The sequence below is a fragment of the Bacillus sp. FJAT-25509 genome (assembly GCF_001420605.1).
GTDB lineage: Bacteria > Bacillota > Bacilli > Bacillales > Bacillaceae_G > Gottfriedia.
The window spans coordinates 1-57,671 of record NZ_LJIZ01000019.1 but is presented as its reverse complement, the minus strand read 5'-3'; the positions used below and the strand labels follow the sequence as shown (position 1 = coordinate 57,671).

The window sequence follows — 57,671 nt, the reverse complement described above, 5'->3', positions numbered from 1 at the left end:
ATTATTTTACTTTGGTCGACGATTGTCAAAAGCCATTTTATAGCTAATTAAAATTGCTCAGAATAATGTTCTTGGAAATAAGCTAATAATTCATTTCTTCTATTAAATAATGTTGGACAAACTTGTTGACTAATATTTGATGGAAAAACTAGTTTATTGCAAAGCTGACATGTTCCTTTTTCATTAAAAGTGTGAATTAAAGACAAAGGAAATAATATCTTTGTTTTACCGACTAAAAGTGCAAACTGCTGTTGATCAATCGAAAATTTAATTTTATAGCCTTTATAATCCGTATGTTTTGCAATTTGTATGTTTTGAATATCAAGTTCAAGCTTTGTCACTTTGACTAGCACCTCCGATTAAAGGGTAGGATTAATATTTTAATAGACTTTTTTACGCTTGTATTTCCTGACAACTTGTATAATCTATATTATTAGTTTACTTAACAAAACTTTCATAAAGCAATAATCTTATCTTTATTTACGGAAATAAAAAAATCTATTACGTTTTTTTCAAGTTGCTGAATAGTGAAAATATCACGTTATTTCTTTGTTTTTTTTTAGTAAATTTTGAACTAAATTTACTTTTTCGGAAAAATTTAACACTAAATAAGTGAAGACATCTATGTACTTATGTTAGAATTTAAACTAAATGTGATCTCACATTCTAAATAATTTAATTACCAAATTCATGTAATCTAAGATTTGCCCTTACTATCAAAAGAGGTAAGGGATTTTTCTTTGTTATTTCTGTTATTGGTTAGAGGGAAGGTAAGTAATGAAATCAAAATCAGCAAGTACCTTAATTAAGTTAAATTTGAAAGGAGAAAGAAATAAAAAACGAGCATTAAACTCAATGGCATTAGTTGGCCTTGCATCAACATTAACAATTCAAATTCCATATAATACTACTGCAGCTGCAGCCTCTATTGATTCCAAAACTCTGCAATCTAGTACACTTTATTCAAATAATAATATTAGTACATATAAATCAATCGGTAATGGTGTCCATGTAAGATCTGGAGCTGGTACCTCTTATCAGATTTTAGGTAGTGTTAATAAAAACCAAAAACTTGATGTAATTTCATCGTCTAATGGTTGGTATAAAATAAAATTTAATGGGTCAACTGGATATATTAGTGCTTCTTATGTTGGAAAAGTTACCGAATCGAATATTAGTAATAATAATCAAGTGGTTACTTCGGGGAACTACATTTCTACTGGTAACGGTGTCCGCATAAGATCAGGCGCTGGAACTTCTTATCAGATTTTAGGTAGTGTTAATAAAAATCAAAGATTAGATGTAATCTCAGTTTCTAATGGTTGGTATAAGGTGAAATTTAATGGGGTAATAGGGTATATTAGCGCATCCTATGTTGGAAAAGTTACCGAATCGAATAATAGTAATAATAATCAAGTGGTCAGTTATGGAAACTATATTTCTACTATTAATGGTTTACGCGTAAGATCTGGGGCTGGAACTTCTTATCAGATTTTAGGTAGTGTTAATAAAAATCAAAAACTAGATGTCATCTCACTTTCTAATGGTTGGTATAAGATAAAATTTAATGGGGTTATAGGGTATGTTGGTGCATCTTATGTTGGAAAAGAGACTGATTCAAATAAGACAGATTCAAACAAGGTAGATTCAAGTCAGACAGATTCAAATAAAGTTGATTCTAATAACTCTCAATCATTTGATGTGCAAACTTTAATCACCTTATCTAAAAAGTATTCAGGTGTACCTTATATTTGGGGTGGGGAAACTCCATCAGGTTTTGACTGTAGTGGATTTATTTCCTATGTATTCAAAGAATCTGGATTGTCACTTCCTAGAACAAATGTTGCAGGATATTGGTATAATAGTTCAAATTTAAAAACTGTAGATGACTTTCAACCTGGAGATTTAATCTTTTTCGAAAACACTTATACTTATGGACCGTCCCACATGGGTATCGTGATTAATAATAATGAGTTTATCCATGCAAGTAGTAGTTCAGGAGTAACTATTTCTAAAATAAACAATTCATATTGGAACCAACATTTTTTAGGATTTAAAAGATTTAAATAAGTTTTCAACATCTTACTTGAAAAAAGAACTTGTCAATTTTTCTATTTAAAAGAAGATGTTTGAGGTTGATTTCCACTACAGGATGCTCGCTTTCCATGGGGCGAGATTCTTTAGCCTCCTCGGCAAGCCTGCGGGGTCTCAGCCTTCCCGCTTATCCCATAGGAGTCGAGCAACCTTCCGTTCCAATCAACTTCTTTATCAAAAAAAGTAAACCATTCATAAATAAATTAAGTGCAATATATTTCAATTATTTCAACACGTAAAAAAACACCTATCAAGGTGTTTTTTTCTTCATTGATTAAACGAAATAATCTCTTTTAATTCAGACCAACACGTAATACGTGGGATGTCCATCCCTCTATTATATGAAGTGTCTTTCACATATGCTTTTAAAGTTAATTCTGAGAGTGTATTCAATATTTCTGGTTTGTCATCAAAATAATAATCTAAGCCTAATTCTTTTATAATATGAATTTTTTCAGAATCTTTCATTCCACAATAAAATCGATCTTGATGAACTGGAAATCCATTTTTTAATAACCATTCTTTTGTGCGTTCACCATATTCTTTATTTCTAGCAGTCACATAATAAATTTCGTGTCCCTGCTTTTCTAATTCTTGTAATGTTTCAACTGCATATGGAAATGGAGGACAAGTCGTAAAGTATGTCTCTTCTAGATTACTCTTCCACATTTTGCTTCCTTCTTCTGCCGTTAAGCCAAAAGGTTCATGAATTTCAACAGTTTTCAATTCATTGTAAGCTTCTATAGGGATATTTTTATTTAATTTTTTATTATAAATGTGAAAAGCATGCTGTCTTAAATCAATTAAAGTATCGTCAATATCGAAACCGAATTTCATTCTAAAAGTCCTTCCTCATGAAGTAATATATTTCGGATAGCCTATGAATTTATAATCAGGACCAATTTTCGTTAATTCAATCTCTTCAAGTTCAATCGCTTGTCCCATTTTATCAAACCCAGTACCTTCTAAAAATGTAGGTGCATTTTTTCCACCTATTAATTTAGGAGCTAAATAGACAATCACTTTATCAACTAAATTTTGATTCATAAAGGAAGCATTCACTTCTCCACCACCTTCTACTAATAAAGAAGAGATTGAATGTTTTCCTAGAATTTTTAGCATTTCGTTTAAATCAACCTGACTTGGATCGCTCGTTACAAATACTTTTACACCTAAGTTTTCTAATTCACTTCTTTTTTGTTCAGAGTGTTTTTGACTTGTGAATATCCATGTATCTGCTTGTTGATCAGTTACAACTTTTGATTCTAAAGGAATCTTTAAAGTTGAATCTAGTATGACTCTAACTGGATTACGCCCGTTTGGAATTCTAGTTGTTAATTCTGGATTATCTTTTAATACTGTATTTACGCCAACTAATATCGCACCAATTTCATTTCTTAATTGATGAACATCATTTCGAGCTTCTGCTGAAGTGATCCATTTACTATCAGAAGAATGGGTAGCAATTTTCCCGTCCAATGTAGACGCTGATTTCATTACGACAAAAGGAATGTTTTTAACAATATATTTGTTAAATACTTCATTCATTTTGATCGATTGCTCTTCACAAACTCCGATGATTACTTCAATTCCCGCATCTTGAAGAATTTTTACTCCTCTTCCTGCAACTAGCGGATTTGGATCAAGTGTAGCAATAACAACTTTTTTCAAGCCTGCACGTACAACCGCCTCTGCACAAGGACCAGTTCGTCCATGATGAGAGCATGGCTCAAGAGTTACATAAATTGTTCCACCTTCAGCTTTATCTCCTGCCATTCTAAGTGCATTAATTTCAGCATGAGGTTCACCAGCTTTTAAGTGAGCACCAATTCCAACAATCCGATTATCATTTACGATTACAGACCCTACTAGTGGGTTTGGATCGGTTTGACCTTTCGTAGCCATGGCATTTTGAATAGCTAAATTCATATAAAATTCATGATTACTCAATTGTACGTCCTCCTTTAAAATGACCAGAACGAACAATTTTAGTCTCTAAATACTTCTCGTTATACTTTGATTTGTCTCCCCATAATTGAATTCTTCCAGATACATTAGCTCCAGAGTTTTGAAGAGCATCCAATTTTCTTGGGTTGTTTGTAATTAAAGTAACTGGTTTTGAACGAAGTGTTTTTAATACTCTAATAGCATCTTCATAGTTTCGTGCGTCATCTACGAAACCTAGCTCTTCATTTGCTTCAACAGTATCAAATCCTTGCTCTTGAAGTACATATGCCATTGCTTTACTGAATAATCCGATTCCTCTTCCTTCATGGTTTGCTAAATAAAATAATGCACCTGATTCATTTGAAGAAATCATTTTCATTGCTTCTTTTAATTGGAATCCACAGTCACAACGTTTACTTCCAAAAATATCACCCGTATGACAAATACTATGCATTCGAATTAGTGCGTCCTCTGAATTTTCAAAGTCACCATAAACTAATACACTTGATTGTTGCATTTCTGCTAAATTGGATGAAGCTAATTTACTAATAATTTTTTCAGTGTTATATGATCCATCGCTACAAAAATCTCCTTCGATATCCTCACAGCGTAGCCAACAATACCATTGAAAAATGACTGTTTCTCCATCTAAATTTACAGGCAGTTTAATTGGTCCAACTAAATAAATTGATTTATCGTTATTTTTTATGACATTAATTTTCTCTTTTAATAAAGAAACTACTTTTTCGTTGATCATGAGGCTTCCTCCTGTTTTCTAACACTATTTCTTAATGATAATATATTTTAATTTTTACTTGTCCATATTTAAACATTTAAGGCATTCTTTATATAGTCACATCAAAGTGATGTTTGAAGGTACTTTCCTGTGTTAGTTGTTGCTTTTGTAAGCTTTCAACTTCTCCTCGTCTAGCATATTCAAATTTCTTTAACACTATTGTACTAGTATCTTTGTTTTGAATAGCATCTTGAATGATTTCTGCTAAAATATCTGCATCTTTCATTGCAATATTTACACCAAGCGCTGCAGTAGGGCTCATTGTGTGTGCCGCGTCACCCATTATAATTAAGCCGTCTTTTACCCATGTTTTGCTACGGCTGCTTTGAACATTTAATAATACAAAATCATTCCAAGATTTTATATTTTCTTGAACTGTTTCAGTCAGTTCTGGAAATGCTTCGATTAGCTGATTTACAAAAGGATTGAAAGATTTACTTCTTAAGTTCGAAAAAGAACCTTCCTCTATGTTCCATCCAATTTGAATGAATCCTCCAGCTTGAGTAAACAAAGCCAATTGTTGTTTATTAATCAAAGTTAATCTAACTGTTGGATCCCAACTTGCTGGTCTTGGTACTTTAGCCCAAAGTAGGTCGTATCCATGTTTTATAATATCCGTGGGTATATTTGCTAATTTTCGGATCGTTGAAAATCGACCGTCAGCACCAATTATAATCGAGCTATTAATTGTTATTTCAGTACCATTCCTTACTGCTTTAACACCAATATAACGACCATCTTGATCTTCTATTAATTTAGACACTCGTGTGCCCATTAAAAGCTTAAAGTTTTCATATTTATTTGCTTCTTTTAAAATAACATTCAATAAATGATTTTGTGGAACATGAATACCAACGTGTTTTGAACCTTGTGATGGAAAAATACTTTTTATTATTTTATTATGATTCCAATATTCAACACGATCCATTAGCAGTAGTCCGTATTCTTTAACTTTTTCATAAAGATGATGCTTTTTTAATATTTGTTCACCTTCAGAATTTAGATGTTCTCCCCTAAATTCTTTATCAATTCCATTATGTCGTTCCACAAGAACTGTCGAAATATTATTTTTTGCAAGCAAATATGCTAATAGTGCACCACCTGGTCCCGCACCTACAATACATACATCTGTATTCATATTCATGTTGTTTTGCCACCTATTTATAGACATTTATTATTTTTCTAAAAAAATTATTTAGTTACTTTATGTAAGTAAGTTTAATTTAGTAATGAACTTACGTCAAGTAATAAATTTATGTATGGTAATCTTGTTATTAATTCAAATTTAGTTATAATATGGGTATAGGTGAGGTGGTTTTAAATGGATTTTTCTTTATTATGCCCTCGGTTTGAAAAAAGCGTAGAGTTAATTAGTAAACGATGGGCAATTCTTATAGTTTTTCAACTTCTTTCTGGATCACAACGATTTTGTACAATCGAATCAACTTTGCCAATTAGCGGGCGCGTCCTTTCAGAAAGATTAAAGGATTTAGAACAAGCTGGTATTGTAAAACGAGATGTATACCCAGAAACCCCAGTTCGGATCGAATATTCTTTGACAGAAAAAGGACTGGCTTTAGAACCAGTTATTAAGGAATTAATGAAATGGTCGCAAGATTGGACAACAATCGATTAAAAATGGTTTTTGTTTTTTGCTTCGCCTTTTAATTATTTTTTAGAATTCAATTGCAAATAAAAGGGATGTCTCATAAGTTAAATTTCTAACTAGTGGACATCCCTTTTTTATTTGGGCTCAGTTTTGATTTTTTTGAGCAAATGATTGATATATACTTATATAAATGCTGTATAAATTATATGTTTTCCTTTTGAGCAGAACCAATATATTGCGCTTTGGACGCTCCTAGACCAAATATAAAGAGTAGAATCGATGCACCAACTAATATTAAAAGTGGAATCGTCCAGCTATTGGTTGCATCATGTATAAACCCAAATAGGGTTGGGCCTACAGCCGCAAGCAAGTATCCAATCGATTGGGCCATACCAGATAACTCAGCAGCCTGTTGCGCATTCCTTGTACGTAAGCTAAAAAACATCATGGCTAGGCTAAATGCGAAGCCACCTCCTATGCCTAAAGCGATGATCCACAAGACGATTAAGTTTGAACTACCGTATAGTAACCCAAACATCCCAATTAAAAATAAAATTGCTGCAATAGTCACTAACGAACGTTGACTGGACATGCGCCCTGCGATGACTGGGACAATGAAGGTAAATGGGAGCAAAGCCAATAGCATAACAGAAAGCATCAAGCCAGACTGACTTGAATTCAATCCCTGTTGTTTAAGAATTTCTGGCAGCCAGGCGACAAGTACATAAAAGATCATGGACTGCAGTCCCATAAACAAGGTTACTTTCCACGCTAGTGCCGAACCCCACAAATTCTCATGACTGTTAGCCGTTTTATTATGAACAGTATCCCTTTTTGCGTTAAGATGTTTCAACTGTGGTAACCAAATTAAAATAGATATAAAGCTTAAAATCCCCCAAATTACCAATGCGCCTTTCCATCCAAATCCCACTACAAGTGCAATGGGAACACTCACACCAGAAGCTATCGCTCCAAATAAGTTCATAGAAATGGAATACACGCCCGTCATCAAGCCAATTCGTTCAGGAAATTCACGTTTAATCAGGCCAGGTAACAATACATTACCAACGGAGATAGCTAAACCAAGAATAGCCGTACCTATATATAAAGCAGCAACCCCTGATAGAGAACGTATAGCAATACCAACAGTCAAAAAGACAATGGAACCAAAAATAATTCGTTCCACCCCAAATTTTTGCCCTAATTTAGGTACAATAGGTGAAAAAAACGCAAAAGCTAATAATGGCAACGTGGTAATCATCCCTGCCAATGTATTTGAAATATCCATATCATTCTTAATAAGACCAACAATTGGTCCTACTGAGGTTAAAGGGGCCCTTAAGTTAGCAGCAATAAATACAATACCAACAATCAATATCCAAACTGTTGATTTGCCAACAGTTGAAATGGCCCCTTTATTCTCCTTTTTAATGACTTGATCCATTGAATTCATCCTATTCCCTCCTAGCTTTAAAAAAATTCATGTATTGTAGTTTGTTCAATATGTTTTACTGTAAAGACGAGTTTCGATTTATCCATGAAGAGAGAAATTAAATTGCTAAAGGAATACCTAATCTGTTCAGTTGATTGAGGTATACCTTAGGTTAAGCTATAGAAATTCAAATTCTATATTTTAATATAATATGGAGAACAGCGACATCGTTGGTATGATTGGCATATGAATGAGTGCCATTTGTAGAAAAACTAATCGAATCATATTGATTTAGTGTAAATGTTTCATTATTGACTGTAATTGTAAGGGTTCCAGCCATAACAGTCACGATTTCAGTTGAATTCTGATGATGTTTTTCTGGATGGTAGGTGCTATTCGGCTGTATATAAGCACGATACATTTCCATATTATTATTTACGTTTTGGAAAATCGGCTCAATTGCCCAGTTATTTTCGTCCCCAACAATTTTTAGTCCCTCACCGGCTCTAGATAGATTCACATTATTTTCAGATGAGAATAAAGCCATGAGTGGTATGGATAAGCTATTTGAAATTTTCCATAACATTCCTATTGTTGGATTGGTTTCTCCGCGTTCAATATTTCCTAACGTAAGCTTACTCACACCCGATAATTCTGATAGGTTTTCAAGACTTAAACGCCTTTCTTTACGTAGTTTTTTTAGTACTGTTCCTACTTGTAAAACAACTTGTCTTTGATCATCAGCTTCTAAACTCATTTTGAGCCACCCTTCGCAATATCATGGGAAAATATAAAGTAAAAATAATTATTAATGTTTTACATATTATAGTGGATAAAATAATAATAAATAAACCATTTTGTAAATTATATTATACCAAAATGTTAATTAAGTCTAATAAAACATACTTTATTACAACACTTTTCTTACTATTATTGAAAAATAACGAAATTGATTTGACCTCTTTTTTAGAGAAAACGCACAAAAACCACAAGGAAGTAAAAATTCCTTGTGGTTTTTCCTCGGCACCCTAATTATTGATTGCCTAACTCATTCTTAATCACGTCAATTGACTTACCTGTATATTTCTTCACTGGTTTTGGTGCATTATCTACAGCAGGGTTTTGCATTAAGAAGTTCTTTTCTACATATGCAAAGTCTTTCGCATCAACTGTACCATCAAAGTTGATATCATCTGAGCGTTTGTTTGTTCCCCAATATGTTTCAATTGCTAGAGCATCATTAATATCGATTACATTGTCTTTATTGATATCTCCCCCCTTTCATTAGATAAAAACACAATTTGAGAAATAAGAAGGTTTCTATATTGAATTACGTGAGAAAGGAACGACTGGAGATTAACTTCAAAGGCTAAACAGTTAAAGTAAAAAGCCTGTCCAAAAATATGAACAGGCTTTTACATTTTAATTATAATCCTAATTGACTCTTAATTGATTCTAATGTACTTCCTTTATAATTTTTAACTGGTTTTGGTGGTGCTGGAACCCAAGGATTTTGCATTAAGTAATTTTTTTCTACGAATGCAAGGTCTTTCGCGTCAACCGTTCCATCGAAGTTAATATCTGCACTACGTTTATTTGTTCCCCAATATGTTTGGATTGCTAATGCATCATTTACATCGATTACATCATCTTTATTTACATCTCCAGCAGTTGCATAAGGAGTACTTTCTGTACCTACTCTATATGATGTACCGTATACATCGTCATCTAAACCAAAGTAAGCGTTAATTCTCGAATATCGCGTTGTAAAATGACCTGGTATATCTTGGATTAATGTATAATCATCTTTTGATGGGTCTATTCCTGTAATATCAAATGACCCATTTTTCGCGACTATATTTGTTTTGACTACTTTTCCATTACGATCAATTACGGTTAAAGTTGGCGAAATTTTTGAGTAATCTTTTGCATAATCATAGTTGCCTTTTGCATCTAAAAATCCTTGAGCATGAATATATCCTTGGAATTCAGTTTGATTATTTAAGATCGAGATTGGCGAAACATTTGAAAAAACATTAGTTGATACATTATTTATATCTGTAAATTGTGAAGTAACTGAGCTAAATGAATAAGCATTTTTCGGATCTAATGGATTAGGAATTTCAATTGTTAAATCCACCATTGGTAAATCACCATCAACTCCAGAAGTTCCGTTAAAGTTAACTGTAACATCTGATGAAGTTGTACTTCCTGATGTAGTTTGTTTAACATCTAGTGATCCACCATGTTTTTGTGCAGCAGAATTCAATGAAATTTTCGTAATTTTTGTCCCTGGGGTATCAGAGAACTTATAATTTGCTTTCGATAGTTTACTTACATTATTTGCATTTAATGTCATCGTTAAAATTTCACCTGGTTTTACAAAAGCTGCATTAAATTTTGTCGGTTTATTTGCCTCAACAGAAACATATGGTGTATGTTCATTTACAAAATAGTATTGTTTTTGAAGATAACCATTTGTTGCTTCGTCCATCCCTTCAAATTTAACACTTAGAACACTTTGGTCCGGTAACATCGCAATATCATCGGATGCATTACCCTCTTTATCTAGCTTCAAGTTACCATTTGGTAACCAAGAGTTGTAAGAATAGTAAATTTGATTTTGTGTTTGATCTGCAGCCATACCAGCTGCTTTTTTTACATCTACATTATCATCAGTAATCTGAGCTGTTACACCTAAAGTATCCTGACCATCTTTATACTCAACAATTTGTTTACCCGGTACTTCCCCCTCCACATGCATATTCCATTTAGGTTTTGTACCATCGACAAATAAATCTTGACTAATCGTATATTGTTTTCCATTATCATCTGTACCAATCATTTTTAATACATATTGCCCTGTTTTTGGTACTACCAATTGATCATCTCTTGTTCCAATTGGATTATCTGGGTCATTTGTAAACGGATAGTAAAATCCAAAATAGACGAAAGGAAGTGAAATATCTACACCTTCATTAAATGCTACCCCATCATACGAACTAACAACACCAAGATCTTTACCAGTTTTTGCATCTGAAATAACAACGTCAATTGATCTCATATGTGATTTTAAGGCAATATTAGCAGCATCAGTTCGATTCCATTTTTGACTACTTTGACTAAGCGATTCAGGCACTGATTGTTTATACAATCTAAAGTAATCAAATCCTTGCTCGACGTAGTGAACGCCAAATGGAATGCGATATGTTTCTGATGGGTTATCTTTGTTTGTATACACTACATACCCTTCATAAATTCCTTTTTCAGCTGTCTTTGGAATATTTAAAGTAATAGTTCTTTTCTTTTGGCTAATTCCTTTTAATGTAACTGTCGATGGAGTTTGAACAGTTACACCATTTGCTGCTGCATCCTTTGAACCACGTAAGTTTGATTGGAAATTAACTTTTACATCAAATGTTTTTGACTTTTCTCCTCTATTCATTAAAGTGACTGTGCGGTTATTTGAATAGTCATTTCCATCGAATGATACATTGCCGAAGCTAAGTGCCCCTGTTTCTTCATTAATTTGTTTTTCTTTTCCATTAATGATCGTTGGTGTTTTTTCTTGCACTTTAATTTCAATCGTTGAATGGATTGCATTATATGGATCAATTCGTCCTGCACCTTGTTCAAATACACTGTATGGCTTACTTAAAGAATCTGCAGTATTCATTAAAATCGCTTTGATATCTTCTGGTTGTAAATTATGGTTTGCTTGCTTTAATAATGCTGCAACCCCTGTTGTAAATGGAGTAGCCATTGATGTACCTGACATACGCTGATATGCTTTTTTATAATCTGTTGGATTGTCTGGATTGTTTATAAAACCTGGTACTGTTGATAATACACTCACACCTGGAGCTGTAATTTCTGGTTTAATATCATAAGTTAATCTTGCAGGTCCTCTTGAACTGAAGTCAGCTAAAGTATCGCCCTGCGTTTTCGCTTCACCTATGTCAGTAAATGTAAAGTTAACAGATCCTGATTGTAGCTTTTGCTTCAAAGCTAGACCATCTGCGTTAGATAGCGAGAACGTTGGAATGAAATTTACACCATCGCCTAAGAAGGTTGGAATTTGTCCTTCAGTTGGATTGTCATTATACATAAGAACTGCTGCAGCTCCTTGTGATTTAGCAACCGCAATTTTAGAATCTAATGTATACGTTCCACGACTCATTAGAACAATTTTACCTTTTACATCTTTACCTGAATATGCTTCTCCTAGATTTACATCTACAACCGAATTCGTTACACCTTTTAATTTTGAAATATCATCCCCAGCGCCTTTTGCCATTAAAAGTAAAGATGCATTTACATTATCGATCGCACCTTTCCCTCCAAGTGTCGTAATTGGAACACTGCTTGCACCTACTGTTAATGCTAAACCAGCCGTTCCTGGTGAACCTAACGTATACATCTTATTTCCTGCATTTCCAGCAGCAACTACTGCAGTAACTCCATTTAGTACAGCATTATTAATTGCAATACTTTCAGGAAGTAGTGGGTCATTATAATTTGCACCTAGTGAAAGGTTCATAACGTCCACTCCATCTGCAACTGCTTGATCAATTCCCGCGATGATATTATCAGTTGTACCGCTGCCACCTGGTCCTAATACACGATATACATAAAGATCGGCATCTGGAGCAATACCAGTTGTTGCATCTTCACTTTCATTTTTGCCTTGCCCTACAATCGTACCTGATACGTGAGTTCCATGTTCTGTTACGTAATTTGCTGCACCAGTAGCTCCATAAGGTTTACCCGCTTTTATATAATCAGCATAAGTAGTTTCCATTGGATCATTGTCATTATCTACGAAATCGTATCCACCTTTAAATGCGGCTTTAATGTCTGGATGGTTATAATCAACACCTGTATCAATAACAGCTACTTTTACTCCTTTACCTGTATAGCCTTCTTGATGTAATTTATCAATTTGTAAGTAAGAACGCTCATCTGCCATTCCTTTTCCTGTTGAACTTGTAGATGAATCTTTCCCTTCAACCGGAAGCTCCGATTTCACTGTTACATCGCTATAAATAGCTTGTACAGCTGTTGATTTCATTAAATCATTTAGTTTATTTGCAGGGACTTCTAAAGCTACCCCGTTAAATGCATGTTTATATTCACGTTTTATTTTATATGAACCATCAGATTTTGTTTTAAATAAAGAACTTATGTCTGATTTAAACTTAGTATGATCTTCATTCGCATTGCTTGCTGCTTCTGAATCTGATAAAGCTTGTCCTTTTAAAGCAGCTTCTAATACAGCAATTTTCTGTGGTTTTTGTTTAAATGAAACAATTACCGAAACAGTTTCAGGACTATTAAGATTTACATTTGAATCAAGAAAAAGACCTGATTGATCAGTCGTTGAAATCTTTTGTAGAGCTTCTCTTTGTTCTGGAGTTAATTTAGCTAAAATCGTTTCTGCATTTGAGACAACATCTGCTTTCGTTACATTTGAAACATGACTTAAAGAACTTAAAATAAAACTAGTTGATAACGCAGCTACTGTAAGGCTTTTTGCAATTTTACTTTTACTCGTTCTCTTTAACATACTCTTCCCCCATTTATAGTAAGATTCGCAAAATGAAGTTATTAATAGTAGAGGAACTTTGAATCTAAAACTCTAGCTTTTATATTCTAAAAATCCATCAACCTAATAATCACTTCCTATTACTTATTATTAAAAATATTCAAATAATTAACAATCGGGTTATATGGAGTAGATTCTTTCAACGTTTCTTCTTTTCTTTTACAAAATTCGACACTTTTCACAAAAGAAGTTTATAAACTTTCTTATATCTTTATAAGTTTTTCTTATTTTTTTATAAATTAAGTTCGTCGAGAAAATTTAAAATTTAGTTTCTTGGTTGATCTATAGATTCTTTATTAATAAAAATTAAGGGAAGTCGATATTCGACTTCCCTTAATTTTTAAATTATTGTAATCCTAATTGAGTTAATACATCATCTAATGTAACGCCTTTATAAGCAGTTTTTGCTTTTGGTACATTTGATACAGTCGGATTTTTTAGTCCAAAGTTTTTAACAATGAAATCCATATCTTTTTTATCTACTACTTTATCAAAATTAAAATCTGCAGTTGCTTTATTAGTACCCCAATATGTTTGTACTGCTAATGCATCTAGAATATCGATCACATTATCTTTGTTTACATCACCTGCTGCTGCAGTTGGTAAATTAAAGGCCAATCTTTTTCCAACTATTTCACCACGTACATTATTCGATAATACAACTTGTTTGTTCATCGTAAAGTGACCTGGTACATCAACTGTTAACGTAAATGGATTTACTTCCGCTTTTAGTCCTTCAATAATATACTGACCACTCTTGTTTAAACTTGACGGAGTAGCAGTTGTTTTTCCATCATAAGAAGTAACTTTTACATTTGCCCCAACCTTACTTAAATCAATTGAATAAATAGATTGACCTGAGGCATCTTTTGCCCCTTCAACTTGTACTGTTCCATCTAATCTTGAATAAGTTGGTTTATATTTGATACTTTCCATGTAAGAGTAAACATTATTAGTCTCTACATTTGATTGATCAGTTGTGGAGGCTGTCATCGTAAACCAATTGAAAGCAGATCCTCCATAAAGTCCATCCGTAAACTTTTTAGCCGTTTTAAGGTCGAAATTAAATAATTGTAAGTCTTCTGGTAATGTTTTGTCACCTAAATAAGTGAATGTAATTGTATAGTTCGTATTAGACGGACTTGTTTGAACAGCAACTACAGAAACTTGCGCATCACCATACTGCTTAACTGCATCATTTACTACTACATTCTCAATTGAAGCTAGGTTAGGATCAACTGGTATTGTAATTTTAGATGTTTTTAAGTTTTTAACATTATTTGAACGAACACTATAATTTACTGTGTCTCCATTTGATACGATTTGTTTATTTGCCTTTAAATAGTAATAAGGTAAATTGTGATCCACAAAAACAACTCTTAACATATTAAAAGCATTTCCTATAGTGTTTCTTGCATAATCCATACCATAAAACTGAACTTGTAAAGGTGCAGCTTGTTTTCTAACGACAAGTTTATCAGTGTAATTTCCATTTTTATCTGTATAAATTGGTGCTTTTGGCCATGGACTATTATTAAACGTAACAACTGAATTGTTTGATTGATCAACTGGGAAACCTAGTTTATTTGCTTCCTCTGTTTCAGGATCATTTAAGTGAATGTTAAAATCATATAAGAATTGTCCATTTGAATCAAATTGACTATCATTAGTTTCAATTACTTTTTGGTCTAATGAATCAAAGCTAGAAGTCATAGTTGGTGCACCTAAATCGTAAATAAAATCAGATGACTTTGTGAATGATTTACCTTGTTCATTTGTTCCAACCAACTTTATTTTATAGCGTCCTGGTTGTGCAATTGCTGATAGATAGCTAATTGGATTCTTTGAATCACCAGTAAATGGATAATATGATCCAGTAAATCCTCTTGTAACATAATAAGTTTGATTTTCATTCAATAATATTGGACTCAAGGAACCTATTAATCCTAGGTCTTCACCTGTAATAGAATCTTGTAAAATAATATCTATTGTTTTCATATGTGATTTTAATGAGAATGTAAACGATTCGAAAGGCCAAGCATTTTCAGGCCAAGCTGTATCAGTTGAAAACATTGGTAAGGCGTCAACTGAATCAATGCCTTCATTTATTACACGTCCACCAAATGGAATTTGATATGTTTCTGATGGGTCCCCCGTATTTGTGAAAGTGATGTATCCTTCATATGTGCCTTTATCTGCTGTTTTTGGAATGTTTAAATTAAATTTAATTGATTTTTGGCTAATTCCGTTTAATTTTACCGATGAAGGGCCTGTTAGCGTTATATTGTTTTTAGCTGCATCTAAAGAACCTCTTAAGCCAGTTTGGAATTTTACGTCTACATTAAATGTTTTTGCTTTTTCGCTACGGTTTTTTAATGTAACAATGCGTGAATCAGCAATATCTTGATCATCAAATCCAAATGAACCAAAGCTCATTCCACCTGTTAATTCTTGAATTGATTTTTGTTTTCCATCAATAATTGTTGGCGTTTTATCAACTACTTCTAATTCTACATTTGAGTGGATTGCTTCATAAGCATCTACTCGTCCGCTACCTTCTTCAAAGACACTATAAGCTTTTGATAATGTATCTGCTGTATTCATTAAGATTGATTTAATATCTTCTGGTTTTAAATCTTTATTTGATTGTAGTAATAAAGCCGATACCCCAGCTACATAAGGTGTTGCCATTGATGTACCTGATAAACGCTCATACGCATACTTGTAATCTTCTGATTTTGTTCCATCTACTGTTTTGTCGTTTACATAGAATGGTACAGTTGAAAGGATTGACACACCAGGTGCAGTTACTTCCGGTTTAATATCATAGTTTACTCGAGATGGACCTCTAGAGCTAAATGACGCTAATTCATCTGAAGCAGTCTTTAGTTTTGTGAAATCACCAAATGTAAAGTCTGTTTTTCCGGCTTTAATTGCAGCAGCGATTGTATTACCTTCATCATTTGAAACTGAAAACGCAGGAATCGCATCGACTGATTCACCAAGGAATGATTGTATTGCACCTTCTGCTTTATTCGTTTCATCGTTATACATTAAAACTCCAGCAGCGCCTTTTGCTTTTGCATTTTTGATTTTGTCTATCAATGCAATCGAACCACGTTTAATGAACGCAATCTTACCGTTTAGATCTTTTCCATTAAAATCTGCTGGGTTTGCTAGTCCAACATCAACAAGTTGATATGTTTTACCTTTTAATGTAGTTAAATCATCTTTATAATTTCTTGCTAATTGTCTTAATGAATAATTTTTACCATCTTGTACACCTGCATATTGATAGATATCAAGTGCGATAGATGAAGCACCAACTGTTAAAGCTAATGCTGCTGTACCAGGTGAACCAACCGTGTACATTTGATCCCCACTATTCCCTGCTGCAACAACTGTCGTTACTCCACTTAATACGGCATTGTTTACCGCAATTGAAGTCGCATATAGTGGGTCATTTAACGTTGCACCTAATGACATATTAATAACATTCATACCATCTTTTACAGCTCTGTCAATCCCGGCAAGAATTGCATCAGTTGTCCCGCTACCATATGGACCAAGTACCTTATAAGAATAAATATCCGATTCTGGAGCCGCACCAATAGTTTTATATTCACTACTCGCTTTCCCACGACCGCCAATGATTCCCGCTACATGTGTACCATGCTCAGTATAGTATGCACTGCCACTCACAATTTCTGCTTGGCCAGATTTTTTCCAATCTGCATACGTTGTCTCCATTGGATCATTATCATTGTTTACGAAATCATATCCACCTTTATATGCATCTTTCAAATCTGGATGGTTATAATCAATACCTGTATCTAAAATCCCTATTTTAATTCCTTTTCCAGTAAATCCTTCTGCATGTAATCGATCTAAAGCGTCATAAGGTGTATAGTTTCCAACATTTGCTTCATCTGCTTTTAACTGATCGTTTTCCTTAGGAGGATCAATTGAAAATGTTTGGTTACTCCAAACTGTTTTTACAGCTTTTGATTTTAATAGGTTTTTAATTTGATTTGCTGGTAGTCTCATTGAAACACCATTAAAGGCATTTTTATATGAACGATTAATCGTATAATCTACCTTTTTAGTTTTGCCATTTTCTAATACTTGACCTACATCTTTAGCAAATGTTTCATGATCTTGATCGACTAAGTTTATTGCTTCAGATGCAGTTAATGATTTACCTTCTACACTTGCTTCGATTTGAGCAACTTTAGCAGGTTTATTTGCAAACTCAACAATAACACTTGTTTGTTCCGTTGAGTTTAAATTAATATCTGAAGAAATTTGAAGACCTGATTGTTCATTAGTCGAAAGCTGTTCAAGTGCTGCTCTTTGCTCTGAAGTTAAGTTTGCTAAAATATCTTCTACATTTCTTGGACTTGCTGCTTTAGTACTAGTAGTTACTTGTCCAAGTGAACCAAGAATAAAACTAGATGTTAAAGCTAAAACGGTAAAGCTTTTTAAAAACTTTTTTTCTGTCCTTTTCCCCATTTCTCTTCCTCCTAGAAAATTTACAACAAGGTAGAAATCTACATTGAAGTACAAAAATATTCTTACTTTGACAAAAATATGGATTATTTCCCAAAAAATAAACAATTTGTCTGTTTATTCAACTTCATTATTGAGAATTTTCAATCTTTTATCAATCGGGTTATCGAGTCCCTATATCACATGGTTTATAGAATAACCCGAACAAATTCCGACAATTTTCTTGTCTGAAGTTTATAAACATTTGTTATAAATTTTGATATTTTGAAATAAATTCCATTTACTTATAACAAAAAAAGTCTATAGACAACGAATACTCGTTATCTATAGACTTTTAATTTAAAGCTTTATGCATCAATTTAAAGTTTTTGTCTACTTCAATTGCCTTTTCATATTCTTTTTGCTCGATATAGTGATTATATAAGATCTTTCCATACTGCTCAAAAAATGAGGTATTATTAGTGTCTATAAGCTGTGGCACCACTACTTCAGCTAAAAATTGATAATATTGACTTGAATTTTTTTTACTTTTCAAAGCTAATAATTTATACAGATTAAAATAGATTGGACATGATTTTTTAGCTAACTTTGTCCCTGTTTCTATTTTTTCTAAAAGATTCTTTTTTTTCAATAACTTTGCATCTAAACATGCTTCAGTAAAATGATATAATCGCCTTAAATATTTTATTGATGATTTATCAGTTAGTAAAAATGCTTCTTCAAAGAAACTAACTGCTTGATCAAATTCCTTTCTTTTATAAAACTCTTCTCCTAAGTTAAATAAAATATTTATTTTACTTTCATGAGCACCTAAAATGACACAATTATGAATCAAATCCTTATAGTTTTCTACTAACACTAAAAAGTCAATGTCTCTTTCACTGTCCAATTGCATTAGCATTAAGATTTGAGCATTCATAGCACTCACATGATTATATGTTTTATTAAAAAATTGAAGAGCTTTTTTTGCATATGTAAATGCGGATACTTTCGCTTTTGCATGATGATATGCTACTGCTAAGTGATAGTAATACTCTTCATTATTATACTCTGCTATTTTAATTTGTTTTAAAAGGTTCACAGCAGTTTGACATTCTTCACCGTGGGCAGTTCTAAATGTACTGATACAGTATATTCCTTTAATGTGTAGAAGAACATTCTTCTCATAATTAGATAATGTCTGAAACTCTTTTTCTACGTAATCAATTATATTTTTTGCTTCTGTAAACATATTTTTATGAAGATAATATCTCCCTTTTAATAGCAGATAGTTTGCAGCATGTTTTGAAGCCAGAATGAACGGATTTTGATCTAATACTACTTTTACTCCTTCAATCTGTGGTGTTCTTTGCATAATAATTGCTTGATTCCACTCATTTAAATGCTTCTCTATAAGATAAAATGATTCAATTTCTTTGTTTATATCAATTTCTAACTTTTGAGCCAATTTGTAAATAATTTCTTCTGACAAAGTAACTTTTCCACTTTCAAACCTACTAATATACGCTTTACCACAAATTCCTTCACCTAAGTTAGACTGACTAATTCCTTTTTTCTCTCGATAATATTTGATGATTTCTCCAACTAACATATTTAGCCTCCTCTATATTAGGCAACGTTCAAATTGAACAAAAAAGTATCATTTATTGTAAATTTTTCTAAATATAAGAAAGCACTTGATAAATCTAATGTTTTGATTCAACATTAGAACGTATTATTTTTCAATTACATTAGACTCAATCGCGGAAAATAGAATAATACTATTAGTTAAACCCAATTCTATATTTGCAAAATGATTAAGTAAATTTACAGTTTTTAAATATAACTTCACGATTTGTAATATAAAAATTGAAATAAAAAATCTATATTGGAAAAGTTTTAGTTCATGTATGAAAGCATAAAGGTGGTCAATGTAATGCATTTAGAAAAACTAGAGATTTTAGTAGAAGTCGCTAAAACGGGGTCGATTTCAATCGCTGCAGAAAATCTTCATGTAAGTCAATCCGGTATAAGTCAAGCGATTACTAAAATAGAAGAAGAGCTAGGAATAAAAATCTTCAATCGATCTAGATTAGGGGCAAGATTAACAGTGGATGGGGTACAAATCGTGGAAAAATCACAAGAAGTACTCCTAAAATACGCAGAATTAAAAGAAATAGCACAGAAAAGTAAAGATACCCAACTCAGTGAACTTAGAGTTTCCATGGTACCTGCTTTTATTAATTACTTATTAACACCGTTAGTTGATTTTAAAAACCAACATTCAAATTTGCACATAGACATATTAGAAAACACTACTGAACGTACAATTGAAATTGTTAAAAAAAATCAAGTAAATATAGGAATCATCTGTCTTTACGAAGGCATTATGAAAGAATTAGAAGAATTTCATTACGAAGGATTAGTACCTGGAATGATGAAAGTATATGCAAAAAAAGATTCCCCTTTTGCCATCTCGAAAAAAATAACTCCTGAAGAAATTCTTCAGCAAAAATTCGTTCTATATAACGGTGACTATATAAGATGGTTTACAAATAACTTCCAACATAATATTGGAAAATTAGATATTTTATTTTCTTCCAACCATCTTGAAGAGTTATTACGAGCAATTTTAAATGGAAATGCTATAACATGGGGACCAAATTTTTCATTAAAAAATCATCCATATTTATCGAATGGTGAACTCGTTGAAATTGATCTCGTAGATTACGAACCTGTGAACTCAGAACTTGGGGTAATCACTTCAAAAAAGAAAAAATTATCGAAAGTTGAAAAACAATTTATCAATTTCTTGAAAACTGAAATCATTTCATCTTAATAAAAAAGGCAACATTTCAAATGTAGAAATGAGCCTTTTTATTTTATCAATATATCTTTCACTTTAAGATTAATTACTTAATGCATCTGATTAATCCAATTCACTCTTTCAAAAATCATTCATTATCATTCGATTGTTCTTTTTCCTTCTTTCTTTTTAGGAAAACAATTAAGCCAATGATTCCTACTAAAAGTAATAATCCGCCTCCGATATAATACCAATAATGATTATTTTTTATTTCAACTGCTTTATTATTCAAATCTGTTGCTTCTTTACCAATCGTAAATAACTCATCCCATTCCCATACTTGAGTTCCGATGATCGCTTTCATCTTTAATCTGTATTTCCCTGGTTCAATTGGATTATTATTTAAATCGATTGCGTAATCAAAATTTGAGTTAGGTGCCATGCTCATCTCAGTTTTTTTCGAATTATATAAAACTTTATTGGAACCTTTCTTAAAGATTTGCGCATCTATACTCATATCCTTCGCAATAGAAGATTCACTATTTTGGATTGTCGCAGCAATTGTTGTTCGATAATTTACTAATTTAGGTTTAATATCAAGCAAATGTAGATCCGGCTCGACTTCCTTACTGTTTTCCGATAATTTTATTCCAACCACATATGCATATTCATTTTTTATATTAATGCTCTCACTTTTGGAACTTTTTTCAGACTCATCAATCTTTTTCTTAAAGTGGGCTGCTCCTAATATAACTCCATTATATTCTTCTTCCGGCATTGTAATCGAAAATGACACTACCTTTGATTTACCTGATGGAATAACAACTTCTTTTTGAGGTTCTTTTATTAAGCTAGTTAGTGGATACTTTAAAGATTGATCTGCATCTTTACTATTCGATTTAGAGTAATCAATCAGTCCATTATCATTAGTCGTTGCAAAAGTAATATTCGCTTGAATTGTTTCTTCTTTTTTACTATTATTAAAGACTTCAATTTTAAGATCCTGTTTTTGTCCTGGACTCATTTTTAAATCAAAATAAGATTTCAGATGATCAATTTGATTTGTCGGAATGATTGCTTTTACAGAAAAGTCGATATTATTCTCTGCTTTTACAGATAGAGGGATGAACGATAAAGTTAACAGAATAGCAGAAAAAATTAGCAATAATTTTTGACGTATAAAATCCATTTATATTCCCCTTTAGAAAATAGAGACTTTATATCATTTTCACTATAAGAGATTTAATGATGCTTCATCTAGTAGGTTGAATATAATATAAAGTCCATTCCATTAATTGTTATTTTTCAAATTAACTACTATAAACCCGGTGCATCCGTTAATGTCCACGTAATAGTTGCCTCATGATTACCAATTGTTGCTGAGCCTGCCGGTATCGTCAAAGTGACATTATCATTTAATGCCCCATCATTCACTTCCGGGTTTGGTCCAAGCCAACGAGTTACCCATGTACCATAACCATTTCCTTGTGATGCGGAAACAACAGATGATGCTGTACTTCCATCTGTATTTAAGGCAATTGTTTCAGTTGCTACCGGAGAGCCACTTGTACTTAAAGAGATTACGGAACCATTTTTTAATGTAATGACTGCACCAGGAAGAGAATCTGCTGTTCCATTTGTAAATTTACTTGCTTTAGCAGTTACTGACCAACCTTCCCCTGTTCCACGGCGATCTGACACTTGAATAAATGGCTTTTTAGATTTAGCCGAATAGGTTTCTGTTTTATTTGAAATCTCATTTACCCCGAAGTCAACTGATGAAACATAATCTAATGTTAATGAACCAGCATTCCCAGTTGGAGGATCTTTTGGATCAGTAGGACCTGATGGTTCTAATGGTTCAATTGGATTTGTTGGATCAACAGGTGTAACTGGACCAGTACCAGCAACAAATGTAATTGATCCCTTTGAATTACCTACGGACGATACCTCCGCAAAAGTTGTGTGTGCAGTTCCTACTAATGATGACATCCCAATAACACTAACAAGTGCGAGTTTTGTAATTTTCATTTCACTTTACTCCTCTAAAAATTTATTTTTTTGTTTCAACGATGTCATTATATCGTTGTAATAAAGTGATTCCCATGATGTTTTTTACCTTTGGTTTAGGTAAAAATAATACTTTGTCTTCAAAAAAATTTCACATTTAACACAAAAAAACGCATTAATAGGTGCTTCTCGTTCTGTGAAATAAATTTTTTTCTGAATTAAGACAGAACATTAGTAGCAATAATAGTAATAAAATGGACAAAATTTATGGGGATATTGAATGGATAAATCAACTAAACGGAAATTACAAATAATCAATATTTTAAGTAAACAGGATAAGTGGTTTAAAACAGGAGAATTAGCAAGTGAGTTATTATGTACTGAAAAAACAATACGAAATGATTTACAGGCAATTAATTCGAGCTTGCCTAAAGGATGGCAAATAGAAACAATCAAAGGTAAAGGAATTTATATTAATAAACCAATTTCTTCATCAATTAATCAAATTCGTTCAATTTATGTAAAAAACTCATTGAGTTTTCAAGTCATTATGCTCATACAATTTAAACAAATTACTACTATAGCAGAATTAGCAAACGCTCTTTTTATACAACAACCTGCTGTCTATTCTATACTAGACCGAGTTGAAGAATTATTGGGGGCCTATCATCTAAAATTAAAACGTGGCCCACTTGAAATAGTAGGAAGAGAATTTGAAATTCGCCTATTATGCCGTGATATTCTTGATGCTTTATACGCTCATTCAAATCAAGAATGGCCAATAGAATCATTTACATTCCAAGATATTAAAGAAATTGTTATAGCCACTACAGAAAAATTCAAATTATTTTTATATCCTTCAACAACTAAAAAGTACGTCTATTTGCTTGGAACAATGTTATATAGAATAGATAAAAAAATGCAAATTGAACTAACTAATCAATCGATAAATAAAATTTTAGATTCTGTATTTTTTAAGATTTCTAATGAAATTTGTGATCAATTAGATCATCAATATAAACATCATATTTCAATGAATGAACGAATTGCGTTCTCTTTATTAATGTCAACGCTTCCTTTTCACAGTTTTGATAATATGGAAAAAAATGAATTTTTTTACTTATATCGAAATCAAAAAACACAATATTATAAGGAACTTCACAATTTAATCGAAATATTAGAGGAAAAGACAGGTATATCTCTAAATGAAGACGAAGAATTTCTTTACACATTTCAAGACCAATTTAAGAGGAACTTTCTAATTTTTAACTCGATCGATATAAAGGAACCATCCTATTCAATCGACCGATATGTTCAAAATCAGTATCCTGAGTTATATGGAAATGTATCAGATGCCTTACAAATCTGGACTAAAAAATATTCTTATCCTGAAATTACAAGAGATCGGATTGCAAAAGCTACATTAAATATTCAAGCTTCCAAAATTAATTTATCATCTTCAAGGAAAAAGGTTTTATTATTAACAAGTAATGGTCCAGGAGTTCATCGTTATATTGAAACGAAATTGGTTACTGCTTTTGGTCATAAAATTGATTTTATTCGTCCTAAAATAGGTGAGTTTGAATCAACAATTATAAATGAACTAAACATTGAATTAGTTATTTCTGATTTCTTACTTGAAGGAGAAATCATTCATCCTGTCATTACAATTGATCCTGTACTTACTGAAAGAGATATTGATCAAATTTCAAATTTCTTAAATTCACACTCGACATAAAAAAGTAAGGCACGATCGCCTTACTTTTTTTATATTTTGATTATCTATCTTCCAAGTGTTGTTTAATAAACTGTGCAATCTCAGCATTCGCTTGTTTACTAATATTCGAAGCATTGTCCATTAATTGAAAATCATGGAACATCCCTCTCCAAACTTTGCATGTAACTTCTACTCCTTTAGCATTTGCTTTTGCCGCATAAGCTAAAATATCATCGATTAACTCTTCCCGTGCGCCAGCATGGATTAGCATAGGGGGCAAACCTCTTAAATCACCATATAGTGGTGAAATTAAAGGATTTTTCCGATTATTATTACCTATGTAAGTATCAACAATATTGATATCATTTCCATGATAATTCGCATGAATACTATCAAAATCTGAAGTGTATAATTGACTTTCTTTCGTTAAGTCTGTCGCTGGAGAGATTCCTACAACAGCTGCTGGAATGTTTCCATTTGAAGCCTTTATTTTATTTAACAAAGCAAATGCTAGATTACCACCAGCACTATCTCCAACAATAACAACTTTTGACTTTGGTCCATAATTTTTTACTAAGTAATTATAAACTTTCTCCACATCGGTTAAAGAAGCTGGAAACGGGTTTTCTGGTGAAAGCCTATACTCTATCGTAAGTACTCTATAACCTGTGTCTCTTGCTAAAATTGTACCTAAATTCCTTGAAAATTTTAACCCACCTCTAGACCAACCTCCGCCGTGTACATAAAAAACAATCTTATCTTCTGGAGATCCATTTGGAATTAACCATTCCACTTTTGTTCCTTCAATATTATCACCCTTAATTTTAATATTCGAAGGAGTTCGCACTATTTGTTTTTCAATTTCGATTCGTTTTTGCTCTAATGATGCCATTCTTCCTTCTTTTACTTTTTCTATATTTAATGCTCTAAGAGCTTCCGTTGCTTTATCGGGTTTCTCATTTTGATAGATAAGGGAAGAATTAATTTCACTTTTTACAATATTATTTGAAGCAACTAAATAATTTCCGATTAACAAACAAGTCACTAGTAAAAGAAATAAAAAAGTTTGTTTCAAATTAGCTCCCTACTTTACTGGTATTTTTTGTCATCTAATATTAAATTTTCCATTTTCTCCTTAATTACTCTGAAATAAAAAAGGTGCACAGAACTTGTGCACCTTTAGCGTGTAGACATTAAAAAGTAGGTAAATTACTTAAATTATTTGTAGGATCACCGTCAGGGTAAGAACGAAGTGTTTTATGTGGATTCTCTCCACGAGTTAGACCGGTGTTCACATCTTCAATTTGTTCAAGTTCTGCCATCGCAATGGCCTGCTCAATCCCAACTATTTCACCATTTTGAAATTTTACATCTGTAATATCACCATCGCCATTTTTTCGTACTGCGACGATATGTAATTTGTTTGGATCATCTTGATGTTCAGGATGTCCGATACCACGATTTTGAAACGACATACCAACACACCTCCATTTTTTTGACACAAAAATAGTATGGCGGGTTGAAAATATGTTTATCCTTCCAAATTCTTACAAGACGAAGGAAGATCCCACCTAGTTAACAGATTAAGTTTGTTAAACATTTCACAAAATATACACAGACAATATTGAGCAAACAATATACGATAGTTATGTAATCATTAATCCAAACAACTTTCGAAAGAAGGGAAAAATATGACAAGCGTTTTAGGCATGACAAGAGAAGGCAGATTAATTCATAAAATTGGAGATGGTTATTTCCGATATACCAAATTAAATAAAGACGAACTAAAAACATTAAATACACTTGTCAGTGAAGGTATGGCGACTGTCGTAAAAAAAGGAATTGGTTATGCGGCACTCGTTAAACTGACTGATCAAGGTAAAATTATTAATAATGAGTGTTAACTTTAATTGAAATATATGAATTAATACAACCATGAAAAATCTTAATCGTTAAAAAACCCCTTTATCTATTATTTACCCCTTTAATTAAAAGCTGACATAACTTATGTTTACAATTAAAGGGGTCTTTTTTGATGCGACAACTATGTTTTTTGTTTCATACTATGTTGAATCATTTGTTTATGCAAATGGCATAATAGATATTATAATGCTAGTTACAACAGTTTAAAACTTGTGCCAACTCAGTAAAAAACTTTAATGACTCTGGATTAGCCATCGATCCTTGGTTAACTACTTTTTTAGGAGAAAAACCTAATAATATTTTACGGATTGGAACTTCTAATTTTTTGCCACTTAAGGTTTTTGGAATTTGCTCAACTTCATAAATTTCATTAGGGACAAATCGCGGTGAAACCTTCTGCTTAATTTCTACCTTTATTTTTTCCTTTAATTCATTTGACAAAGCAACCCCATTTTTCAGTACAACAAATAATGGCATAAATGACTGACGGCCAAGTAGTTCTAAATCGATCACTAAACCTTCCATTATTTCATCAAGTGATTCAACAACTCGATAGATTTCACTTGTACCTAGACGCACTCCATGTCTATTAATAGTTGAATCTGACCTCCCATAAATTACACAACTACCTTTTTCATCAATTTTAATCCAATCTCCATGTCTCCAAATACCTGGATAAACTTCAAAATAACTTTCAAGATAACGTTCATTATCTAAATCACCCCAGAAATAAAGCGGCATAGACGGCATAGGAGAAGTAATCACAAGTTCCCCCACCTCATTAATGACTGATTTCCCCTCATCATCAAAAGATTGTACATGAGCTCCTAATGAACGACCTTGTATCTCTCCAGCATAAACAGGGAGAATCGGTGAACCTCCAACAAATGCTGTACAAACATCGGTACCTCCACTAGTTGATACAAGCCAAATGTCATCTCTTATATTTTCATATACCCACGAAAATCCTTCCACCGATAGTGGGGATCCCGTTGAACAAATAGACTTTAATTTGGAAAAACTATGTCTATCTTTTAGTTTTATTGCGTGCTTCTCACACACGCTTAAGAATCCTGCACTTGTACCAAAGAATGTTACACCTACTTCTTCTGCAAGGTCCCATAATACATGTAGGCTAGGATAAGAAGGGCTTCCATCAAACAATAAAATTGTACTGCCAGATAACAAGCCTCCAACTAATTGATTCCACATCATCCAACCAGTAGTAGTAAACCAAAAAATTACATCATCTTGATTTATCCCTTGTTCAACTACTAATGTCTTAAGTTGCTCAACTAATATTCCACCTTGACTTTGTACAATTGGTTTAGGCAAACCTGTTGTCCCCGAAGAAAATAAGATCCATAGTGGATGATCAAAGGGAACACTTTCAAAAGTAAGTTCACTGCTTCCCACTAATAATTCATTCCAAAGAATTGTTTCGTTTTCCATTTTGTATTCATCAACATTCACATATGGTACTAAAATTGTCTTCTTTAATGTAGGTAATTCAGACTGTAGTTCTTCAACGCTTGATAACCTATTTTGCACTTTTCCATTATAAGAATAACCATCCACCGCAATTAAAATAGTCGGTTCGATTTGTTTAAATCGGTCAATTACACTACTCGTTCCGAAATCTGGTGAACAGCTTGACCAAATTGCTCCAATGCTTGCACAAGCTAAAAAGGCAATGATCGTTTCAGGAATATTAGGCATATATGCTACAACTCGATCCCCAGGTTTAACACCTAATTCTCTTAAAGAATTTGCGACCAAGCTTGTCTTTTCCTTAAGCTCTTTCCAACTTATTTCTGTTTTTGGAGTAATTTCAGATTGAAAAATTAATGCAGATTGGTCTCCTTTATCGTTACGAAATACATGTTCTGCATAATTAATTTTAGATCCGGTAAACCATTTTGCGCCTGGCATTTTTCGCTCTTCAAGAACTTGATCATATGGTGCATGGGAAATTACATTACAATATTTCCAAACGCTTTCCCAAAAGGACTCTAATTCATCGACTGACCAATTCCATAACTCACTTTGTTTATTGAAACATAGATTTTTTTCATTTTCGAGCCAGTTCATAAAATGGCTAACTCCAGCATTTTCAATTTGCTGCCTAGATGGTTCCCATAATAAAGCACCTTCAGTAATCGCTTTCATTATTACTCCTCCTAAATTAGCAATCTATTTATTTTAATAAGACAGTAACTACGTATAGCCCGAACCTTTTGATGAAAACTCCTTATAGTCTTTCCTTTATGTATTAGCTAAAATCTTTTTTCTAAAAATACTTAATATTTAAAAATTAACTATTATACTATTACACACTAAATTTACTGTCAATATCGAAAATGAATCATCGTTCAACTAAAAGCACACTTTAATAACTCAAATTGAGGAATTTTATGCCCAATGAAAATTAAGTGTATTGTTTGAGCAATTAATTGATCATCATTAAGTTAACCATCTTCACCGGGAGTCTCAGAGAATAACCTACTTAATAAATCATTTTTCTTTTCTTTTTGTCTTTCTGCATTCTCCTCTGAAAGGTATGTCCAAATTTCTCTTACACTTCATCTAACTTGTTCACTAATTTCTTTATGATTTTCAGTCTGGTATGCGAATCAAAGAGGAGAAAGATGTCATGTTCTACAGTTGTTAATGATCTCGCTTCAAATACTATAAAGCTAACTAGATTAATTTCATTTTCTATAAGATTAAAACTAAAATAAAACCAAAAGATAAAACAAAAAAGCAGAGTTGAATTTTTTCAACTCTGCTATTTACTTGTGTCTATTTTTGGAAAGAATAGGAAAAACTAAATTGAGATTCGATATAGTAAACTCTTGTTCAAACTAGAAAGTAGGTATAAAACATGAATGAAGATTTTTTTGCTGATTATGAAAAATTTGTTGTTCCACCTTTATATAAATACAAAGGTGAGAAACGAAAATTTAATCCTAAAGATTATGCATCTTATTACATCTTAACAGTCTCATTATATGACTCTCTTATATCAAATTGGAACGATGCGGCTAAATATGAAATTGACGTCCGAAACTGTATAGATCATGTACTAAATGACTTTAATGAAAAAAAAGGTGGTAAATATCATCTTCAATTACTCGAATTTGAAAGTGATAAATCCTATTTTGTCATTGCCTTATCTATAAAAAATAAAATTGAAAAAGAAAAAATCAATGGAATTATTTCAAAATATATTGAACAGCTTGTATCAAACTCTTTTTATATTGGACAGAGCTGGTACTGGCTAATTGGCCAAAAAGGAAAAAGAGACCGAAAACTCTTCAATATATCAATAAAGGAATACATGCACTAGCATAATAATTATTCGGCATTATATTTTTCTTTTATCTTATAAAAGGATTTTATTTGATATTATTTTTTCCTAGCCAATTCCTTTCCCATTTTTACTGTTTAAAATAATATCCTCCCCTCTTAAATTTCCCCTTCTAGACAAACTTTAACAAATCCACCTAATCGTTCTTTATACAGAACGTACTAAACCATGTATTTTTAAGGATGTATTCCCACAAAAAAAATGAGCCAATCAACTAAACGGCTCATTTATTGATTTCTGTTATTCAAAAAAAGCTAAAGTAAATTAATTTAGTCCTTTAAACCCATACTTCTCCAATATCTTCATAGACTCGTCATTTTGAAGATATTCATAGAATTGTTTAGCTTCTTTAGGTTGCTTGCTATTCTTTATAACGCCTAACGGATAAATAATTGGGTCATGTGTATTTTCAGCTGCTGTTGCTACAATCTTAACATTTGTAGATGTTAGGGCATCTGTTTTATAAACAATCCCTGCATCCACATTATTTGTTTCTACATAAGAAAGAACTTGTCTAACATCCTTACCGTATACTACTTTTCCTTCAACCGCTTTCCAAACTTTCAAATCTTCCAATGTTTCTTTACCATATTTTCCTGCTGGTACAGCTTCTGGAGTACCGATTGAAATTTTATCCGCTTTCGCAAGGTCTTCAAAAGATGTAATTTGTTTAGTTGAATCTTTTGGCACTATTAAAACTAATTCATTTCCAACTACATCTTTGCCTTCACTCTTATCAATAAGACCTGCTTGTACTAAATTATTAAATTTGTCCTCTGCAGCCGAGAAGAAAAGATCTACCGGTGCTCCTTGAGAAATTTGTTGTTGTAATGCTCCCGATGCTCCAAAGTTAAAGTTTATTTTCACATTCGGATTAGCCTTTTCAAAGTTTGCTTTAATATCATTTAGTGCATCTTGTAAACTAGCTGCAGCTGAAATCGTCAATTCCACATTCTTTTGAGAAACTTCTTGTTTCTGTGCTGTTGACTTTTTAGCTTGGTCATTTGTTGAACAACCAGATACAACTAGTCCTAATAACATCATTGAAAAAAATAGAGAAAAAAGTTTTTTCATTCCTCATCTACCTTCCATATCAAAATATAACTAATTATATTTAATTATATTTAGTTATAACTAAATAAGAAATAACTTTTTTTAAAATTTACATTAAATTTAATAGGAATATGCTTTTTAAAAGCCATTGAGTTAAAATAGATAATGGAGGGATGGAAATGACGATGGAACTTTCCTATACAATCGAAGAAGTGTCACAGTTTTTAAAAGTATCCAAATTAACCATTTATGATCTTGTCAAAAAAGGTGAATTACCTGTATTCCGTGTTGGAAGACAGATGAGAATAGCAGCAAATGACTTGGACAATTACATAAAAAACAATAAAACAAATCAAAATACCATATTGCCTACCTCTGTTTTTGAACCTCGCAGAAGCGATTCAAAGGAATCTAATCATGTTGTTATTAGTGGACAAGATTTAGTTTTAGATATGCTTGGTAAACAGATCGAGAAAAATTCAACTTATAAATCATTAAGATCTTTTACTGGGAGCTTAAACAGCCTTATTTCTATGTATAATGGAGAATGTGATATCGTTAGCCTACACCTTTTTGACGGGGATACAGGTGAATATAATCTACCTTATCTTAAAAAAGTTTTAGTGGGCCATTCATTTATTTTAATCAACCTTCTATCTCGGAAAGCTGGCTTATACGTAAAAAAAGGTAACCCTTTAAAGATTACCACTTGGAAAGATTTAGAACGTCAAGATATAAAGATTGTAAATAGAGAGAAAGGTTCGGGCGCACGTATCCTTCTTGATGAACAACTCCGTATCAACGAAATTTCATCTAAAAAGATTAACGGATATGAGCATGAACAGAGCAATCATTTAAGCGTGGCTTCCGCTATTTCTACTGGAGTAGCAGATGTTGGGGTCGGAATTGAAAAAGCTGCTAAAATTGTTGGAATCGATTTTATTCCATTGATTACAGAGCAATATGATCTCGTTATTTTAAAAACTCCTGCAAATGAACGACTCATCAGGATTGTCAAAGAAATATTATCCTCAAATCAGTTTCAATTAGAGGTTGATTCTTTAGGAGATTATGATACCTCTATGACAGGAAAAATTATATATGAGACAAATTGAAAGAAGGCTACTCAAATTGCAGCCTTCTTTTTTACTACTTATTGGCAAAGTAAAGTCATTCTCAAAAGACCAAATCACTTATGATTTGGTCCTATTTTTTAAAGTTCTTTACTATAAGGAGTTAAAACAAGCTCACATCATACATTGTATTAACAGAAGATTTTTTATTTAAGGATTTAATTTCTTCTTCAATTCCCTGACAATTCCTTACGATTTCTTTTATATGTGAAATAATTTGTAAACATTCAAATGAAGGAATCACTTTAGATTCTTCGTCACACTCAATTAGCTTTATGCCAAATTCAATTTCTAAACTAATGATTGATTCTTTCATGTCAGCTTCATTAATAGAAAATTTCTGTGCTGCAATCGTAAAGGAACCACTCTCTAAAACTTCACATAGATGACTTAATTGTTCAATATTCATTTAGTTCCCTCCATACTCCAGGATGTTCTCTTTCTTGTTCTAGTTTTATTATATTAAGTGTTGATGTGATTTTAATTTTGATAAAAAGTATCAATATTGGTTTTTCTGATTAAATTATGATTTTTCGTATATAAATGTGTATGTTATCTCCTTCCTAAAAACCAATTGAACAAACTCAATTGATTCCAACTCCAATAAAGAAAAATTCTACAATTTAAATTGATTTCCCTTTGATTTAAACTTGGGTTATTTTCGCCTTGATTTTATTGAATTTTCGAGTTTGATACTGCTATTTTCAGGAAAAACCTATGTTAAATAGGCCAATATTATTTTACTCAAATAGAAAAACCACCTATAATTGGTGGTTTTATTAGGGATTCTTTATTCTTGAAATCTTTTTAACTATAAATATGCATTTGGGGTAATTTCGTTAAAAACTAATAATTTTTCCAGTGGCAAGTATGCACTCCACACAAATATTTTGGTCTAGATTTATTTCCTATATTCCAATAGACGAGTCTGTTTGTTACTTAATGAATCTTTCTCTATCTATTCCTTCAATCCATATCCCTATAATTGGTGGTACGTATATTTAGTAAGTTTCTAAAATTTGACATAAAAATGATGGAGAAAAGCTATACAAGCATGATACTCTCAAGATGTAATAAATAAGATTGGAAACGGAGGTAGCAAAAAAATAATTGCACTTTTGTTTTTTTGTGCAATTTTTCATGAGTCACATGATGGTACAAGCAGGTTCAGGATCTCTAAGTTATTAAGTCTAGTAATATGAAAGGCTGGTACAATTGATTGTTAAATTTCTTATATCCTAGCATAATCATCCCTACTTTTTTTATCCTATTTTTTGGATATCAATTTCTAAAAGGTTCAATAACTCTCCTAAAACTTCTTTATTGGCTAATCTTTGGTATTTACTTTACATGTCTTATTAATTTCACTTTATTTCCTTTCCCCTTTCAAAAATATTTAATTCAAGTAATGATAGAAGATCAGTTAGGATTTAATCATAATTTTATTCCCTTTAAATCGATTGTGGATACCGCCAATTATGGCTCAATTTCAATTGTTCTAAAACAAATTGCTGGTAATGTCTTATTATTCATACCACTAGGATTTGCATTCCCTATTCTATTTATAAAAATAACAAACAGAAAAACGATTTTAATAGGTTTTACATTAAGTCTAGCAATAGAATTAATTCAAGCTACTTCTGGACTGTTCCTTGGCTATAACTACAGATCATGTAATATTGATGACTTAATACTAAATACAATTGGAACAATTATAGGATTAGCTAGTTATAAAGCAAGTTCTAGGTACTTTAAAAGTTATGAAGAATTCGTAGATAAAAACCAAACTTCGTAAATCTCCTATATTTTTAAAAATCCCTACACAGAAAATAGGGGTTGTTAAAGTAATCAACCCCTTTGTTACAAAATATTCTTATTTAAGCTACAATTTCTTTTTTGCTTTGAACCGCTACATTTTTAGTAAGCAAGCTAACAACGACTAAAAATACTAGATTTACAACTAAGCCAATTACACCGATATTCAAATCTTTAATGTATTGAGGCAGTGCTGGAAATAATGATCCAATTGTTGTATTACTTATAGTCACATAAGTAACTGTTGCAACTCCAGTAAAAATACCAGCGAATGCTCCTTGCTTCGTTACAAAGTTCTTTTTCATTAAACTAAAGACAAGTGTTGGGAATAATTGAGTAACTAGACTGTATCCCATTAAAAGTAGAGTTACTAATGTAGTTCCACCATTAAATGTGAAATAAACTGCGAATAAGGCTACCACAGGAACAAGGTATTTAGCTAAAACAGCAACTTGCTTTTCTGTAGCAGATGGTACAAACACTTTATAAATATTTTTTGATATTAAAGTAGCAGATGCCATTAGAATCATCGAGCCTGGTACGATTGCGGTCAATACTCCTGCTCCACCAATGATTCCAACAAACCACGGGTTAAAAGATTGTTTACTTAATTTTAATAAAGACAAATCCGCATCCGGACCTTGTAATCCAGGAACTTGAAGAATTGCTGCAAATCCAACGAAAAATACAAAAAGCAACACAAGTTGGTATAAAGGCATAATAATCGCATTTTTACGAAATACATTTTCACTTTTAGCTGAATAAATAGAGCCGAAAGTATGCGGCCACATGTAAAAACCTAAAGCTGTTAGAAGAACCGTAGAATTAAACCAAGATACACTTAATCCCTCTTTTGGGAGACTTAGAAAACCTGGTTTAGCTTGATCAACTGCTTCAAACATCGCTTGGAATCCACCATAATAATGCAATGGAAGATAGATTCCTAGAAAAAGAACAACACCAAGAATCATAATGTCCTTTAATGCTGCAGTCCATGCAGATCCATGGATACCAGATATCATAACATAGATAGTCACTGAAATAGCACCTATCCAAATCGCAAAAGTTGGTGAAATCAATCCATAAGAAGCCTCCGAAACTATGCTTCCCAACCCTTTTAATTGTAGAACTAAGTAGGGAATTACAGCAGATACACCAACTAGTGAAACTAAAACGCCAAGGCCTTTACTTTTGTATTTACTTGCGAAAAAGTCAGGTTGAGACATTAAATTATTTTCTTTAGCATATTTCCATATTTTTGGAAGCAACCAATATGACATAATATAAGCAAGTGCACCGTAAGCAGTGATGTAGTAGGTTGGACCTCCTTTTCCATAAGCCCAGCCACTTCCACCTAGGAAAGTAAAAGTTGTATAGATTTCGCCAGCCATTAAGAGAAAGACAAAAATAGTACCAAATCCTCTTCCTCCAACACTCCATTGCTCAAGATTCATGTCTTTTCCTTTCCTAGCTTGTACCCCTAGAAAAATCGATACAGCAAGAAAGAGAAAAATTATAATTAATGCACTATTCATCTTATCTGTCCCCCTTATTAGCCGAATCTAATTTAAAGATAATCCACATAACTGGTGTTGAAAAAACAGTCCATAGTACAACCCAAAAAAGGAGAAAAGGCATTCCTAATACAAATGGTTCAACGTGGTTTGCCCAAGATGAAAAGCCCAGAATAGCAATAAAAGGAATAAGTGCTAACAAATGATAGATTTTCAAAAATTGTTCCCCACTTTCAATTTAAAATTTATATTAGTTTAAATATTCAGAAAATATAAGTTTAGATTAAGTAGATCCTTGTAAAAAAAGGGTCTACTTAATCATAAGTCTATCAATCTAGAAGCTTAAATGTAGCATGAACAAATAATTTCACACCAATTTCCAATGCGTCCTCGTCTATTGTAAAACGAGCATGATGATGAGGATAAGCAATATCTTTCTCTTTGTTTCCTGCTCCCACATAGAAGAAAGTACCTGGTGCCTTTTGTTGGAAAGCAGAGAAATCTTCACCACCCATGTTTGGTTTCATAAGGTCGAGTGTCTTTTCATCAAACACTTCTAGAATGGTTTCTTCAATAGCCTTCGTAATATGCTCGTCGTTGATAACTGGGCGATATCCAAGCTCATAATTAAATTTGTATTGTGCACCATGTGCCTCAGTTATACCTTTTATAACTCTTTCCATAAGTTCAGGAACCGATTTCCTAAGTTCGGCGTTGAAACTACGAACGGTACCACAGATTTCAACTGAACCTGGGATTACGTTATGAGTTGTACCGCCAATAAACTTTGTAACAGAAAGTACTAGATTATCAAGCGGATCAGTATTTCTAGAAACGATATGTTGAAGATTCGTTACCACTTGGGAAGCTATAGCAATCGAATCGATCGTGTCATGAGGAAGTGCTGCATGTCCACCCTTACCTTCAACAGTGATATAGAAAGTATCTGGGGCAGCCATCATCGGTCCGTAAGCTACACCTACTGTACCTAGTTTCATAGGAGCCCAAAGATGAGCACCAATTATCATGTCTACTCCATCCATTACACCTGCTTGTACCATTTCCTCTGCACCACCGGGGAACAGCTCTTCAGCATGTTGAAACAAAAAGCGAACTTCACCTTTGATCTTATCTTTTAAACTAGTTAAAATTTTTGCTGTGCCTAGAAGCATTGCTGTATGACCATCGTGCCCACAAGCATGCATTACACCCGGATTTTTAGAAGTAAATTCAAAAGTGTTTTCTTCCTCGATCGGTAAAGCATCCATATCTGCACGAATTGCTAGCACCTTACCTGGCTGAGAACCAATCAGACGAGCCATAACACTCGTCTTTGTTGGACGAGATATCTCTAAATTCCCGAAAGATTGAAGTGTATCATACACGTATTGAGCTGTTTTTTCTTCATGAAAAGATAACTCCGGATACTGATGAAAATGCCTTCTCCACTTAATTACTTCTTCTTTTGTTTGCTCTACTAAACTATCTAATGATATTGTTTGCATAATTGTATCTCCCTCTATTTATTATTAGATAACTGAAGTACAGTATGATAAAGTACATTAGCACCGTCTGTACAATCTTCCTTTGAACTCCATTCAGCAGGATTATGACTTATCCCATCCTTTGAACGGATAAAAAGCATCCCTATAGGGCAGAGACTTGTAAGCTGCATGCAATCGTGCCCAGCTCCACTTGGGAGAAAAAATGGTTCCACACCAATCGTTTCACAAGCAAGTTTTGCTATACCTTGAATTTCATTAGAGCATAATGAAGGTGCAATTCGTTGCAGAACTTCAATTTCTAATCCTACACCACGTTGTTCACATAAAATTTTTGATTCTTCTAAAATTCGATTTTCAACCTCATCACGAATTGCCTCATTAACATCGCGAAGATCCAAGGTAAATTCAACCTTCCCGGGAATTATATTGATTCCTCCAGGAAATAGCTGCAATTGACCAACTGTTCCAACCGTTGAACGTGTCTTAGCTGATTCAGTTTCAATTAGTTGAACAATCTGGGAAGCGGCAACTAAAGCATCATTACGGTCATTCATTGGGGTTGTCCCCGCATGCCCTGCTCTGCCTTCAATTGTGAACTTAAGCCACAACGGTCCGGCGATTCCTGTAACAATACCAACCGATAAATTATCGTTTTCAAGCACCTTACCTTGTTCAATATGTAATTCTACATAGGCTTTTACTGATCCAATACTTCTGACTGACTGATCAATTAATAATGGGTCATAACCTGCATCGATCATCGCTTGAGCTACTGTAATTCCTTGTTGATCCTTATTTTGTAGTTCTTCCAAAGTGAGTGTTCCAGCAATTCCTCGACTCCCAATCATTCCAAAGCTAAATCTTGCTCCTTCTTCATCTGTAAATACAATCACTTCAATTGGATGGACTGTTGTGATTCCCTGCTCATTCATCGTCTGGAGTATTTCAATTCCTGAGAGAACACCAAGTGGTCCGTCAAAGTTTCCGCCGTTATATACAGAATCAACGTGTGAGCCTACTAGAACAACTGATGCGTTTTGATTAGTTCCTTCTTTACGTCCAATAAGATTTCCAACGGAATCTTCGTAAACTTTTAATCCTGCTTCAACCATATAGGAAGTAACTAATTCCTTAGCTTTTCTCTCATCTTCAGTAAAGGACAAACGAGTAATTCCACCAGACTCTTGTTTTCCTATGGATCCTAATTCCATTAGGCGATTCCACAATCTTTCCTGATTAATCATTTTTCCTCCTACAATAAAGTTTGTATTTTAGGTCTATTTATGGTTATGACCATAACTATATCATTAATCATTTAGTTTGTTAAGTAATAATATTCAGAATATTGTATGAAAACTGGAAAAAATCTTAATCACCTGTCAAAGGCTTATTTTATATATGTTTCTAGGTCTTCCACGCGAATAAGGTGTTTCCTCTCCAATTACCTGAGCAATTCCTTGTTCTTCTAATTCTTTTAAAATTCTACGCGCACTTCTCGGCATGATTTGCATATACTGTGCCAGCTCGTGTGCTCCAATTTCACTCTTTCCTATTTTTTTAAGAATAGATTCTAGCTTACTAAGTGTCGAAATACTTAAAGATGTTTGTTCGCTTATTTTTTGTAGCTCTTTTGAGACATAAGAATAGGTAATTTGTTCTTCTCTTCCCAATGGTCCCGCTATCGTTTGATTATCGAGTGCAACCATCCAACTTCCTTTTCCATACTCTCTAGCATGAAATAAAGCTCTTCCGGCATGAATTTCCGCTTCATAAGCCGTTTTACCAATTCCAATGCCACAAGTAATTACTTCTTTCTTTAATTCTTCAAGATCTTCCAAATTCGGTATAATTGAAAATTCATTCGTTATATCTTGTAAAAGCCCTCGTGTTGTAAAAATGACATATCTACCAGGACCAGCAGATTTAAGTGATCCTTGCACTTTATTTGCGTAAACAAGAAGCTTCTCTGCCATTTTAATTTCTATTTTGTATATTTCATCAGTCGAAAAAGTATCCTTCGCCAATCCAAAATAAGAGTCGATCTCAATCATTTGAACTGCAATTTGGCTTTCTTTAAAATGTAACATCTCATAAGTTCGAAGTGCTAAATTTAGTACAGACTCAATAGCTGACTTAGCAGGAAGTACTCGATAAACAGGAACACCCATTTTCTCAAGTTCTATATGTGCCGACCTGAGACATGTAACTGCTGCTTTTGTTTTTCCACTTTTCCATAACTCATAGTGGTATCCTGCAAGTACCTCCGCATCAACTTCTCCTTCATAATATTTCAAAAATAGGTTATCAGCTTTAATCTCTGCTTCGTCTAAAATACTTTTGAGTTCATCAAAATGGAAGTTATCAAAGCTAATTTGCTCCATTGCAATCTGGTTATGATAAAATATTTGTAACAAGGTTTTATAAAGACTTGGTCCAGTGTGTGGTGTAAAAAACATAGGTTTTGTAATTCCACCCCAGCTTTTTGCGATTGCATAAGGGACCTTACCTGAAAAGAGCCAAATATCAAAATCATTTGCAATAGGACTTAATAAATCAATAATTTCCTCTTCTCTCCAATAGATGATCGGGGTACATTCAAATTCTGGGTATTCCTTTATTACAGATTGAATAACATCAATCGAATCATCAGATCCAAGTAAACCTAAACGGATTTTTTTCATCTTTTCCTCCACTACTCTAAAATAAATAAAATTCCTAAAATGGTAATGCAGCAGGCAATCAACTTTGCCGCTGTAATTTTTTCTTTATAATAAATTCTTGCTAAAAACAACGCAAATATTGGTGAGGTATAGGCTAAGGCTACAACTAGAGTCCCGTTGGCAATCTTTAAGGCTGCAAACAATGCGATCCATTGAGTAATCGCAAGCACACCACGAATCGAAAGGTGTATATTCAGTTTTGGATACCAAATTTTCGGACGATGTATTAAATAGATGATTAGGGCAATTCCACTCGCTCTGAAAAAGTAAAGTGTAGGAGCATTTATCCATTGATGAACGAGCAGTTGTTGTGTAGGAACCATGCTGAGTCCAGCAGAAACTGCAGCTGCAACCCCTAATAAATTTCCCGGTTTTTTAATTTCTACTAATGGAGATAACATGTTTCTACCTTTTACATTTAGAAAATATACACCAAGCACTATAAGTAGGACAGGAATTAATATATGTACATCAAATCCGTGCAATATGCTATTTGGAATAAACGTGAATAATGGAGTTAGCGCAGTATACACTGCTAGTTGAGATACTTCTATTCGTCCTAGCGCTAAGAAAAATGATACATTGGACAATGCATCTAAAATAATTACAATGATTAATAAACCTATTGTAGCTGGAGTAACAGAAAAGGAATAATACCACGGCATTACGCAGCCTAACAATATGGTGACTACCAGAAAAGATGTTACAATAAAGCTATTATTATCCTTCATTTGCAATGTGATTTTTTTTGCATACAGCGCATTTACTGCATTCAAAAAAGAGCTAATTAATGCAAGAAAAAACATATTCTTTTCTCCTCTCTCTCTAGTTCATTTATCTGGCTAAATGTACAAGTAAGTTTCCATAAACTTCAACTGCATACGCAATTGTTTTTTCATTAAAGTCGAATGCACAATTATGATGCCCTGCTGCCAATTCAGTTCCAAACAGTAGATAAGTAGCCATTCCACCATTCTTTTGAACCTCTTTCATCATATACGTTACATCTTCTGAAGCAAGGAAAGGTTGAGAAATAGCAATTTCACTCGTTTGTTTAACTTTTGATCCTATATCATATACAATATTCGCAAGACCAGAGTCACAGTCTGCTATAATCGAACGTCCTACTACTTCGGTATATTCCTTAATCCCATACAACTGAGCAACTGATTGTATGATACGCAGTGATTCATTCTTCATATATTGATCAACCTCATTGGTCGTTCCTCTTGTTTCAAATTTTAACTTAGCATGTGCTGGAATGATGTTTCGACCTTCTCCACCTTGAATAACTCCAACATTTATTCTTGAATCCCCTAATCCATGGCGTGAGATGGCATATAATTGTAATGTAATAGTAGATGCCGCAAGTAATGCATTTCGACCTTCATGTGGTGCTAATGCTGCATGTGCCTGCACACCTTCCAGTTCTAAGTCAAACTTGGTTGACGCGAAAAAATCTGTTACGCTACAGACAAGCTGGTTCTGTTTTGTTGCCGTTACACCAATATGACCACTAAAGAAATAATTAACATCTTCTAAGACTCCCGAATCAACCATCGCTCTCGCACCACGCGCACCTTCTTCTGCAGGTTGAAATATGAGTTTAATTTTTCCTGAAAGCTTCTCTTTCATTTTTGAAATCAACTGTGCCATTCCTAACCCAATTGCGATATGGCCATCATGTCCACAAGCATGCATATAGCCTTCTACTTTCGAACGGAAATTTTGATTCCATGGAACATGATTTGATCCTCTTTCCTCTGAAATTTCTAATCCATCGATATCAAATCGGAAGGCAAGTGTTGGACCAATCCGCCCAGTATCACAAATTCCTACAACACCAGTTAACCCATCTTCCATTTTCTCAATCCAATATGAATTTGCCCCAAACGACGATGCCCGCTCTTTAGCTTCTTGTATCGTTTTTTCATCCGGGACTCCCATTCTCGATTCAGGTACAATTATTTCTCTTCCTACTTTTACTTCAAATCCCAATTCTGATAAGAAATCTGCTATAAGAGATGAGGTTCGGAATTCCGTCCATCCGATCTCCGGATAACAGTGGATATCACGCCTAATTTTGATTAAACTTTCTTTCATGTTATCAACTAATTCTGAGATTATTTCTTCCACGTCATTGCCTCCTTATTAATTGGGTTGTATTAATACTTTTTTCCTAACGAGACCAATACACTATACTATTTACGGTTGAATTCAGGTTACGACCATAATTATAGACTATTCTGACATTTTTGAATAGAAACCTAAAATACTATTTTATTAGTTAATCAACTTAATAACGAATCTATTTTTTTTGAAAGCGAAAAGAAGATTAATCTATCAAAAACCTTTTTAAACAAAAAAAGGGTGCCCCTTAAAAGTTTTACTTTTGGGACAACCTCTTTATTCGTTCTATTCATATCGAAGTGCTTGAATTGGATCAAGCTTAGACGCTTTATTTGCTGGAAAAACACCAAATACGATTCCAACTAATAAAGAGAATACAAATGATAACAGCATAACCGGAATGGAATATGCAATTGTAGTTCCTGTCGTTATAGTAAATATTTTGGCACTTATTACGCCTATTCCAACTCCTATAATCCCTCCAAGTGAACTTAATACCATTGATTCAATTAGGAACTGAAGAAGAATACTTCCACGTTTTGCTCCAATTGCTTTTCGAATACCGATTTCCTTTGTGCGTTCTGAAACTGATACAAGCATAATATTCATAATACCGATACCACCAACAATAAGTGAGATTGCAGCACTTCCGCCTAGCATTAATGTCATTGTTTCATTAACTGATGAAGCTGTTTCCATTAAATCTTCAGGACTCGAAACGCTATAGCTATCTTCATCACCAATAATCGTAAACATCTTTTGTTCAATTCTACGTTGTACAAAATTAACCATATTTTCATTTTCTACTTTTACATAGACAGATCCAATTGTAGTAGTAGATGCCAAGCGTTGCGCTGTGCTAAGAGGAACAATGATTGTACTGTCTCCACTTGAACCTAACGAACTACCAACTGATTGAAGTACCCCAACAACTCTAAATGAAGTACCGTTCACTTTTACGGATTGGCCAACTGGATTTCCAAAACCGAATAATGTTTGTGCTGTGCTTGATCCAAGTACTGCTATTTTCGAGTGATTATCATTATCTAAGTCTGCGATAAATCGCCCTGATTGTAGCTCCAAATCACGAACTTTTAAATAAGGTGAAGTCGTTCCTGTCACAGACACTTGTGCGTTCGTTTGTCCATTCTTGGCAGTTACTCTTCCAGAAACAGTCGGAGCAATTGCTTCTACACCGTTGACATCTTTAAGTTGATTGGCATCATCTTCTTTAAAGGTAACATCTGAACCAGTAACACTTACTGTTAATACATTTGTACCTAAACTTCCAATTTGATCTTGTACTTCTTTCGTTGATCCTTGTCCGATTGCAACCATAACAATAACGGAGGCTACACCGATAATTATCCCTAGCATCATTAGGAATGCTCTTACTTTATTCCCATTAATGCTCTTAAGCGCCATTTTCAGTGTCTGCAAACCATTCACCCCCATTCTCGTATAACTGGCCATCATGAATTCGGACAACACGACTTGCTTGTTTTGCTACATCTAGATCATGTGTAATTAAAATAATCGTATGCCCTTGTTCATTTAACAAATTCATAATCTCCAAAATTTCTTTACTTGTTTTACTATCAAGAGCACCAGTCGGTTCATCTGCCAGTAAAATAGGAGGGCTTCCAGCAAGGGCACGCGCAATTGCGACACGCTGCTGCTGCCCCCCTGATAATTGTGTAGGTAAATGATTCGCTCGATCTACTAGTCCTACCTTTTTTAACGCCGAAAGAGCAACTTCTCTTCGTTCTGCCGTTTTCATCCCTCTATAAATGAGAGGAAGCTCTACATTTTCTACCGCAGTTAACTTTGGTATAAGATTGAAATTTTGAAATATAAATCCAATTTTTTCATTCCGTATAGTCGCTAGTTGCGAGCTCTTCATTTGCCCTACATCTTCATTATCAATCAAATATCTCCCAGAATCAGGTCGATCTAAGCATCCAATCATGTTCATGAATGTTGACTTCCCTGAACCTGATGGACCGATGACTGATATAAAGTCACCCTTTTGGATATCAAGAGATACACTCTGAAGAGCCATTACTGTTTCTCCGCCAAGTTCATACATTTTCGTCATATTTTTAATTTGAATAATCGGCCCTAAGTTAGTCATTATTTACCTCCTTGTCCGCCACCTGTTTGGTTTTTACCTCCGAAGTTTCCGCCACGTTCGAATCCACCACCGGAGAATCCGCCGCCAGAGAATCCACCACCTTGGAATCCGCCACCTTGCATCATAAATCCACCAGAATTACCTCTAGATTGAACGCTCGGAATTTCAACAGATTCTCCTTCACTTAATCCACTTGTAATTTCTACATTCGTATCATTTGTAATACCAGTTTTTACTGTAACTTTCTTAGTGGATTCTCCAGAATCGTCTGTTGAAGTAGGAACAAGTACATATTTTTCATCTCCATTTTTATACACTGCTTCTACTGGAACATATAGCGCGTCTGCTTTACTTTGGATTAAAATACTTGCTTCTGTTGACATACCAATTTTCAAACTTTTTGGATTTTTAATTTTTACAGTTACATCAAATGTTGAAACGCCATTTGTCGATGTGCCTTCATTTGCTACCTTCGTTACAATCCCATCGAATGATTCACCTTCAAAAGCACTTGCAGTTATTTTTACTGACTGTCCAACCTTTACTTTTGGAATATCTAATTCATCAACACTAATCGTTGTTTCCAAAGAACTGTAATTTGTTATATGCGCAACTGTCGCAGAACTTTGTACAGAATCTCCACTATTAACAGCAAGACTAGTAATTGTTCCAGCAACTGGTGCTTGTAAAACACTACCATCTGTAAATTTCACAAGTGATGCACCTTCTTTTACAACTGATCCTTCTTTTACATATACAGTATCCGCTACTAAACTACTACCTCCAGTGTTTCCAGTACTAGAATTATTTGAGGAACTGCCACTATCTTCTCTTGTAATTGCTAATGTAACTCCATCTTCATCTTCCATACGAATTAGTACTTTTCCTTGTGAAGCTCCGCTACCGCCACTTACATAAACCTTTGTAATTTCTCCATCTTTTGGAGCCGTAACAACATCACCATTTTTAAATGTTACAAGTGTGTCACCTTTATCTACTGATTCTCCAGATGAAACACTTACACTATCCACAACTAGAATTGTATTTGCCGCAGTAACATCTTCATCAGTATTGGCAGTTACCGAACCCGACCCAGTAACAGCTACTTCTAAATTTCCTTTTTGTGCCGTAATTGTTTGTGCTGTAGCCATCACATTTTGGGCTTGATTTGCTTGACTCTTACTATATATGAACCAACCACTTCCTCCTCCAACAGCAACAACAATAACTGAAATAATAACCCACTTTTTCAATTTTCTTTTCTCCTCTCCATCATTGAGTTTGATATGAATATATACCCGATTATTCTTAACGAGATTCATTCGATCCCGCATATCCTCAGAACCTCTAATATCTTGTAACCATTTTAAGAAAACCAGGGCTTACCTTGCGTTTATACAGCAAACATACTCTACTATTGGAAGTTTGTATTAGAGCTTGTTTTATTTATTTTTTTACTCCTCCTAATTTCATTTGATAAGCTCATTTTGGATTGTGTACCTTAAAATTCCCTTAATAAAAATCGGTGCTTTTTAAATAGGAAGAGTACATTGGTTATATTGAAAGCATTTAAAACTCTTAATTTATTGCACAAATAAATCTCCCCCTTTTATATATTTGGAGGAGATTTTAATGCCTGCTCAAGATAGTTTTACTTTTTTGTAACTTTATAGAATGTGCAGGGTGGAAATGGAAAAATATGGTAATTTACGAATAGTTCTGATAAAATTTTATTGGGTAATATGGAAATGGGGAAAGTTTTATGAAAAAGAGAATTATTGGTGCAATATGTCTTGCTTTACCACTAGCTATAACATTAATCATCTCAATTATGGTTGCATTTGTATTAATGCGAGTATTTCTTGGTGAAATATTATCGAGAGTAGTTCCAAATGCTAGTGAAGTATTTTTTTACAGTGTGTTTATTTGTTTGTTCTTAACATTTAATACAATCTTAAATGTGATACTACATTATATTAAGTATAAAAAAATTCACATTAGTAAATTCGGATTTAGTATATTTGTAATTTCATATATTGTTTTTGTAATTTCTATTTTATTTTCACGAAATTCTCTAGGAAACTTTTATAAAAATAACTTTATTCCCTTTAAAACCATCTATTGGTTTTTAACTAGTAAAACGGATTTAATCTATAAAGTGTCTAATTTATTAGGAAATATTGTTATCTTTATTCCACTTGGAGCAATTCTTTATTATTGTTTACATAAACTAGTAAAGCATATTTATCTATTCTTCTTATGCTTTTTGTTAGTAACTTCATTAGAATTCTGTCAAACAAAATATGAAGTTGGAAGTTTTGACATAGACGATATTATATTAAATTCTATGGGTGTTATCTTAGGGATTTTATTGGTATTAAAAAAATATTTAATACAGAGTAGAAAAGAGGCTAGAATTTAATGAAAGAAAAAATCACTAAGTCAAAACTAGCTTTAATATTGGTAATCTTGTCATTTTTGGTACCAACAAGAGGTATAATATTCGCTACAATTGTTGTATTCAACTCACTCATGGAGTATCGACAAGATCCTTCCATAACACCACTGCTTAATTGCAGTTTTTTTTATTGAAGTAAATGGCAGTTTAGTTACATAAGGAATGCTATAATAAAAATAATTTTTTTGATAAATAAAGGGGTATTAAGGTTTTATGGAGGGGAGTAACAATGAACATTCTATTTGTTTGTACCGACAATTTTACTAGAAGCGTAATTGCTGAATTTTGTATGAAAGATCATCTGCAAAAAACGAATAACACATCGGTTAAAGTGGCATCTGCGGGTATTAGGGCTAATAGTGATATTAGTAAATACTCTACAATTCATTTTAATATAATGAATGAGATGGGAATTGATACTACTGGGTTCAATCGATTACAATTTGATGAATCTTGCTTTGATAAGTTCGATCTTATTATTGGTATGAGTGAATTACATAGAGAATTTATCAAGCGACAGTATAATCGTGATATTTATTTATTTAACGAGGTTTATAACGGTCTACAAACAGCAGTCAATATTGGCGAACCTAACAATGAGCATTTTTTTGAGCAAATGAAACAGTTAGTTAATTATATTAATCGTGCTATTCCAACTATATTAAGCAACATCGAATTAAAGGAAATGAAAAGCTTATTGAACTAAAGCGATACTTTAGCTCAACAAGGACAACGAGAAATAATATAGAATTCAATAATTGGAACTAAAATATTCAGAGGTGCGAGACAATGAAAATAAGATTAGACAAAGCAACAGACGCAGATGCACAAGTAATTTTCGAAATGCAAGTGAAAGCCTTTATGCCATTATTAGAGAAATATAAAGATTACAATACTAATCCAGCAAATGAACCGATTGAAAATGTTATTAGGAGAATTAACTATTCTTCTGGTGGTTTTTATAAAATTTATTATAATGATGCTCTTGTAGGAGCAATTTGTATCTATTGGAAAGAAGAAACTAAATTTTGGATCAGTCCAATGTTTATTTTACCAGAATACCAAGGATTGGGAATTGCCCAGAAAGCTATCCAGTTAATCGAGGAACAATTTCCACAGGCAACTACTTGGGAATTAAAAACAATTTTAGAAGAAAAACGTAATTGTTATTTATACGAAAAAGTAGGTTATAGACTTAATGGAGAAACAATACGATTAAATGAAAATATTACACTTGTTAGTTATAAAAAAATTTGTTAACGCTACTAACACATGCGATAGTCACCTAAGCAGTCATATTTAGAGTAAAAAAGATGACACCATATTTAGTTAATATCATTCAAATTGCTATTCATTTTCTTTATACTGTTTAAAATAAAGATAGACTACCTAAGTAGTCTATCTTTGTTCAGCTATTAAATTGGTTCATTCAATTTGAAGTTGTCAACTTTGAAATTCCAATACATTTTTTAATCTACGTTTTCTACAATTGATTGATAAATTTCCTTCAGTGACCACACTTTCCCTTTTTCATCTTTATAAACGACATGTTCCCTTTGAAAGTGGACAGGGGAATCTAGACCCGCGGCGGCAGCTAATCGGAATAAACCTTCTCGCATTGAAATTAGATAATTCGCTGTTCGATATTTTTTTTCATCAATGACAAGGGCTTTTTGTAAATCAGGATCTGTTGTGGCCACACCGACTGGACATGCATTGGAGTGGCATTTTAATGCTTGAATACAACCGATTGTAATCATAAATCCTCTTGCGATATTAACAAGATCAGCTCCCATTGCTAGTGCAATCGCTACTCGATCTGGCGAAAATAATTTTCCTGAAGCTATTATTTTAACTTGATCACGTACACCATATTTTCTTAAAGCATTATCCAATAATGGTAATGCAGACTTAATTGGCAACCCTACACTATCTGCCAGTTCCTGGTATGTGGCACCCGTCCCCCCTTCACCACCGTCTACAGTAATAAAGTCAGGACCCTTCCCAGTACTTTTTATATGTTTTACTAATTCATCCGCTTCATGACTACTACCAATAACCACTTTCATTCCTACTGGTTTTCCTGTTTGTTCTCGGATCTGTTCCATAAAGTCAAACAAAGAAGGAAAGTCCTGAAACTCTCGAAAACGATTAGGACTATCAATAGATTTATAAGGTTCTACCATTCTTATTCTTGCAATTTCCTCAGTTACCTTTTCCCCATCAATATGCCCACCACGTGCTTTAGCACCTTGAGCTAATTTAAGTTCAAAAGCTTTCACTTCAGGAATTTTACTTTTTTCTATCAAGGCATCCCAATTAAAATTCCCCTCACGATCTCTAACACCAAATAAACCTGGGCCAATTTGCATGATAATATCTACGCCACCCTTTAGATGGTATTCCGACAAACCACCTTCACCTGTATTCATCCATGTCCCCTTTGCAATTGCCAATCCCTCTGAGAGTGCAGTAATAGCATTTTCACCTAAAGATCCATAGCTCATTGCAGACATTCCAATCTGGCCTTTTACAATAAATGGATACTTCGTGTTTTTACCTATTACAATTGCATCACTATCATCCAACAAATATGCAAGTGAATCATTCTCCTCTAATCGTTCTTCCTTCTGTGTAAATAAAGGCTCTTTTATCAATAAATATCGATTTGTTGTTACGTTTATTTCCTGGTCCATTTTTAATTCTTCTGACAGTTTAGGGAACATCGAATTACTAATATAATACCCTTTATCTTCAAAATCTCTTTTAGATCCAAACCCAAGGACATCTCGTTTATATTTTGCTTTTTTGACAATATGCTCATATTCATCTCTTGAAAAAGGTTTACCTTCTCGGTCATTGTTAAATAAATACTGACGTAACTCAGGTCCAATAGTTTCTAAGAAGTACCTAGCTCGTCCGATTACTGGATAATTACGGAGTATTGGATGCTGCTTCTGTTTTCGATCTATAAAAAACAAATATAGTGTACCTATTATTAAAACTGTAAATATTAAGGCAAAAAAAATGAATCCAAGGATAATTAATACATTTGTTATATTCAATTATATTTCCCCCTCGCAAAAGTTCGGTAACGTTACATTATATTAAATTAAAATACTTCACTTTAATTGTTAACATATCTATACTAGTTGAACATACAAAGAGTCAACTACTAATCTATACCCCAAGGCGTGTAACTCTTTTTGCCAAATTGTGTTTGAAAGTAAATAAAATGTATTTACTATCCTTAATTGAGTTTACATTTATACTTTATTACATTTCCTTCCAATTTATACAATACTTTGCATTATCGAATACACTCTTTTTCAGCTTTAAAGCCAACTAGAAAAAAATTAGTGTTACATGGTTCAGATAATACAACTATTGCATGCGATCGTTAATTATATTTGTATTAAAGAGAGTTCAACTTTAGGGATTTTATTAGTATATAAAAAAAAGATACCTAATTAGGCATCTTTTTTTAATCTATTAATATTGCAAATATTCCACTTCTGTCTGAACCAAATCTAAGGCTTTGAAGGTTTTAACTTACGATTAATTTAGAATAAAATAGATTAATAAAGTAGTGATAATAAAATCTACCTTTACGTTTTTCTATCTTGAAGATAGGTATTTTAACTCTGATAAACTCTAAAACCATAATCATTTAATTAAATTGCCACTATGTAGCAAGTTTACAATAATAATTAATTAAGGGAGCACTCTTTAATAAAGCTCTCAAAAAAGACAGAGTGATTTACTTTGTTTCTCTGCATCATCTCGGGGTGCCATTGTACACCAACTATAAATCTCTCACCTGGAATTTCAATAGCCTCAATAACACCATCTTCGGCTTTTGCAGCTACTACTAAATTTTTCCCTAAATCTTTAACTGCTTGATGATGGAAACTATTGATACCTATACTCTTACTTCTGAAAATTTTTGCAAGTCTACTGTTTGCCTCAATATTTGCTATTTGAGAAATATTTTCGATAGGATATGACAATAAAAAGTGCTCATTCTTTGTGACACCATCTTTAGCAAGATCTTGATGTAATGTGCCACCAAGAACTACATTCAGCAATTGACAGCCTCTGCAAATCCCTAATATCGGAATTTGATGGTTCTCCAATACAGATTTAATTAGTACCAAATCTGCATTGTCTCTTTTCACAGAAACCTCTCCAACAGAACTTGAAGGTATCTCGTTGTAACAAAGTGGGCTCACATCATTTCCACCAGTAAAAATAATTCCATCTAGCTTCCCAAGAATCGGAAGGATTGTTTCTGGGTTTTCAACGACTGGCAAAATTACTGGAATCCCTCCGGCTTTCTCAATTGCTTGAATGTAGTCGTCAGCAAGAAGTTGCCATTCCTGGCTTGGTGCGCCAAGGTGAGACACAACTCCAATCTGACCATTTGAACTAAAACTACAAGAAATTCCGATAATAGGTTTTTTCATAAAACGTCCTTCTTTCAATTCGTGTAAGTTAAGCTGCAATAGTATTGCTAGGCTTTTTTATGAATATTTTATAAGTAATCGTTCCCGCAATAAAACCTACAATTGCTGGTATCAACCATGTGAAACCTTGAGAACTGAATGGTATCTTTGTCACTAATGAATTAAAAACATCTGATTTAATCCCCATTGCATTAAAAGCATCATTTAAACTAAAGACGAATGTAAAACATGCTGTTCCAATATATGACCCTCTATTTGGTATATACTTACTACACAATCCTAAAATAACGAGTGTAATCGAAATTGGGTACAAAGCAAGGAAGATAGGTGCAGCTGCTGAAATAATTGCATCCACTTTAACATTTGAAAAAATAGCACTTATTATTGCATTAATAGCCACCCATGTAGGATAATTAATTTTATTCTTTGTTAGGTCTGTCAAGAAGTCACTAGTCGCACTTGTTAATCCGATTGCTGTCACCAAGCAAGCTAGTAAAACACATAGTGCAAGTAGTGTCACTCCGCCTTGCCCCATCAATTTATTCATCAAATCTACCAACAAAGTAGTTCTTTCAATATTATTGTTTGAAATTACTTGGCTACCGCTTGATCCAAGATAGAGCAATCCTCCGTAAATTACGAAAAGCCCAAGACCAGCAATGGCAGAAACATAGATTGTGACTTTCTTTAATTCTTTTCCAGCATATCCTTTGGCACGGATCGTCGCGATGATAATATTTGAAATGAGCAATCCAGTCAATACATCGGCTGTTTGATAGGATTGAACAAATGCATTCAAAAATGGTTTCGATAAATTGGTTGAAACTGGTTTTCCAATAGGAGAAAAAATGGCAAATCCAACAATAACTAGCAACAATCCTAATTTAAAAGGAGTGAAAAATTTTCCAATTGTATCAATAACCTTTCCTTTGTTAGCAGAAACTAAAAACACAATTGCAAAGAAAATAATACTGAACAAGACTGTAGGAAATTTAGGGAAGAATGGTTGAATAGCAACTTCAAAACTAGTTCCAGCAGTTCGTGGAACATTGATGAACGTTCCAATGACTATCATGATTAATGTACAAAATACTTTATAAAACCATGGCGCTATCGGCTTAGTTAAGTCTGCGAATGTTTCTCCGCTAGCAGATACAGCTACAATTCCTAATACCGGTAAAATTACACCTGTAATTGTCATACCAAGTAACGCCGGAACCCATTCTGTTCCTGAAGTAAAACCAATATATGGTGGGAAAATAAGATTTCCTGCTCCAAAGAATATTGCAAATGTGGCAAATCCAATAATAATACTGTCGGTTAAAGTTTTATTCTTCATAATTTCCTCCAAGGTTAACGCATTCTATTGAAAACCACCAACTATTCAAAATCTATCCATTAATATGAGATTCTAACTCTTTAATCACTTGGTTAATGTCTTTTGATTTAATTGCCTCAATTATTTGTTCATGCTCCTTAATATATCTAGAAATTTGATAATCTTTTCTACGAAAATAATATGGATTACTAAATAATCTTTCTCGAATATTAGAAAGTGTTTGAATAAATAAAGAGTTACCGTAAACTTCAGTAAGTTGTAGATGAAAGGCAGAGTCCAATTTCAAAAATTCAATCAGATCATTGTTTTCAACACACTTTTTCTGTTCTTGAATGAATTCCTCAAGTATCTCTATTTGTTCCGCAGTTATCAATTTAACTATTTTCGGTATGATAAAAGTTTCTAACGCCAATCGCAGTTCATACATTTCTTCTATCTCACGAACATTCAGTCCTAAAATTTGAATGCCATGGTTTGAAATAATTTTTACAAACCCTTCATTTTGCAATCTTTGTAAAGCAGCCATTATCGGTGTTCTACTTATTCCAAGCTCAGACGCTAACTGATTCTGGGAAGTGAAACCGCTTTCTAAAAAATCCCCCCTTATAATCTTGTTTTTAATTTCTTGATACGCTGTTTCTTGAAGTGTTTTTCCCTTCAAAAAAATCCCTCCCTAGTTTACATACAACTTACATGTAAGTTGTATGTAAGATGAACTTTATAATACTCTGAATATTGTAAAATGTAAATATTTTTTTTCGCAGGAAAGCATTTCAACTATATGCCACATCTAAGACTTTTCGTTGATTATAAAACTCTAAGGGTATATATATGATGTTCGTAAAAGTTATTAACTGCATTTCCAAGCTATAGAATATTATATATATCTTTAACTAATTAAGAATTAGAAATTAGTTTTAAAGAAAAATACCACCTTTTAAAGGTGGCTCTAGATATACTTCCGATGAATATTCTTCCCATCATAACTAAACAACACAGACTTATTCTCTATATTTGTCTCCAAATGAACCCCTCTACCCCACAACTGATGAATATAAGGCATTACTTTCTCAACATACTTCACATCTAGTTCCATATTTTCATAGGAATGCTTCAAATAAAGCTCCCCATTTTTTAAATAGTCTCCTTCTTGAACTACAATATAAGGGAATCCTCCATTTACTCGGCTAACGACTAGTTGATCTCGTACATTTTCCCATGCTTTATCAGTAACTTTATATTCCTTACCTTGTCGCTGGAATAGATACATATCTTCACGCATGACAAGGTCTTTCGTTAAGTAGTTTCGTATAAATGAACTATCAGACTCTAACTCTCGTACTTCAAACATTTTTTCTCGACCGCTGCCAGGTTTAATTCCTAACTCACGCATTTCTTTTGTTGGATTATTATATCGCTCTTCAATATCTTCAAACATTCTTAGTCCTAAATAATACGGGTTAATGCTTGTTTTCGATGGCTGAACTACTCCTGCATTAAGCTTTGCGTATTCGATTGCTTCGTTTGAGTCGAGGTTTAGTTCACGCATAATTCTTATATGCCAATAACTTGCCCAGCCTTGTTTCTCTAAACGATCTTCTTTTTGATATTCCTCACCAAGAATTTTCACTTCTGTTTCAATATCAATTTTTATTTATTTTTCACCGTTTCTTGCATAGATCGAATCAAGTCGAGGTAATCCATTGAAGTTGCATGATCTACATTCACGATGAAACCTGCATACTTCTTTGATACTTCTGCTACCACCCCGACTACTTTAATCATAAGACCATAAAAAAATTGGACAACTAGTAATTTAACTAGTTGTCCTTATAATACGAACACATGCGTTAGTTATAATGAACTAATGCAATGCCCCCAAATTGTTGACTCAACTAAAACCTTTATAGTGAATTTCAATTGGTTTCCATGAATTCACTATTGATCCAAAGTTTAAGCAGGATATCCTCCGGTTGGTGGTGGCCAAGCACTAAATAATCTGCGTATTAGTACGATTTCACCTAAATGATAGGAGTTGTGAGATGCAATATTGCGTAGTACACCACCTGGGGATTCGCCTGGCCATTTCTCTAATGATTTGTCCAATTGAACAGTTTGGGCAATCGTACATGCCTGTTCTATCCCTTGAAGAAAATGCTGAATAATCTGTTTCCACTCTTCCTCATTACTAGGTCCTTCTTCAACAGGCCAGCTTTCTTTCACATCAGAAGGTAATTTAGGCCTCTCTCCTTGTGCGAATAATAAGAGGAATTCTTGCCAGTATGTCATGTGTTTGACTAATTGATAAATAGTATAAGGTAGCTCCTCTATTCTTTTTCCAGCAAGATCCATATCTATATCCAACAAAGCATTCTTGATAGGAAGATGACCACGTTCTCCTCTTAATGATTTTACTAATGTGTCACTAAATGCTTTATTTGACTGCTCCATATTACCGACTCCCACCATTTTTATTTCTATTTTTCTAAATTTGTTGTTCTATCCCTTTCTATTATCTAAATATTTAATAGAAAAAATCACTGTTAACATTAATCAAATCGAATTTTCCATCTGAACCATATTATGATAAAGACCCAATTTTTTACTAATTACAGTACTTTTTCATATCTTTTTTTAATTATATTGTTTAGAGTAAACTCTAAGTCAATAGATTATGGGAGGATTGCTTTTTAATAGTAGAAAACGTTAGAATCCAAACAAAAATTCAACAAATAATTAAAAAGATATGAACTGAAAATGAATACTAAGATTAATAAATCTTTTATTCAACAAACGCATGCGATAGTTGAATAAGCTCTGAATTTGGTAAACTACAAACGAGATTGAACAGGGTACTAATTTTGTTCAATCTCGTTTTTTAATGGGACAACTTGTTCCTTTGCAAATCTACGAGCTGCTACCACGCATAGTACAACGACAATATTAACTGCCACAAGTAACCAACCAACCTTCTCGTGCAGAATCACGGAGGCAAGCAATAGTCCAAAGAAAGGTTGGAGAAGTTGTAACTGTCCAACTGCCGCTATACCTCCCTGCGCCAGTCCTCGATACCAGAAAATAAAGCCAATGAGCATGCTGAATAAGGATACATAAGCAAGGCTGAAGATCGAAGGAAGTCCGATGTCCTTCCATGATTCTGGACTAAAATAGAACGTAAGTGGGAGCATAAAGGGCAACGACAGAACGAGAGCCCAAGAAATCACCTGCCAGTTCCCTAGCCGACGTGAAAGTCGAGCACCTTCTGCATAACCGAGACCACATACAATGATTGAAGCCAGCATGAAAGCATCACCGATTGTTGATGATTCTCCACCATGAATTAGGGCAAATCCTGTCACTAAGAAGCTGCCTATAGCTGAAAAGATCCAAAAGGTTGGTCGGTGGCGTTCCCCATCCCTAAGTACGCCAAAAATTGCAGTCGAGAGTGGAAGTAATCCAATGAAGATAATAGCATGTGCGGACGTAACATACTGAAGGGCAAATGCTGTTAGTAGAGGGAAACCTATCACAACACCAAACGCCACTACAAATAGTGGAACAAGGTCGCTCTTGACAGGTCGTTTCTGCCGAAAAATTAGAAGGAGAGCGCCTGCCAATACACCTGCTATTGCCGCGCGGCAGACTGTTAGGAACAACGGATCAAAATCAGCCACAGCCAAGCGCGTCGCAGGTAGCGATCCACTGAAGATGAGTACTCCTAGGAATCCATAAATCCATCCTTTGGTTGATTTATTCATTGCAATCACTCCGAATCATTAATAGCACTCTAATTAAGATGACAATCGAATTAAAAAGAAAATTCTACTTTTATTCCACGCTCTCTAATTCTCATAATATGTTAATTATGACACTTAAATGATATTTCATTTTATAAGTCACGTTTGAAACTACTACTCCACAAAAAAGAACCACCTAAACAACTCATGTTGTTGAACTAACGGTTGTTTTAGTTCAATAAGATATTTATTATCTATGTGTTATAAAGTTAATAATACTTACCAAGTTTGGGGCTCTAATCGTTTATTACGTCATGCACCAACATAAAGGATCAGTTCCACCACAATGAGGGCAATACCCTCCTGTATAAGTAAATCTAATTTGATCTGAATGAAGTACATAATAATCAGTAATAGGTTCGACGCCAGGGATCACTATCCCACCTGGAATCTCCGGTAATTTGACCTCCCGCACTGTCATGTCTGACCACTTGCCGATCCAGGAACAAATACTGCACTTTAATATCTCTTCCGAAAAGTTAGGAGCATTTTGGATGACAATAATACATTCTCTACTATTTGTATTACAATTAGGACAATCGTGTACTTTCACGAATCTCCACCTCTCATCAAATTTAAAACTTTTCAAGTACCTTCTTTTTACTATTCTTCTTAACAGACAATTAGTCCTTTTTAATAAAATAGAGGATAATCAAATGATTACCCTCTAAATGTTGTACAACTAACGCGCCAGTTAGTTATATAGGAGATTCAATCTACAAACTATTGCTTTTTTTAGTTTATTGTACTTTTGGAAAACTAACACTTGGGTTATGTTTAATGTGAACTCTTGTTTACTCTCTTCGTACTGTATTATGCGTAAGCCTAAATGTCTTTTTCTAGTAATTGATTCATCAGAACTTTTTTGAGTTGACTGCGGCGACTTGATTCTACAAAAAGGTATTTTCCTTTACACATTTGCATTAAGAAAAGCAAAAGAATTTTTAAAAATTGCATTGAATAACGATTATTTCATTTGGATATTTTATGGAAGTATCATAAATTCAGGAGGTAGCACATGAAAGCAGTCACGTACCAAGGTCATTCTAAAACCATAATTAAAAACAAGAAGAAAAGCCGTACTCTTCGGAATACGGCTTTTTCCATTTGATATATATTATATATTAAGGAAGTGTAATTACATATATGAAGGTACTTTCAATGATTCAACCTTGGGCCAGCCTTTTCCTTTTTAATGAAGCACAATACGAAACAAGAACATGGAAAACTAAATATCGTGGTCCATTGGCGATTCACACAAGTAAAAAAATAGATAGTAATGTTTGTAATAACAATGCAATTCAGCATTTGCTTAGTAAGCACGAGTTGAATAGGAGCAATCTACCAACCGGCATGATTATTGGTGTCTGTAATCTTATTAATTGTTTAAAAGTAATAGAAGATAATCAAGAAAGTGCAGTATTGGAAGATGGACGTATTGTTTCAGGAAATGACTACTTCTTAGGAGATTTTAGAGTAGGGAATTATATTTGGGAAGTTTCCAATAAAGAAATGTTAATCGATTTTATACCAGCTAAAGGAAAATTAGGTTTATGGGAATACGATATAAATTAGTTGTTTACTTCTTGAAAAACACACTAATAATGCGTTAGCGCTTAACAGTGAATATTTAACCAAAAATCAAACCAATTAATTGTTTCTTTCATTGTTGTTCCTCCTTAAAAATGACTGTTTTTACCAAACAGTCTATTTAATGCTTATTCAACTAATGCATGCTTTAGTTGCATAAGGTTTAGTTTTAAAACATTGAAAGCACTCAATGAATTGATGTGCTTTTATCATTTTAAAT

At 33.3% G+C, this 57,671-nt stretch carries 48 protein-coding genes and 1 pseudogene; 12 read left to right on the top strand and 37 right to left on the bottom strand.

Going from position 1 to position 57,671, the window contains the following annotated elements; all coding sequences use genetic code 11:
* Positions 1-47: 47 nt before the first annotated feature.
* Positions 48-341, bottom strand: coding sequence for a hypothetical protein (locus AN960_RS12200; RefSeq protein WP_056471652.1), 294 nt, complete (start codon positions 339-341; stop codon positions 48-50).
* 436 nt (positions 342-777) lie between these two features.
* Here AN960_RS12200 and AN960_RS12195 point away from each other — a divergent pair, with 436 nt between their 5' ends.
* On the top strand, positions 778-2,070 hold the full coding sequence (locus tag AN960_RS12195) for a C40 family peptidase (RefSeq protein ID WP_056471649.1): 1,293 nt from the start codon (positions 778-780) through the stop codon (positions 2,068-2,070).
* A gap of 291 nt (positions 2,071-2,361) precedes the next feature.
* Here AN960_RS12195 and AN960_RS12190 read toward each other — a convergent pair whose 3' ends face one another.
* The 4 genes from AN960_RS12190 to AN960_RS12175 form a co-directional block, all read right to left on the bottom strand.
* Complete coding sequence (locus AN960_RS12190; RefSeq protein ID WP_056471648.1) at positions 2,362-2,931, bottom strand: 5' nucleotidase, NT5C type; 570 nt, start codon at positions 2,929-2,931, stop codon at positions 2,362-2,364.
* Between the two features lie 15 nt (positions 2,932-2,946).
* Positions 2,947-4,044, bottom strand: coding sequence for a bifunctional diaminohydroxyphosphoribosylaminopyrimidine deaminase/5-amino-6-(5-phosphoribosylamino)uracil reductase RibD (gene ribD, locus AN960_RS12185; RefSeq protein ID WP_156339676.1), 1,098 nt, complete (start codon positions 4,042-4,044; stop codon positions 2,947-2,949).
* On the bottom strand, positions 4,037-4,798 hold the full coding sequence (locus AN960_RS12180; protein WP_056471643.1) for a GTP cyclohydrolase II: 762 nt from the start codon (positions 4,796-4,798) through the stop codon (positions 4,037-4,039). Before AN960_RS12180 ends, ribD begins: the two co-directional genes overlap by 8 nt.
* Before the next feature lie 88 nt (positions 4,799-4,886).
* Positions 4,887-5,981 (bottom strand): FAD-dependent monooxygenase, encoded by a 1,095-nt coding sequence (locus tag AN960_RS12175; RefSeq protein ID WP_056471640.1) that lies wholly within the window; start codon positions 5,979-5,981, stop codon positions 4,887-4,889.
* 177 nt (positions 5,982-6,158) lie between these two features.
* Here AN960_RS12175 and AN960_RS12170 point away from each other — a divergent pair, with 177 nt between their 5' ends.
* Positions 6,159-6,473 carry a winged helix-turn-helix transcriptional regulator gene (locus tag AN960_RS12170; RefSeq protein ID WP_056471635.1) on the top strand — a complete coding sequence of 105 codons (315 nt, stop codon included), beginning with the start codon at positions 6,159-6,161 and terminating at the stop codon, positions 6,471-6,473.
* A 175-nt stretch (positions 6,474-6,648) separates the two neighbouring features.
* On the opposite strand, the gene AN960_RS12165 is transcribed toward AN960_RS12170, so the two are convergent.
* The 6 genes and pseudogenes from AN960_RS12165 to AN960_RS12145 all read right to left on the bottom strand — a co-directional run bounded on the left by AN960_RS12165 (position 6,649) and on the right by AN960_RS12145 (position 19,583).
* Positions 6,649-7,899 carry a CynX/NimT family MFS transporter gene (locus AN960_RS12165; protein WP_056471632.1) on the bottom strand — a complete coding sequence of 417 codons (1,251 nt, stop codon included), beginning with the start codon at positions 7,897-7,899 and terminating at the stop codon, positions 6,649-6,651.
* 166 nt (positions 7,900-8,065) lie between these two features.
* Positions 8,066-8,635, bottom strand: coding sequence for a helix-turn-helix domain-containing protein (locus AN960_RS12160; protein ID WP_056471628.1), 570 nt, complete (start codon positions 8,633-8,635; stop codon positions 8,066-8,068).
* Positions 8,636-9,021: 386 nt separating this feature from the next.
* Positions 9,022-9,147 (bottom strand): annotated as a pseudogene (locus tag AN960_RS25350) (dockerin type I domain-containing protein); the annotation flags it as partial.
* Between the two features lie 157 nt (positions 9,148-9,304).
* Complete coding sequence (locus tag AN960_RS12155) at positions 9,305-13,444, bottom strand: S8 family serine peptidase (protein ID WP_056471627.1); 4,140 nt, start codon at positions 13,442-13,444, stop codon at positions 9,305-9,307.
* Positions 13,445-13,828: 384 nt separating this feature from the next.
* Complete coding sequence (locus AN960_RS12150; protein WP_056471626.1) at positions 13,829-17,995, bottom strand: S8 family serine peptidase; 4,167 nt, start codon at positions 17,993-17,995, stop codon at positions 13,829-13,831.
* A 331-nt stretch (positions 17,996-18,326) separates the two neighbouring features.
* On the bottom strand, positions 18,327-19,583 hold the full coding sequence (locus tag AN960_RS12145; RefSeq protein WP_056471625.1) for a helix-turn-helix domain-containing protein: 1,257 nt from the start codon (positions 19,581-19,583) through the stop codon (positions 18,327-18,329).
* A 324-nt stretch (positions 19,584-19,907) separates the two neighbouring features.
* On the opposite strand from AN960_RS12145, the gene AN960_RS12140 reads away from it, so the two are divergent.
* Positions 19,908-20,810, top strand: a complete 903-nt coding sequence (locus tag AN960_RS12140) for a LysR family transcriptional regulator (RefSeq protein ID WP_056471624.1) — start codon at positions 19,908-19,910, stop codon at positions 20,808-20,810.
* Positions 20,811-20,925: 115 nt separating this feature from the next.
* Here AN960_RS12140 and AN960_RS12135 read toward each other — a convergent pair whose 3' ends face one another.
* Both AN960_RS12135 and AN960_RS12130 read right to left on the bottom strand, forming a co-directional pair.
* Entirely contained in the window at positions 20,926-21,966 is a 1,041-nt protein-coding gene (locus AN960_RS12135; protein ID WP_056471623.1) for a WxLIP family cell surface protein, read from the bottom strand.
* A 128-nt stretch (positions 21,967-22,094) separates the two neighbouring features.
* Positions 22,095-22,808 (bottom strand): WxL domain-containing protein, encoded by a 714-nt coding sequence (locus tag AN960_RS12130; RefSeq protein WP_056471622.1) that lies wholly within the window; start codon positions 22,806-22,808, stop codon positions 22,095-22,097.
* A gap of 259 nt (positions 22,809-23,067) precedes the next feature.
* On the opposite strand from AN960_RS12130, the gene AN960_RS12125 reads away from it, so the two are divergent.
* Positions 23,068-24,525, top strand: coding sequence for a BglG family transcription antiterminator (locus AN960_RS12125; RefSeq protein ID WP_056471619.1), 1,458 nt, complete (start codon positions 23,068-23,070; stop codon positions 24,523-24,525).
* 40 nt (positions 24,526-24,565) lie between these two features.
* Here the strand turns inward: AN960_RS12125 and AN960_RS12120 are convergent, their stop codons facing one another.
* Both AN960_RS12120 and AN960_RS12115 read right to left on the bottom strand, forming a co-directional pair.
* Positions 24,566-25,579 (bottom strand): alpha/beta hydrolase, encoded by a 1,014-nt coding sequence (locus tag AN960_RS12120; RefSeq protein WP_056471616.1) that lies wholly within the window; start codon positions 25,577-25,579, stop codon positions 24,566-24,568.
* A gap of 118 nt (positions 25,580-25,697) precedes the next feature.
* On the bottom strand, positions 25,698-25,979 hold the full coding sequence (locus AN960_RS12115; protein ID WP_056471613.1) for a DUF3892 domain-containing protein: 282 nt from the start codon (positions 25,977-25,979) through the stop codon (positions 25,698-25,700).
* Positions 25,980-26,195: 216 nt separating this feature from the next.
* Here AN960_RS12115 and AN960_RS12110 point away from each other — a divergent pair, with 216 nt between their 5' ends.
* Positions 26,196-26,408 carry a hypothetical protein gene (locus tag AN960_RS12110; RefSeq protein WP_056471612.1) on the top strand — a complete coding sequence of 71 codons (213 nt, stop codon included), beginning with the start codon at positions 26,196-26,198 and terminating at the stop codon, positions 26,406-26,408.
* Between the two features lie 208 nt (positions 26,409-26,616).
* Here the strand turns inward: AN960_RS12110 and AN960_RS12105 are convergent, their stop codons facing one another.
* Positions 26,617-28,596, bottom strand: a complete 1,980-nt coding sequence (locus AN960_RS12105) for an acetoacetate--CoA ligase (protein WP_056471611.1) — start codon at positions 28,594-28,596, stop codon at positions 26,617-26,619.
* A 715-nt stretch (positions 28,597-29,311) separates the two neighbouring features.
* Between AN960_RS12105 and AN960_RS12100 the strand changes: the two genes are divergently transcribed.
* Entirely contained in the window at positions 29,312-29,776 is a 465-nt protein-coding gene (locus AN960_RS12100) for a hypothetical protein (protein ID WP_056471610.1), read from the top strand.
* Positions 29,777-30,061: 285 nt separating this feature from the next.
* On the opposite strand, the gene modA is transcribed toward AN960_RS12100, so the two are convergent.
* A complete protein-coding gene (gene modA, locus AN960_RS12095; protein ID WP_056471607.1) occupies positions 30,062-30,871 on the bottom strand; it encodes a molybdate ABC transporter substrate-binding protein in 810 nt (269 codons plus the stop codon).
* A 158-nt stretch (positions 30,872-31,029) separates the two neighbouring features.
* Here modA and AN960_RS12090 point away from each other — a divergent pair, with 158 nt between their 5' ends.
* Positions 31,030-31,965 carry a helix-turn-helix transcriptional regulator gene (locus AN960_RS12090; RefSeq protein ID WP_056471603.1) on the top strand — a complete coding sequence of 312 codons (936 nt, stop codon included), beginning with the start codon at positions 31,030-31,032 and terminating at the stop codon, positions 31,963-31,965.
* A 121-nt stretch (positions 31,966-32,086) separates the two neighbouring features.
* On the opposite strand, the gene AN960_RS12085 is transcribed toward AN960_RS12090, so the two are convergent.
* Complete coding sequence (locus tag AN960_RS12085) at positions 32,087-32,392, bottom strand: LysR family transcriptional regulator (RefSeq protein ID WP_056471602.1); 306 nt, start codon at positions 32,390-32,392, stop codon at positions 32,087-32,089.
* A gap of 810 nt (positions 32,393-33,202) precedes the next feature.
* On the opposite strand from AN960_RS12085, the gene AN960_RS12080 reads away from it, so the two are divergent.
* On the top strand, positions 33,203-33,778 hold the full coding sequence (locus AN960_RS12080; protein WP_056471601.1) for a VanZ family protein: 576 nt from the start codon (positions 33,203-33,205) through the stop codon (positions 33,776-33,778).
* 82 nt (positions 33,779-33,860) lie between these two features.
* Here the strand turns inward: AN960_RS12080 and AN960_RS12075 are convergent, their stop codons facing one another.
* The 10 genes from AN960_RS12075 to AN960_RS12030 form a co-directional block, all read right to left on the bottom strand.
* Positions 33,861-35,333: a sodium:solute symporter family protein gene (locus AN960_RS12075; protein WP_056471597.1), complete on the bottom strand. Its 1,473-nt coding sequence runs from the start codon at positions 35,331-35,333 to the stop codon at positions 33,861-33,863.
* Between the two features lies 1 nt (position 35,334).
* Positions 35,335-35,529, bottom strand: a complete 195-nt coding sequence (locus AN960_RS12070; RefSeq protein ID WP_056471596.1) for a DUF3311 domain-containing protein — start codon at positions 35,527-35,529, stop codon at positions 35,335-35,337.
* Between the two features lie 112 nt (positions 35,530-35,641).
* Positions 35,642-36,817, bottom strand: a complete 1,176-nt coding sequence (locus tag AN960_RS12065; protein ID WP_056471595.1) for a M20 family metallopeptidase — start codon at positions 36,815-36,817, stop codon at positions 35,642-35,644.
* Positions 36,818-36,831: 14 nt separating this feature from the next.
* Positions 36,832-38,061, bottom strand: coding sequence for a Zn-dependent hydrolase (locus AN960_RS12060; protein WP_056471592.1), 1,230 nt, complete (start codon positions 38,059-38,061; stop codon positions 36,832-36,834).
* Positions 38,062-38,196: 135 nt separating this feature from the next.
* Positions 38,197-39,498: a hypothetical protein gene (locus AN960_RS12055; protein ID WP_056471589.1), complete on the bottom strand. Its 1,302-nt coding sequence runs from the start codon at positions 39,496-39,498 to the stop codon at positions 38,197-38,199.
* A gap of 11 nt (positions 39,499-39,509) precedes the next feature.
* The gene (locus AN960_RS12050) at positions 39,510-40,343 is read right to left on the bottom strand and encodes a DMT family transporter (RefSeq protein ID WP_056471585.1); all 834 of its coding nucleotides are present in this window, start codon (positions 40,341-40,343) and stop codon (positions 39,510-39,512) included.
* A gap of 28 nt (positions 40,344-40,371) precedes the next feature.
* The gene (locus AN960_RS12045) at positions 40,372-41,673 is read right to left on the bottom strand and encodes an amidohydrolase (protein ID WP_056471577.1); all 1,302 of its coding nucleotides are present in this window, start codon (positions 41,671-41,673) and stop codon (positions 40,372-40,374) included.
* 279 nt (positions 41,674-41,952) lie between these two features.
* A complete protein-coding gene (locus tag AN960_RS12040; protein ID WP_502692547.1) occupies positions 41,953-43,107 on the bottom strand; it encodes an ABC transporter permease in 1,155 nt (384 codons plus the stop codon).
* Positions 43,082-43,801 (bottom strand): ABC transporter ATP-binding protein, encoded by a 720-nt coding sequence (locus tag AN960_RS12035; protein ID WP_056471568.1) that lies wholly within the window; start codon positions 43,799-43,801, stop codon positions 43,082-43,084. Before AN960_RS12035 ends, AN960_RS12040 begins: the two co-directional genes overlap by 26 nt.
* The gene (locus AN960_RS12030) at positions 43,801-45,054 is read right to left on the bottom strand and encodes an efflux RND transporter periplasmic adaptor subunit (protein WP_056471565.1); all 1,254 of its coding nucleotides are present in this window, start codon (positions 45,052-45,054) and stop codon (positions 43,801-43,803) included. The genes AN960_RS12035 and AN960_RS12030 overlap by 1 nt, the downstream gene beginning before the upstream one ends.
* Positions 45,055-45,563: 509 nt before the next feature.
* Between AN960_RS12030 and AN960_RS12025 the strand changes: the two genes are divergently transcribed.
* The 3 genes from AN960_RS12025 to AN960_RS12015 all read left to right on the top strand — a co-directional run bounded on the left by AN960_RS12025 (position 45,564) and on the right by AN960_RS12015 (position 47,519).
* Positions 45,564-46,223 carry a VanZ family protein gene (locus AN960_RS12025; RefSeq protein ID WP_056471563.1) on the top strand — a complete coding sequence of 220 codons (660 nt, stop codon included), beginning with the start codon at positions 45,564-45,566 and terminating at the stop codon, positions 46,221-46,223.
* 265 nt (positions 46,224-46,488) lie between these two features.
* Positions 46,489-46,965 (top strand): arsenate reductase/protein-tyrosine-phosphatase family protein, encoded by a 477-nt coding sequence (locus tag AN960_RS12020; protein ID WP_056471560.1) that lies wholly within the window; start codon positions 46,489-46,491, stop codon positions 46,963-46,965.
* Between the two features lie 83 nt (positions 46,966-47,048).
* A complete protein-coding gene (locus tag AN960_RS12015; RefSeq protein ID WP_056471557.1) occupies positions 47,049-47,519 on the top strand; it encodes a GNAT family N-acetyltransferase in 471 nt (156 codons plus the stop codon).
* A gap of 209 nt (positions 47,520-47,728) precedes the next feature.
* On the opposite strand, the gene AN960_RS12010 is transcribed toward AN960_RS12015, so the two are convergent.
* The 9 genes from AN960_RS12010 to AN960_RS24475 form a co-directional block, all read right to left on the bottom strand.
* Positions 47,729-49,324, bottom strand: a complete 1,596-nt coding sequence (locus tag AN960_RS12010; protein ID WP_056471554.1) for an FMN-binding glutamate synthase family protein — start codon at positions 49,322-49,324, stop codon at positions 47,729-47,731.
* Positions 49,325-49,969: 645 nt separating this feature from the next.
* Positions 49,970-50,725 carry a gamma-glutamyl-gamma-aminobutyrate hydrolase family protein gene (locus AN960_RS12005; protein WP_056471551.1) on the bottom strand — a complete coding sequence of 252 codons (756 nt, stop codon included), beginning with the start codon at positions 50,723-50,725 and terminating at the stop codon, positions 49,970-49,972.
* A gap of 28 nt (positions 50,726-50,753) precedes the next feature.
* The gene (gene brnQ / locus AN960_RS12000; protein ID WP_056471548.1) at positions 50,754-52,064 is read right to left on the bottom strand and encodes a branched-chain amino acid transport system II carrier protein; all 1,311 of its coding nucleotides are present in this window, start codon (positions 52,062-52,064) and stop codon (positions 50,754-50,756) included.
* A gap of 52 nt (positions 52,065-52,116) precedes the next feature.
* Positions 52,117-52,725, bottom strand: coding sequence for a GntR family transcriptional regulator (locus tag AN960_RS11995; RefSeq protein ID WP_056471545.1), 609 nt, complete (start codon positions 52,723-52,725; stop codon positions 52,117-52,119).
* A gap of 288 nt (positions 52,726-53,013) precedes the next feature.
* Positions 53,014-53,712, bottom strand: coding sequence for a SpoVR family protein (locus tag AN960_RS11990; protein WP_502692548.1), 699 nt, complete (start codon positions 53,710-53,712; stop codon positions 53,014-53,016).
* A 2-nt stretch (positions 53,713-53,714) separates the two neighbouring features.
* Complete coding sequence (locus AN960_RS24010) at positions 53,715-53,849, bottom strand: hypothetical protein (protein ID WP_216600078.1); 135 nt, start codon at positions 53,847-53,849, stop codon at positions 53,715-53,717.
* 168 nt (positions 53,850-54,017) lie between these two features.
* The gene (locus AN960_RS11985; protein WP_056471542.1) at positions 54,018-54,515 is read right to left on the bottom strand and encodes a DinB family protein; all 498 of its coding nucleotides are present in this window, start codon (positions 54,513-54,515) and stop codon (positions 54,018-54,020) included.
* A 404-nt stretch (positions 54,516-54,919) separates the two neighbouring features.
* On the bottom strand, positions 54,920-55,822 hold the full coding sequence (locus AN960_RS11980; RefSeq protein WP_056471539.1) for a DMT family transporter: 903 nt from the start codon (positions 55,820-55,822) through the stop codon (positions 54,920-54,922).
* A gap of 286 nt (positions 55,823-56,108) precedes the next feature.
* Positions 56,109-56,282 (bottom strand): hypothetical protein, encoded by a 174-nt coding sequence (locus AN960_RS24475; protein WP_156339675.1) that lies wholly within the window; start codon positions 56,280-56,282, stop codon positions 56,109-56,111.
* Between the two features lie 725 nt (positions 56,283-57,007).
* Here AN960_RS24475 and AN960_RS11970 point away from each other — a divergent pair.
* Positions 57,008-57,436, top strand: coding sequence for an ASCH domain-containing protein (locus AN960_RS11970; protein ID WP_056471533.1), 429 nt, complete (start codon positions 57,008-57,010; stop codon positions 57,434-57,436).
* Positions 57,437-57,671 lie beyond the last annotated feature (235 nt).

Bases quoted from the DNA above. Each gene is read 5' to 3' on its own strand.
- AN960_RS12195 (WP_056471649.1), top strand. From the start codon at position 778: ATGAAATCAAAATCAGCAAGTACCTTAATTAAGTTAAATTTGAAAGGA.
- AN960_RS12190 (WP_056471648.1), bottom strand. From the start codon at position 2,931: ATGAAATTCGGTTTCGATATTGACGATACTTTAATTGATTTAAGACAG.
- AN960_RS12180 (WP_056471643.1), bottom strand. From the start codon at position 4,798: ATGATCAACGAAAAAGTAGTTTCTTTATTAAAAGAGAAAATTAATGTC.
- AN960_RS12175 (WP_056471640.1), bottom strand. From the start codon at position 5,981: ATGAATATGAATACAGATGTATGTATTGTAGGTGCGGGACCAGGTGGT.
- AN960_RS12170 (WP_056471635.1), top strand. From the start codon at position 6,159: ATGGATTTTTCTTTATTATGCCCTCGGTTTGAAAAAAGCGTAGAGTTA.
- AN960_RS12165 (WP_056471632.1), bottom strand. From the start codon at position 7,899: ATGAATTCAATGGATCAAGTCATTAAAAAGGAGAATAAAGGGGCCATT.
- AN960_RS12160 (WP_056471628.1), bottom strand. From the start codon at position 8,635: ATGAGTTTAGAAGCTGATGATCAAAGACAAGTTGTTTTACAAGTAGGA.
- AN960_RS12155 (WP_056471627.1), bottom strand. From the start codon at position 13,444: ATGTTAAAGAGAACGAGTAAAAGTAAAATTGCAAAAAGCCTTACAGTA.
- AN960_RS12150 (WP_056471626.1), bottom strand. From the start codon at position 17,995: ATGGGGAAAAGGACAGAAAAAAAGTTTTTAAAAAGCTTTACCGTTTTA.
- AN960_RS12145 (WP_056471625.1), bottom strand. From the start codon at position 19,583: ATGTTAGTTGGAGAAATCATCAAATATTATCGAGAGAAAAAAGGAATT.
- AN960_RS12140 (WP_056471624.1), top strand. From the start codon at position 19,908: ATGCATTTAGAAAAACTAGAGATTTTAGTAGAAGTCGCTAAAACGGGG.
- AN960_RS12135 (WP_056471623.1), bottom strand. From the start codon at position 21,966: ATGGATTTTATACGTCAAAAATTATTGCTAATTTTTTCTGCTATTCTG.
- AN960_RS12130 (WP_056471622.1), bottom strand. From the start codon at position 22,808: ATGAAAATTACAAAACTCGCACTTGTTAGTGTTATTGGGATGTCATCA.
- AN960_RS12125 (WP_056471619.1), top strand. From the start codon at position 23,068: ATGGATAAATCAACTAAACGGAAATTACAAATAATCAATATTTTAAGT.
- AN960_RS12115 (WP_056471613.1), bottom strand. From the start codon at position 25,979: ATGTCGTTTCAAAATCGTGGTATCGGACATCCTGAACATCAAGATGAT.
- AN960_RS12110 (WP_056471612.1), top strand. From the start codon at position 26,196: ATGACAAGCGTTTTAGGCATGACAAGAGAAGGCAGATTAATTCATAAA.
- AN960_RS12105 (WP_056471611.1), bottom strand. From the start codon at position 28,596: ATGAAAGCGATTACTGAAGGTGCTTTATTATGGGAACCATCTAGGCAG.
- AN960_RS12100 (WP_056471610.1), top strand. From the start codon at position 29,312: ATGAATGAAGATTTTTTTGCTGATTATGAAAAATTTGTTGTTCCACCT.
- modA (WP_056471607.1), bottom strand. From the start codon at position 30,871: ATGAAAAAACTTTTTTCTCTATTTTTTTCAATGATGTTATTAGGACTA.
- AN960_RS12090 (WP_056471603.1), top strand. From the start codon at position 31,030: ATGACGATGGAACTTTCCTATACAATCGAAGAAGTGTCACAGTTTTTA.
- AN960_RS12085 (WP_056471602.1), bottom strand. From the start codon at position 32,392: ATGAATATTGAACAATTAAGTCATCTATGTGAAGTTTTAGAGAGTGGT.
- AN960_RS12075 (WP_056471597.1), bottom strand. From the start codon at position 35,333: ATGAATAGTGCATTAATTATAATTTTTCTCTTTCTTGCTGTATCGATT.
- AN960_RS12065 (WP_056471595.1), bottom strand. From the start codon at position 36,817: ATGCAAACAATATCATTAGATAGTTTAGTAGAGCAAACAAAAGAAGAA.
- AN960_RS12060 (WP_056471592.1), bottom strand. From the start codon at position 38,061: ATGATTAATCAGGAAAGATTGTGGAATCGCCTAATGGAATTAGGATCC.
- AN960_RS12055 (WP_056471589.1), bottom strand. From the start codon at position 39,498: ATGAAAAAAATCCGTTTAGGTTTACTTGGATCTGATGATTCGATTGAT.
- AN960_RS12050 (WP_056471585.1), bottom strand. From the start codon at position 40,343: ATGTTTTTTCTTGCATTAATTAGCTCTTTTTTGAATGCAGTAAATGCG.
- AN960_RS12035 (WP_056471568.1), bottom strand. From the start codon at position 43,801: ATGACTAACTTAGGGCCGATTATTCAAATTAAAAATATGACGAAAATG.
- AN960_RS12025 (WP_056471563.1), top strand. From the start codon at position 45,564: ATGAAAAAGAGAATTATTGGTGCAATATGTCTTGCTTTACCACTAGCT.
- AN960_RS12020 (WP_056471560.1), top strand. From the start codon at position 46,489: ATGAACATTCTATTTGTTTGTACCGACAATTTTACTAGAAGCGTAATT.
- AN960_RS12015 (WP_056471557.1), top strand. From the start codon at position 47,049: ATGAAAATAAGATTAGACAAAGCAACAGACGCAGATGCACAAGTAATT.
- AN960_RS12005 (WP_056471551.1), bottom strand. From the start codon at position 50,725: ATGAAAAAACCTATTATCGGAATTTCTTGTAGTTTTAGTTCAAATGGT.
- brnQ (WP_056471548.1), bottom strand. From the start codon at position 52,064: ATGAAGAATAAAACTTTAACCGACAGTATTATTATTGGATTTGCCACA.
- AN960_RS24010 (WP_216600078.1), bottom strand. From the start codon at position 53,849: ATGATTAAAGTAGTCGGGGTGGTAGCAGAAGTATCAAAGAAGTATGCA.
- AN960_RS11985 (WP_056471542.1), bottom strand. From the start codon at position 54,515: ATGGAGCAGTCAAATAAAGCATTTAGTGACACATTAGTAAAATCATTA.
- AN960_RS11980 (WP_056471539.1), bottom strand. From the start codon at position 55,822: ATGAATAAATCAACCAAAGGATGGATTTATGGATTCCTAGGAGTACTC.
- AN960_RS24475 (WP_156339675.1), bottom strand. From the start codon at position 56,282: ATGACAGTGCGGGAGGTCAAATTACCGGAGATTCCAGGTGGGATAGTG.
- AN960_RS11970 (WP_056471533.1), top strand. From the start codon at position 57,008: ATGAAGGTACTTTCAATGATTCAACCTTGGGCCAGCCTTTTCCTTTTT.